Consider the following 56,377-nt stretch of genomic DNA (forward strand, 5'->3'; position numbering starts at 1 on the left):
GATCAGCGCCGGGCTCAACACCACGAACACCGAGGTGGCGGCCGCGCTAGAGCACATGCGCACCGCCAATGTGCACGCCTTCGCCGAGCGGATCCGCACCGATATCGACGCCGGACTGCTGCCCGCCGATACCGATGCGGCCGTCCTGGCCCGCTACATCGGAACCGTGATGCAGGGCATGTCACAGGGCGCCCGCGACGGCGCGAGCCGCCGCGAACTCCGGCAGGTCGCTGAGCTGGCCCTACGCGCCTGGCCGGAGGACGCGCCCGTAGATCGCTGAAATTCCGCGCCGAACCGCTTGCGCCAGGTACCCATGGGGGGTATGTTTCTGGATGTCGGGGATACCCCCACACCGTATAGAGCGCGAGCCGAGGAGCAGACATGGCCACCAGCACCTACACCGTCACCGGAATGACCTGCGGGCACTGCGTCGGATCGGTCCAGAAGGAGATCGGCAAGATCGACGGCGTCACCAGTGTCGATGTCGACCTCGCCTCCGGGCTGGTCAAGGTCGAATCCGCCGCCCCGATCGCCGACGCCGATGTGACCGCTGCCGTCGACGAGGCCGGATATCAGGTGGCGAGCTGAATGAACGATCGACTGAGATTCGCGGCCTTCGGCGGCGGACTGGTCGTACTGTTCGGGGCCGCGCTCGGAATCGGAGCCCTGGTGGGCGATCCGACCGAGCCGGCCGCCGGCCCGGCCTCCGCACACAGTGCGCACACCGAGAGCGAGGCGGCACCCGGGCTGAAGGACAGCGAGTCCGGCTACACCCTCGCCGATATCACCGCCCCCGCGACCGCGAATCAGCAAGGCGCACTGCGCTTCCGGATCACCGGCCCACAGGGCCCGGTCACCCGATTCGACAGCCTGCACGAGAAGGACCTGCACCTGATCGTGGTCCGCTCGGATGCGAGCCAGTTCCGGCACGTCCATCCCCAACTCGCCGCCGACGGCACCTGGTCCATCGACTGGACCTGGGCCGCACCCGGCGCCTACCGAGTCTTCACCGACTTCTCCCCCACGGGCGGGCCCGGTGAACTGACCCTGAGCCGGACCGTGCACGTCGCGGGCAGCGCCGCGGACACGCCGCTTCCGCCGGTATCCAAGACCGCCGAGGTGGACGGTTACCAGGTCACCATGACCGGCGATATGTCCACTGCCGGAAGCAAATTGACGTTCAGCGTGACCCGCGACGGTAAGGCGGTGACCGATCTGCGGCCCTATCTGGGCGCGTACGGACACCTGGTGGCGCTGCGCGCTAGCGACCTCGCCTACCTGCATGTGCACCCGGAGGGCGAGGTCGGCAAGACCGCCCCGGGGCCTGACGTAGCATTCCACGCACAAGCGCCCAGTGACGGCGCCTATCGCCTGTACCTGGACTTTTCACATAATGGCGCGGTACACACCGCGGAATTCACCGACGAGACCACAACCGCCGCATCCGCCTCGGATGCGACGTCGCAGCACGGAGGAGGTCACTGATGAGCGCACCGGCACCGGAGCGGTCGATCGAGCTGGAAATCGGCGGGATGACCTGCGCCTCCTGCGCGTCTCGAATCGAGAAGAAGCTCAATAGGATCGACGGCGTCACAGCCACGGTGAACTACGCCACCGAGAAGGCGAAGGTCAATTTCCCGGAGTCGGTGAGCCCGGACGATCTGATCGCCAAGGTGGTCGATACCGGGTACACCGCCGCCGTGCACAGTACGGAGCCGGTGAAACCCACTGATACCGAAGGTGATTCGGCTGTCAGCGCCACCCGGCAGCTGCGGCACCGCCTGCTGGTGACACTCGCGCTGGCCGTCCCCGTGGTCGCCATGGCCATGATCCCGGCCCTGCAGTTCACCAATTGGCAGTGGCTCTCGCTGACGCTGACCGCACCCATCGTGGTGTGGGGCGGCGCGCAATTCCACCGTGCCGCCTGGGTGAATGCCAAGCACGGCGCGGCCACCATGGACACGCTGATCTCGCTGGGCACCCTTGCCGCCTTCAGCTGGTCGGTGTACGCGCTGTTCTTCGGCGATGCGGGCATGGCCGGTATGAAACACCCGTTCAGCTTTGCCATTGTGCGCGGTGACTCGTCCTCCGCCCTCTACTTCGAGGTGGCGGCGACGCTGATCACGGCCATTCTGGCAGGACGCTATTTCGAGACCCGGTCGAAGGAGAAGGCCGGATCCGCACTGCGGGCCCTGCTGGAGCTGGGCGCGAAAGATGTTGCGGTACTGCGCAATGGTGTCGAGACCCGGATTCCGGTGGGCGAACTGCGGGTCGGCGAGGAGTTCCTCGTCCGCCCCGGCGAGAAGATCGCCACCGACGGTGTTGTGGTGCAGGGCAATTCGGCGCTGGATATGAGCATGCTCACCGGTGAATCGGTGCCGGTCGAGGTCGGCCCCGGCGATCCTGTGGTCGGTGCGACCGTGAACGCGGGCGGTCTGCTGACCGTGCGTGCCTCCCGGGTCGGCGCGGATACCCAGCTGGCGCAGATGGCCTCACTCGTGGAGGAGGCGCAGAACGGCAAGGCGCCCGTGCAGCGGCTCGCGGATCGGGTGGCCGGGGTGTTCGTGCCCATTGTCATCGCGATCGCCATTGCGGCACTGGGCTTCTGGCTCGGCACCGGCGCCGCGGTCTCGACCGCCTTCGGCGCGGCCGTGGCGGTGCTGATCATCGCCTGCCCGTGCGCCCTCGGCCTGGCCACGCCCACGGCACTGCTCGTGGGCACCGGCCGCGGCGCGCAGCTGGGCATTCTGATCAAGGGCCCGCAGGTGCTGGAGTCGACCCGCCGGATCGACACCGTGGTGCTGGACAAGACCGGCACCGTCACCACCGGCAGAATGAGTCTCGCCGAGGCGATTCCGAGCGCCGGCGTCGAGGCCGACGAGCTGCTGGCGGTCGCGGCCGCGGTGGAGCACGGTTCCGAACATCCGGTCGCCAAGGCCGTGGTGGCGGGAGCGGCCGCACGCGGACTCGATACCGAACAGGTGCAGCAGTTCGTCAGCCACGGCGGCAAGGGCGTGCAGGGTCTGGTCGGCGACCGCGCGGTGGTCATCGGGCGCACCGAACTGCTCGACGACTGGTCGATCCGGCTGCCGGAAGCCTTGGCGCAGGCCAAGACTCGCGCCGAGCAGGCGGGCGGCACCGCCGTCGTGGTGGCCTGGGACGGGGTGGCACGCGGGGTGCTGGTCATTACCGATGCCGTCAAACCCACCAGCGCACAGGCGATCTCGGAAATGCGGGCGCTCGGGCTCACCCCGATCCTGCTGACCGGTGACAATGCCGCCACCGCCCGCACGGTCGCGGATCAGGTCGGCATCGACGAGGTCATCGCCGAGGTGCTGCCCAGCGACAAGCTGGATGTGGTGAAGCGGTTGCAGGCCGAGGGCAAGGTGGTCGCCATGGTCGGCGACGGCGTCAATGACGCGGCCGCGCTCGCCCAGGCCGATCTCGGCCTGGCCATGGGCACCGGAACCGATGTGGCCATCCAGGCCGCGGATCTGACCCTGGTGCGCGACGATCTGCGCTCGGTGCCGACGGCCATCAAACTGTCGCGGGCCACCCTGCGCACGATCAAGAGCAACTTGTTCTGGGCGTTCGGTTACAACGTGGCAGCCATCCCCCTGGCCGCCGCCGGACTGCTGAACCCCATGCTCGCCGGGGCCGCCATGGCGCTGTCCAGCGTCTTCGTGGTCAGCAACAGCCTGCGCCTGCGCCGCTTCCGCGGTTAGGCGGGACACATCGGCGATACCCGTTGCCACACCGGGCCGTTCGGATCCTCGATCCGGACGGCCCGGTCGCATGGGTAGGCGGGTGCAGCGGCGGGTCCGCAGCTCGTGTTCAATGGCGAAGGACTGCGGTGGGGACCGCCTCGCCCGCGTAGCCGAGGAGCAGACTTCGTGACCACCATTGCCGAGTACCTGGTCGCAGCGGATATTCAGATCGCGCCCGTGGAGCGCGGGAGCGACGGGACGCCCGAGGTCTCGATCGCGCTGTCGGAGGATTGGCAGACGATCGACGCGGCCATGTTCCCGGGTGCGTACAGCGTCTTCACGCGGCTGCCCGAAGACGGCTGGGCCGACAATGTGGTGCTGCTGGTGGGCCGGCTGTCGAAGCCGGTGAATGCCGCGGAATTGCTGGAATCGGCATTCACCGATGCGCGGCAATTGCCGCAGTGGCAGGAACTCGGCGCGGAAATCGGTGACTACCAGGGTTATCCGTCGGCGGCGGTGACCGGCACCTACGCCATGGACACCCTCGTGCTGTGGGTGCACACCCGCTATGTCGTCGTGCCGGTCGGGACCGACGAGTTCCTCATCCAGCTCACCGTCACGGCCAAGGCCGATCAGATCAGTTCGGAGGCCGGCATTCTCGGCGGCCTGGAAATCCGCGTCTAGACCCGATCAGGCCTGCGCCGCCAGGCGCACGAACGCGGCGGTATCGAGGGTTTCACCGCGGGCGGTCGGAGCGATTCCCGCTGCGACCAAACGCCTTTCGGCCTCGACCGGAGATCCGGCCCAACCGGCCAGTGCGGCGCGCAGGGTTTTGCGGCGCTGCGCGAAGGCGGCGTCGACGACCTCGAAGACCTTCTTGCGATGGTCCTCGTCGATGGGCCAGGGAGCTTCCTCGAAGCGGTCGATGCGCACCAGACCGGATTCGACCTGCGGTACGGGCCAGAAGATTTGGCGGCCGACGGTGCCCGCGCGGCGGACGGTGCCGTAGAAGCCCGCCTTGACGCTGGGGATGCCGTAGATGCGGCCGCCCGGCTTGGCGGAGAGGCGATCGGCGACCTCCAGCTGCACCATGATGAGAGTGGTTCGGATGCTGGGCAATTCGGCGAGCAGGTGCAGCAGCACCGGCACCGCCACGTTGTAGGGCAGGTTCGCGACCAGCGCGGTGGGTGCGGCCGGAAGATCTTCGGCCCGCACCCGCAGCGCATCGGCCTGCACAATGCTGAGGCGGTCCGCCAGTTTCGGCGCCCGATCCTGCACGGTGCCCGGCAGATGCCCGGCCAGATTCGGATCGATCTCGACCGCGATCACCCGGTCGACCACATCGAGGATGGCGAGGGTCAGCGAGCCGAGCCCGGGCCCGACCTCCAGCACCACATCCTCGCGCCCCACCCCGGCCGCCGAGACGATGCGGCGAACGGTATTGCCGTCATGCACGAAGTTCTGTCCGAGCTGCTTGGTCGGGCGCACCCCGAACCGCTCGGCGAGCACCCGCACTTCGGCAGGGCCCAGCAGGGCGGCTTCTCCACGACCAGCGTTTTCGGATTCGGACACCCTGCGAAACTACCGTGTCTAATTGCCTCCGCTTCGCTCCGGCGGGTTCGCGGCCCCCTTTGTCTCGTTCTCGGGAGGTTTGGTGTGGTCGGCTTGGCCAGAATGCGGTCGCTATGACCGAGACCTGGTGAGCGGCGGACCTGCTGAACCGGCGGACAGGGGTTGGTCAGGACTGGACGGGTGTGGACAGCACGCGGGCCGTGAAATTGTCGATGGCGGCCCACATCTGGGGGTTCAGCTGGCAGTGGGTGCCGGTGCCGACGACGGTGTCGAAGTCCACGCCGTTCGCGGCGAACTGCGCGACGAGGGCGCCGTGCAGCGGTGACGGGACCGTGGTGTCAGTCGCGTTGACCAGCAACAGGATCGGCGCGTCATAGCCACGGACGGGAACGGTCATGTAGTCGTTCAGCACGCCGGGGAACGGGCCCTGCGACAGCGGGCGGGAGAGCAGATCGCCGATCGAGACATTCGCCATGCGCTTGCTGATGGCGGGCAGGCATTCGGTCCCGATGTCGTCGAGCAGCTGCCGGCCGCGGGCGGTCAGATAGCTGTCGACCTGCGCGTCCGGGCGGGCAGCACGCACACCGGCCAGAATGCTGGCGCTGAAACTGCCGACGCCGGTGCCGATCGCGCCCGGCAGTTCCGGCACCCACGGGCCCGCGATCGGCAGCGCCTTCTCCACATCGGAGGCGGGATCGATGGCGATGGTGCCGCGGAAGTCGAGATCCGGCGCATCGCTCACCTGCAGATTGGAGGTGCCGAGCGAGGCATGCCCACCCTGCGACATCCCGCTCACGGCCCAGGTGCGCGACAGCGCGGGATCGGCGGCGCGCGCGGCGCGCACCATATCGATGGTGGCGGTCGCCTCGGTGCGCAGTTCGAGGTAGGGGTGCGGGCCGGTGTCGAAGACGCCCAGCCCGAGGTGATCGGGGGCGACGACGGCGAAGCCCTTGGAGACGAAGTACTGCATCAGTTCTTCGTCGGCCTTCAGCGGCACCGCCAGCGGCGCGGTCGACGGATCGGACTGGCCGCCGCAGTTCGCACCGAGCCCGGTGGTCCCGTGGTTGTAGGCCATGATCGGCCAGCCACCGGCGGGGGCGGGACCCGCGGGGACGAAGAACGCACCGCTGGCCCGGACCGCTTCACCATTGGATCGAGTCGTCCAGTAGGTCAGGACGGAACCGTTCCCGGCATTGTTGTGCCAGCCGGCGGGCTGCGCGGTCTGGGCGATCGGCGCTCCCGCCGGATCCGCATGGGCCGCACTCACGGGGACGACCAGCAAAGCGCCCGCGGCGACCGCCGTCGCGATCAGACCTCTGCCAAATGTGCTTGTAAATCCCATCATTCCTCCACCGATGCCGCCCCGACAACGGGCCGAACTTTCGAAGACATTTCCGACCAACCTATTTGCTACAAGATAGCCGTGGTCACTCGGGGCGGTGCGATCGAGAAATCAGGACTTGGTCGGCGTGGCCAGAATGCGGTCGCTGAACGCCCCGATGGCATCCCACATCTGCGGATTCAATTGAGTGTGCGTGCCGGTTCCGACCACCGTCTGGAAATCCACGCCATCGGCGGCGAACTGAGCGGCCAGCGCGGCATGCAGCGGGGACGGCACGGTGATGTCATTCGTATTGAGCAGCAACAGGATCGGCGCATCGTAGCCACTGGTGGGAACGGTGATGTAGTCGTCGAACGCGGCCATGAAGCGGTCATCGTTCAGCGGGCGCGAGATCATATCGCCGATCGAGGTGCCGTCGATGACCTTCATGATGTCCTTGAAGCACAGGCTGGAAGCCTGGTCCACCACCTCACGCCCGCGCGGGGTCAGGTAATTCGCGTTCATGTCGAGTTCCGGGTGCGTTGCGCGCAGGCCCGCGAGCATGCTGACCACGAATCCGCTCACACCGTCCCCGGCCTCGCCCGGGATGGCGGGCACGTAGGGGCCGACGAACGGGGAGACCTTCTCGATATCCGAGGCCGGATCGACGGCGATGGTGCCGCGGAAGTCCAGATCGGGAGCATCGGCGTGCTGCAGGTTGGCGGCGCCCAGCGCCGCGTGACCACCCTGGGAGAATCCGGTCAGCGCCCAGGTGCGCGACAGCGCGGGGCTGGCGGCACGCGCGGCGCGCACCATATCGATGGTGGCCGTCGCCTCGGTGCGGATTTCCAGATACGGATGCGGGCCGGTGTCGAAGCGGCCGAGCCCGAGGTAATCCGGGGCGACCACAGCGAAGCCCTTGCCCAGGAAGTATTGCAGCACACGGTCTTCAGCGGCGCGGCTCACATGCGTGGTGTCGGTCTGGCCGCCGCAACCGGGTCCGAGACCGGAGGTGCCGTGGTCGTAGGCCATGATCGGCCAGCCGCCGGCGGGCGCGGCGCCGTTCGGGACGAAGAGTGCGCCGCTGGCCTTGACCGCTTCGCCGTTCGAGCGCGTGGTCCAGTAGTCGATGATGGAACCGTTGGGCATACCGCGGAAGCCGTCGGGCGCCGCGGTTGTCGCGATAACCGCGCCCGGTGTCTCCGCTTGTGCCGGTGCTCCCGGAATTATCAGGAACGCACCCGCGGTCACCATGGACGCGGTGAAAATCCGCGTCCGCCAACCCAACACCCTCATCAGTCCTCCATAAAACACCGACCCGCAAAACACAGTGCACGCGCGAATGAGCTTAGCTATTAGATCGACCGTCCAGTATGAGAAAACTCTGTGATCGGGAGCCCGTCCCGCAGCCATTGACGCCGAGTGAAACTTGTTCTAATTTCGCGCCATGCTGAGCAGATATGAAGGACGCCGAGTAATCGTCACCGGAGCCGGTTCCGGTATCGGCCAGGGCATCGCCCTGCGCCTCCTCTCCGAAGGCGCGCAGCTGGTCGCCGCCGATGTCAACGACGCCGGGCTGACCGCCACCGTCGAAGCCGCTCCCGCCGACCAGCGGGACCGGCTGCACACCGTGCACCTGGACGTCTCCGATCCGGAATCGGTGCACACCGCCACCGCCGACGCCTTCGAAACCCTCGGCGGCCTCGATGTTCTGGTGAATGCCGCCGGCATCATGCGTGCCGGGCACACGCACGAAATGCCCGTGGAGGTCTGGAATCAGGTGCTCGCGGTGAACCTCACCGGCACCTTCCTGATGATCCAGTCCGCTATCCCCCAGCTCATCGAATCCGCGCACGGCGGCGTGATCGTGAACTTCTCCTCCACCGCGGCCTTCGGCTCCAACCCGTACATGGCCGCGTACGCCGCGTCCAAGGCCGGCGTCAACGCGCTGACCCACTCCATCGCCCTCGAATACGTGAAAAAGGGCCTGCGCGCGGTGAATATCGTGCCGGGCGGCATCAGCACCGGCATCACCTCCGGGCTCTCCCTCCCCGCCGACGCCGACTGGTCGCTCATGGCCCGCCTCCCCGGCTGGATCGACGGCGGCGCCCTGGGCAAGCCGGAAGACATCGCCGGCGTGGTGGCCATGGTCGCCTCCGACGACGGCCGCTACATGACTGGCACCGAGCTCCGCGTCGACGGCGGCGCACTGATGTAATCCCAAGCCGCACAGCCCGCGCCGCGCCAACACAGCCCGCGCCGCGCCGCACAGCCCGTGTCTGCACCGCACAGCCCGAACAGAGGTTGTGCGATATGGACATGGGCTGTGCGGGTGCTACAGGCGCTGTTCGGCGGACGGCAGGGCTGGAAGGCCCGGCTTGGCGTGAGGCGTTCGGGCTGAACAATTCTCGAGGCGCTAGCTGATGCCCAGGCGGCTGGTGCACGCGGGCCAGGCGCCCCAGCCCTGGCGGGCGCGGGTCACCTCGGCAATGGCGATCTGTTCTTCGCGGGTGGCCAGGTCGGCGCGGGGGGCGTAGCGGGTGCCGCCCTGGCGCTCCCAGGTGTTCTGGTCGAATTGCACGCCGCCGTAGAAACCGTTGCCGGTATTGATCGCCCAGTTGCCGGTGGATTCGCATTTGGCGAGGGCGTCCCAGGTGGCGCCGTCGCGGACGTCGGGGACCTCGGTGCCGGGTTTGGCGCCCTTGCGGATGGTCTTGGGCGCGGCGGGGACGATCACGGTGGAGTGGATCGGATCCCGGCCCGCCTCTTTGCCGTTCACGATGGACACCGCGAAGGTGACGTCCTGAGTGCCTGGCGTGCCCTGGTTTTCGACAATGGTCCGGCTCATATTGAGCGTGGGATCGTCGATGACGTTCTCCGGCGGGTCCAAAGGCACGCGCTCGGTGCGGTTTTCGACAACCTTGCGGGTGACCACGATTTTCATGCCGTCGGTCAGCGGGGTATCAGCGGCCGGGACGACAAAATCCTGATTGATGAGCGGGCGGCCCTGCACCTCGAGCAGCTGCCCGACGGTGGGCGCGGCCAGGCGCACCAGCGAGGCGGAGCTGCCGTTGTCGGCCAGCTCCACGGTGCGCGGATTGGTGATCAGCAATTGCGCGCCCACCAGCGGCAGCGGCGTCGGGCGCGAGGGCGAGGTGAAGACATCGCCGGGCAGCTTCAGCTGCACGATCGCCTGGGCGACGGTGAGCGCGGTGGTCCAGGCCTTGGACGGCGTGCCGTCGGTGATGAGCGAGACCTCACGGGCCCGGTTCAGCGTGATGGTGTCGCCGTCGTGGACTCGTGAACCGGCAGAAGGGGATACGTCATCGCGCGAGCTGATGTCGTACCCGGCGTCCTTGAGCACGCCGCGCACATTCAGGTACATGGTGCTGCGGCTGGTGGATTGGCCGTCGATCACGACCGTGACGACCTTCTTGTTCATGATGGCCAGGCCCGCACCGACTATGAGCGTGGCAAGCATCGCCGCGATGGCGCCGTACAGCAACGGCGAGCGCGACGAGTTGATCTTCGCCAAAGCGTTCACAGGAAATCCCGGCATGGTCACAGTACGATAACGAGGGGGTCAGCAATTGACAACCGATCCACCGGAACTGCGCGTATCAAAATTACGAACAGATATCGAGCCGCAGGTGAATCAAGATCACGCTGGATCATAGTGAGCCAAGCCACAGCGGCATAGCCGGGGCCACACTCAGATTCCGTACACCCGCCGGGCATTCGCGGTGGTGATCTTGGCCAGCGTCACCGGATCCTGTTCGCGCACCTCGGCCAGCGCGCGCAGCGTGTACGGCAGCATGTAGGACTCGTTCGGCGCACCCCGGAAGGGATGCGGGGTGAGGAACGGAGCGTCCGTTTCGACCAGAATGTGGGCATCTGGAACGAGTTTCGCGGCCTCCCGCAATTCATGGGCATTCTTGAAACTCACGGTTCCGGAGAAACTCAGCACGTACCCCTGATCCACGCAGGCCTGCGCCATGTTCGCATCGGAGGAGAAGCAGTGGAAGATCACGGTTTCCGGCGCGCCCTCGTCCAGCAGCACCGCCAGCAGATCGTGATCGGCCTCGCGATTGTGGATCATGAGCGGCTTGCGCAGCCGCTTGGCCAGGTCGATATGCCAGCGGAAACCCTCGACCTGCTCCTCGATATCGGCGCAGCCCTCCAGCTTTCCGGGCCAATAGTAATCGAGCCCGGTCTCACCGACGGCGACCACGCGCGGGTCGGCGGCCAGGCGCTCGAGCTCGGCCTTGGCCGCATCGTCGAGGGCGTTGGCGCGGGTCGGATGCAGGGCGACGGCCGCGTACACCCGCCGATCCCAGTGCGCGGCCCGCACGGCGAACTGCGCGGCGGCCAGATCGTCGGCCACCGTCACCACCTCGCGCACACCGACCGCTTCGGCGCGATCCATAATGGCCGCAACCGATTCCGCATCGGTCGCGCCGCACGCGTCCAGATGGGTGTGCGCGTCGATGAGGGGAGCCAGCGGCTCCGGCGGCTCGGGCGCGGGCCGGGTATTACGCATGGACGACACCTGCCACGGGGATATTCACGCGAGCGACTCGGGACACGCAGATTAGAGTAGACACACCATGAGTGCATCCGAACGCCCCGCCTTCTATGTCACCACGGCCATCGCCTACCCGAACGGCGCGCCGCACATCGGCCACGCCTACGAGTACATCTCCACCGATGCGCTGGCTCGCTTCAAGCGGCTCGACGGGTTCGATGTCTTCTTCATGACGGGCACCGACGAGCACGGCCAGAAGGTGCAGCAGGCCGCCAAGGCCGCCGGTGTTCCGGAGCACGAATACGCCTCCGGCAACTCCGATGTGTTCGAGCGCATGGACAAGGCCCTCGATATCTCGTTCGACCGGTTCATCCGGACCACCGACGAGGACCACCTCGCCGCGTCCGCCGCGATCTGGGAGCGGATGGTCGCCAATGGCGATATCTACCCGGATACCTACTCCGGCTGGTACTCGGTGCGCGACGAGGCGTTCTACACCGAGGAGGAGACCACCCTTCAGGCGGACGGCACCCGCATCTCCACCGATACCAAGACGCCGGTGGAGTGGACCGAGGAGTCGAACTACTTCTTCCGGCTGTCCAACTACCAGGACAGGCTGCTCGAACTGTACGAGACCAAGCCGGAATTCATCGCGCCCGCGACCCGGCGCAATGAGATCGTCTCGTATGTGAAGGCCGGTCTGAAGGATCTGTCGATCTCCCGCACCACCTTCGACTGGGGTGTTCCGGTGCCCAGCGATCCGGCGCACGTCATGTACGTGTGGGTGGACGCGCTGACCAACTACCTCACCGGTGCGGGCTTCCCGAATACCGATTCGGCCGCCTTCCAGAAGTTCTGGCCCGCCGATCTGCACATCATCGGCAAGGACATCACCCGCTTCCACACCGTGTACTGGCCGGCGTTCCTGATGTCGGCCGGAATCGAGCTGCCCAAGCGCGTTTTCGTGCACGGGTTCCTCTACAACAAGGGCGAGAAGATGTCGAAGTCGACCGGCAATGTGGTCGATCCGACGGAGCTCGTGGACACCTACGGGCTCGATGCCGTGCGGTTCTTCCTGCTGCGCGAGATCTCCTACGGGCAGGACGGCTCGTACAGCCACGAGGGCATCGTCAGCCGGATCAATACCGATCTGGCCAATGAGTACGGCAATCTGGCGCAGCGCACGCTGAAGATCTCCGCGCGTGATTTCGGCCCGGTGGTGCCGGCGCCCGGTGATTTCACCGATGAGGACAAGGCGCTGCTGGAGCTCGCGAACGGGCTGCTGGAGCGGGTGCGGGCCGAATTCGACCAGCAGCAGCTCCATTTGGGCCTGGAGGAGCTGTGGGTCGCACTGCGCGAGACCAACCGCTACTTCTCCGCGCAGGCGCCGTGGACCCTCGCCAAATCCGGCACGCCGGAGGATGTGGCCCGGGAGGCCACCATTCTCTACGTGACCATGGAGGTGCTGCGCATCGTGACGATCCTGGTGCAGCCGGTGATCCCGGCTTCCGCGGAGAAGATCCTGGATCTGCTCGGCCAGACCGGGCGCACCTTCGCCGATATCGCCATCCCGATCCAGCCGGGCACCGCCCTGCCGGAGCCGGAGGTCGTCTTCCCGAAGTACGTGGAGCCCAAGGTCTAGCCACTCTCGCCAATCAACCGACGGCCCTGAGCAATTCGCTCGGGGCCGTCGTTGCTGTGCACCGGATGTTCATCCACCCCACGGCCCGCGAATTCCGGTGCGACGGTTGCCGTTCATCGATGTCCGGTGTGAAACCCGCTGCCGCTCAGACAGTTTCAAACGGAAATACACGTAACTACAGGTTACATCTTTTGTTCCCGGCGGCAGAGGTGAAGTCCCTCACAGGCCCGAATGATAGGCCGATGCTCTCACCGGCGAAAACCTTTGCCGAACAAGATGTCTCAGACAATGCACGGGCGTCCGTCCGGTCGCAGCCGTGGTTACCGTCGAGTAGTCTCAGTTCGTCACCGATTCAGATTGCAATTCTTCGCACTTTCAGGAGTCCCTGTGTCGCATTCTCGATTCGAGTCGATAGGCGCCTACCTGCCATCGAAACGCGTCACCACCGAAGAGCTCGTCTCGCAATTGAAGGAGACCCCCGGGTTCGATCTCGAAAAAATTACGGGTGTTAAGGAAAGACGCTTCCGCGACACTACACCCGAAAACCACGAAGACTCGTTCATTCTCGCAATGAATGCCGCGCAGGACTGTTTGTCCAGGTCACAGTATGCGGCGTCCGATCTCGACGTGATCATCTCCACCTCGATCACGCGCAGTCGCGGCACGAAGATGTACATGCAGCCCTCCTTCGCCGGCACGCTTGCCCGGGATCTCGGAGCGCGCGCCGACACCATTTCTTTCGACCTTTCCAATGCCTGCGCCGGAATGATGACCGGCACCTACATTCTCGATCGAATGATTCGTTCGGGTGCGGTGAAGCGCGGCATGGTCGTGAGTGGTGAAGCAATTACACCGATCGCCGAAACCGCGGTCGAGGAGATCACCGAGAAATACGATCTGCAATTCGCATCGCTCACCGTCGGCGATTCGGGCGCGGCCGTCATCATCGATGAGGCGGTCGACGACAATGACAAGATCCACTACATCGAACTGACCACCGCGTCGGAGTTCTCGCACCTGTGCCTGGGCATGCCCAGTGAAAAATCCCAGGGCGTCTCGCTGTACACGGACAACCGCAAAATGCACAACGAATCGCGCTTCCTGCTCTGGACCGATACGCAGGGCAACTTCATGGCCGATCGCGGCACCACGTTCGAGGACGAGGGCTTCGACTACATCATCCACCACCAGTTCGGCGCCGGCGCGATTCCGTTCATGAACGCGATTGCCGCACGCGAGTTCGGCCACCCGATGCCGCCGGACCTGAATGTGATCGAGAAGTACGGAAACACTTCCACCACTTCACATTTCATCGTGCTGCACGATCAGCTGAGCCAGCAGAACATCGCATCCGGATCCAAGGTCCTGATGGTCCCCGCCGCCTCCGGCGTCGTCGGGGGATTCCTGTCCACCACGATTTCATCTCTGAAGGTCTGACATGGGCGTGCGTATCAAATCCACCGGAATCAGCCGGGCCGGAGACACTTTCAGCATTGTGGAGCTCAGCGGGGCCGCCGCGCGCCAGAGCATGGAGCGGGCCGGGGTGCGCCCCGACCAGGTCGGCGTGCTGATCAACGCGGGCATCTTCCGGGACTCGAATACGGTCGAACCGGCCGTCTCGGCGCTCATCCAGAAGGCCGCCGGCATCGGGCTCGACTATGTGAAGGAAGACCCGCGGTCGTTCTCCTTCGACCTGATGAACGCCGGTGTGGGCGTGCTCAATGCGGTGCAGGTGGCGCAGTCCATCCTCGCGACCGGCAGTGCCGAGCACGTGCTGATCGTCTCCGGCGACACCCACCCGTCCATGACGCGGGGTGCGGGCGATGACGAATTCCCTTACGCCACTTCGGGTGCCGCGCTCCTGCTGGAGAACACGGATGAGCCCGAGGGGTTCGGCCGGGTGCACACCGTCGCCGGCAGCGGCACTCCCGCCATCGAGTCCTATGTGGATCTCGACACCATGGGTACGCGCGGTCGCGGACTCATGACCGTCATCCGCGAACCCGATGCCGAGGACCGGCTGCTCGCCGTCGCCGCCGACGCGGCCCGGCTGGCGCTGTCGGAGGCCGAGCCGGAGCAGGCCACCACCGCCCTGATCGCGTCCACCCCGACCGGCGCCTTCCCGGAGCGGCTCGCGGCCGAACTGGGTATCGCACCGAACGCGGTCTTCGGACCCGATCTGTCCCAGGGTGATCCGCACACCGCGGCGCTGCCGCTGGCGTACGACGCGGCGCTCGCGGACAAGGCGCTCGACGGCTTCACCCATGTGCTGTTCGTCGCGGCCGGCGCGGGCCCCTCGGCCGCCGCCGTGCTCTACCGGCTCCCCGCCCCCGTCGGAGCCGCGGCGTGACGACCGCTACCTACTGGCAGGCCATCGACCGCTTCCGCGCGGTCGTGGCCGACCAGCCCGACCGGGAAGCGGTGATCTTCCCTGCCGGTACGGCGGCGACCGGCCTGCCGGAGTACCGCCACCTCACCTACCGCGAGCTCGACACCTGGTCCGACACCATCGGCGGCCATCTCGCCGCCGCGGGTGTCGGCCGCGGTACCCGCACCATCGTGCTGGTGCTGCCCAGCCCCGAGCTGTACGCGATCATGCTGGGGCTGTTGAAGATCGGCGCGGTCCCGGTGGTCATCGACCCCGGTATGGGCCTGCGCAAAATGCTCAACTGCCTGCGCGCCGCCGATGCCGAAGCCTTCATCGGCATCCCCCAGGCCCACGCCGCCCGCGTCCTGTTCAGCCGCTACTTCCGCGACGTCCGCGTCAAGATCACCGTCGGCCCCCGCTGGTTCTGGGGCGGCGACACCCTGCAGAGCTGGGGTACACCCTGCGGATCGGAAGCCACTGCGGCACAACTGAATACAGTCACTCCAGTATCGAGCGACAAGTCCGGCGCCACGCGTGATGTGCGGACCGCCGCTGTGGCCACCCAGAGCGCGGCCGCGACCGACGCACCCGGCGCGATCGTGGACCAGCACGACGCCGAAGCGGCTGCCGGCTCGGACAGCGAGGCCGATACGCCCGCGACCGCGGACGAGGCCCTCACGGCTACGGCGAGTGTGGACGGCGGACTCGGTACTCCGCATGCTCCGGACAATGTCGCAGACGGCGCGGCGGCGGCGCGAAACACCCTCGGCGGCAAGCCATCCCCTGCCGGGGCGATGAGCGTTCGACTGCACACGCTGCTCGAGTCGCTCGAGCAGAACGCGCCTGCCGGACGCGGGGGTGCGGCGATCGCCAAGGCTGCCGCGACCGCGGACCGCCTCAGCCCGGTGGTGGGTTCGCGTCTGCGCACCCTGCGCTCCACCGCAGTGGGCGCGCGCGCCCGCTGGGAGCGGCGGGCGACCGGGGCAGGCACTGTCGGCGCCGGCGCCCGGGACACCATCGCTCTCGGAACCGGTTCGCTCGCCGATCGGGTGCCCGCGCCCGATGGGGAGCTGCTGCTGATCGCGTTCACCACGGGCAGTACGGGTCCGGCCAAGGCGGTCGAGATGACGCACGGGAATCTTTCGGCGATGGTGGATCAGGTGGATGCGGCGCGGGGGCGGGTCGCACCGGATACGTCGCTGATCACGTTGCCGCTGGTGGGGATTCTGGACATGCTGCTCGGGGCGCGGTGTGTGCTGCCGCCCCTGGTGCCGAGTCAGGTCGGGTCGACCGATCCGGCGTATGTCGCCGATGCGATCAATCGGTTCGGGGTGCGGACCATGTTCGCCTCGCCCGCCGTCCTGATCCCGCTGCTGCGGTATCTGGAGAGTTCGAAGACGGAACTTCCTACGCTGCACAGCATTTACTCCGGTGGCGCGCCGGTGCCGGACTGGTGCATCGCCGGGCTGCGCGAGGTGCTGCCCGCGGACTCCGAGGTGCATGCCGGATACGGCTCCACCGAGGCGCTGCCCATGTCGACCATCGAATCGCGGGAACTGCTCGGCGGTTTGGTCGAGCGCGCCCATCGCGGTGAGGGCACCTGCATCGGCCGCCCGGCCGAGGGCGTCCGGGCGCGACTGGTCGCCATTACCGATGATCCGATCAAGCTCTGGTCCGATGCCGAGGCCCGGGAGGCCGAGCTGGTCGCGACCCGCGGTATCGGCGAGCTCGTGGTGGCCGGGCCGAATGTGAGCACCCGGTACTACTGGCCGCGCGAGGCCAATCGCGCGGGCAAGATCATCGACGGCGATACCGTGTGGCATCGCACCGGCGATCTGGCCTGGATCGACCAGGAGGGCCGAATCTGGTTCTGCGGTCGCAAGAGTCAGCGCGTGCACACCGCGGAGGGACCCATGTTCTCGGTGCAGGTGGAGCAGGTCTTCAATACGCTGCCCGGCGTCGTGCGCACCGCCCTGGTGGGCGTCGGACCGCGCGGCGCGCAACAGCCGGTGCTCTGTGTGGAGGCCGAGTCCGGCGCGGACACCGTGCTGCTGGCGGCGCAATTGCGCACGCGGGCCACCGAATTCGCGGTGACCGCGCCGGTATCGACCTTCCTGTTCCATCCGAAGTTTCCGGTCGATATCCGCCACAATGCCAAGATCGGCCGCGAGCAGCTGTCCCTCTGGGCGACCCAGCAGCTCGGAGAGGACAAGTGACATGCTGAAACCGGCTCTGCTGCGGGCCATTCCGATTCTCGGCTGGCTGTACCTGGCCGCCGGGCTGATTGCCGCGCTCACCGATCGCGCACCGGCCAACCGGCTGCTGCGCGCTGTCTGGTGGATCGATGTGTTCCTGAGCACGGTGGTGCACGCCGCGCAGATCCCGGCCGCACTGCGTGCGGCCGCAGGCACCGATCGATCCCCCGTGGAAACAGCCGTGCTGACCCAGATCTTCGGGGCCACATGGTGGAAGACTCAGGAGGCGGCCTGATGCCCGCAGCGAGCACCAATATGAAGGCGCTGGTCACCGGCGCATCCGGCTTCCTCGGCGGCGCGATCGTGCGCCGCCTGGTCCGCGACGGACAGTACGACGTGGTGGTCCTCGCGCGGGCCACCAGCAATCTGCGCGATCTCGGCGATGTCATCGACCAGGTGGAGGTCGTGACCGGCGACCTCACCGACGCGGCGTCTCTGGATTCGGCGACCAAGGGCATCGATGTGGTGTTCCACAGCGCCGCCCGGGTCGACGAGCGCGGCACCCGCGCCCAGTTCGTGGCCGAGAACCTCACGGCCACAGAACATCTGCTGAAGTCCGCCCGGCGCAACGGCGCCTCCCGCTTCGTCTTCATCTCCAGCCCCAGCGCGCTCATGGATCGCGACGGCGGCGACCAGATCGATATCGACGAATCGGTGCCGTATCCGAGCCGCTACCTGAATCTCTACTCCGAGACCAAGGCGGCCGCGGAACGCGCCGTGCTGGCGGCGAACGCACCAGGCTTCGCGACCTGCGCACTGCGGCCGCGCGCCATCTGGGGTGCGGGTGACCGGTCCGGGCCGATCGTGCGGCTGCTGAGCCGCGCGGCCGCGGGCAGCCTGCCGGATCTGTCCTTCGGCAAGGACGTCTACGCCTCGCTCTGCCACGTGGAGAATATCGCCGCGGCCTGCACCTGGGCGGCGGCGACCGAAAAGGCCGGCGGCAAGGCGTATTTCATCGCCGACGGCGAGCAGACGAATGTGTGGGGCTTCCTCGGCGAGGTCGCGACCGACCTCGGCTACGAGCCGCCCAGCCGGCAGCCCAATCCGCGGGTGCTGAACGCGGCGGTAGCCATCATCGACACCATCTGGCGTATTCCGGCCGTCGCCACGCGCTGGTCACCGCCGCTCTCGCGGTATGTGGTGGCCCTGATGACCCGGACGGCCACGTACGACACCGGCGCCGCCACCAGGGATTTCGGGTACCGGCCGGTCATGGATCGCGAGACCGGGCTCGCCACCTTCCTGGCCTGGCTCGAAACCCAGGGCGGCATTGTCGAATTGACCAGAGACCTGCGGTAATTCGCGGTCACCATGCAGGAGACGCACGTATGAGCACCTTCCGCCGCCCCATCTCCCCCACCGAGCTGATGTACTTCCCCATGCGGGAACTGGCTCCCCCGTTCCTCATGCAGCTGGCCATCGAGGGCACCGGCGGCCTGGACGCGGAGGAGCTGCGGCGTGCCGTCACCGTTGCGTCCGAGGCGAATCCGGGTGCGCGGCTGGTCCGCGAGGGTAAGCACTGGGTGGACAGCGGGCAGGCGCCCGCCGTGCGGGCGGTGCCTCATACGCTGGAATACCCTGCGCTGGAGGGTGATCCGGTACTGAACAGCCCGATCGGGCCGACCTCGGAGGCCACCGCCGAGGTACTGCTGCTCACCGCGGATCCGGTCACCGTGATCTTCCGGGTGTTCCACGGCGTCATGGACGGTATGGGCATGGTCATGTGGGCCACCGATGTGCTGCGGGTGCTGCGCGGGCAGGCGCCGATCGGTGCGGCCGACCCCATCGCCGACGAGGAACTGGTGCGCAAGGTCGGCGCGCCCGGCCGTCCCGCGCTCATGCTGCCGCGATGGCGCTCCGCGCTGGGCACCGGCCGGCAGGATGCGGGTCAACCGCGACACCTGTTGCGCCACCGCACCATCAATGCGACGGGCCCCGGCGCCATGGTGCGCGTCGCCGCCATCCTGGCCGATGAGGGCGGGCCGGTCTCGCGCATCATGATCCCCGTCGACCTGCGCCGCCACGATCCGGAACTGCGCTCCACCGGCAATCTGGCGCTGCCGCTGTTCCTGGATGCCAGTCCCGGCGTCGACTGGAAGCAGCTCAACGCGGACAAGAAGATCGGCCTGCAGGAACGCCGCGAACTCAACCAGATGGAAGCCGCGCGGCTGTCCAATGTGCCGCCCGCCGCCGGTAAGGTCCTGCTGCGCTCGCTCAACTGGGCGGGCGCCCGCCTGGGCCGGAACCTGGCCTCCGCCACCGTCTCCCATATGGGCCGCTACGACTTCGACGACATGGCCGTCCCCGGCTTCACCCCCACCTCGGTCCGCGTCCTTCCCCAGCACAGCGTCGCCATGCCGCTGCTGTTCGGCCTCACCGAAGGCGGCGGCCGCACCGAACTCACGGTCTCCGCCCGCAGCGGCCGCGGTATCCCCGCCCGCCTCGACGCCCTCCTGGACCGCATAGTCACCACCCTGGAAACCGAATTCGCCCCCTCGGACTCCACCGCATCATGATTACGGGGTGGGCGCGGGTGGTAGTGGCGCGGCCGAAAACCGTGCTGGTGGCGGCGGTGTTGTTCGCGCTGGCGTGCGGGCTGTTCGCCACCGGGCTGGCGAGCAAGGTCAGTGCGGCGGGGTACACCGATCCCGGGAGTGAATCCAGTGCGGTCGACGACTGGGTGAAAAAGGCTGTGGGGCCGCAGAATCCGGATGTGGTGGCGATCTACACCGCGCCGGAGGGGCAGACGCTGGCCGATATCGGACCGCAGGTGCAGGCGGCGGTGGCGAAGGTCGATCCCGCGCTGCTGGATCGGCCGGTCGAAACCTATTGGAACAGTCCGCGATCGCAGTATCTGCGCTCCGCCGATGGGCGCGAGGCGGTGGCTGTGGTGTTCGCCTCCGGCGACGAAAACCATCGCATCGCGGTGTATCCCCAGATCGCGGACGCGCTGCGGCTGCCGGGCCTGCAGACCGAGATGACCGGGTACAGCGCGCTCGCACAGGCCATCAGCGACCAGTCCCGGCACGATCTGATTGTCGCCGAATCGATTTCGATTCCACTGACCGCGCTGGTGCTGGTGCTCGTCTTCGGCGGCATCGTGGCGGCCTCACTGCCGGTGATCGTCGGTTCGCTCGCGGTGATCGGCGCGCTGGGCGCCGTCGGCATCATCGCCCAGTTCACCGAAGTCAGCGTGTTCGCGATGAATGTCGTCTCGCTGCTCGGGCTCGGATTGGCCATCGACTACGGGCTTTTCATCGTCGGGCGATTTCGCGAGGAGCTCGCGCAGGGCCGCTCCACGGAGGCGGCGGTCGCCCGCGCGCTCGATACCGCGGGCCGCACCGTGCTGTTCTCCGCGGTGCTGCTGATGTGCGCCTTCGCGGGCACCTTCGTCTTCCCGCAGGCGGTGCTGCGCTCCCTCGGATTCGGCGCCATCGCGGCGGTCGGCCTGGCGGCGCTGCTGTCGGTGACCGCGCTCCCCGCCGCACTCGCCCTGCTCGGTCCCCGCATCAGCAAATGGAGTTGGCGCGCAGACGCTTTCGAACGCTCCGAGGAACGCGCACACCGGTTCTGGGGCCGCGTGGTCACCGCGGTCATGCGCCGCCCCGGCGCGGTCGCCATTGCGGTCGGCGCCCTGCTGCTGGTGCTGGCGTCCCCGCTGACCGGCGTCCGGCTCGGCGATATCGACCACACCGCACTGCCCGCGGGCAATGAAACCCGCACGGCCGTAGAGGAATTATCGGCCCGCTTCCCCGCCGCGAACAGCGGTGCGACCGTGCTCGTGCGCGAATCCGACGGCAGCGCACCGACTCCCGCCGCCATCGGCACCGCCTTGCGTGAGCTGGGCGCGGTCCAGGGCGTCAAACAGGCGCTGCATCTGGAGACCCGCGACAGTGTCGCCATCATTCACGCGGTGCTGGTCGCGCCCGACCGCTCACCGGATGCGCAGGAGACCGTGCACCGCCTGCGCGACATACAGCTCGACGGCCTTTCTCTCCAGGTCGGCGGCGAAAGTGCCGCCACGGCAGACAGTGTCACGGCGGTGCTGTCCAATCTCCCGCTGATGATCACCGTCATGGTGCTCGCCACCCTGCTCATGCTCGGCCTCGCATTCCGGTCCGTGGTGCTGCCGGTCAAAGCGGTGCTCATGGCCTTCCTCAGCCTGGCCGCCACCTTCGGCATACTCACCTGGATCTTCGACAAGGGTCATCTGGCGGGCATTCTGGGGGTGAGCGTCGGCCCGGTATCGGCCAGCATGATGGTCCTGATCATCGCCGTGGTCTTCGGCCTCTCCACCGACTACGAGGTCTTCCTGCTCTCCCGCATGGTGGAAGCCCATGAGGCCGGAGCCGATACCGAGGAATCGGTCCGCACCGGCACGGTCCAGACGGCCCGCGTAATCACCGCGGCCGCAGCCCTTCTCGTCCTCATCACCGGAGCCTTCACCCTCTCCCCGCTCACCCCGATGCGCTTCCTCGGACTCGGCATGGTGATCGCCCTGATCATCGACGCCACCCTGGTCCGCATGCTCCTGGTCCCGGCTCTCGTCAAACTCATGGGCCCCGCCAACTGGTGGACACCCCTGCGCAGCAGAGTAAAACCGCTGCCGCACAACGAAATCGACGCCGAGAGCGCTCTCCCGCAAGAATCCAGGAGCGGGTAAACCCACCGGTTGGGCTCACAGACCGGGATGACGGGGTTGGGCTCGGAGATCAGCGGTACGTCAGTCGGCGGTGCGGGAGGAGAGGACCGCGTCGTAGAGTTCGCGGCGGGAGGCGCCGGTGGCCGCGGAGACCTCGGCGCAGGCGTCCTTGAGGCGCAGGCCGCCGGAGATGAGAGCCTCGACCTGGCTCACCAGATCGGCGGGTTCCTCCGAAACCGGTTGCGCGCCTTCGAGAACCACGGTGATCTCACCCCGCGCCCCGTCGGCGGCCCAGGCGGCCAGCTCGGCCAGGGTGCCGCGCCGAACCTCCTCGTAGGTCTTGGTGAGTTCGCGGCAGACGGCGGCGCGCCGGGTGGGCCCGAGAATCTCGACCGCATCGGCCAGGCAATCGCCCAGGCGGTGCGGGGCCTCGAAGAAGGCGACCGCGCGCTGTTCCGAGGCCAGCGTCCGGAACCACTCCTTGCGCTGACCGGATTTACGCGGGGCGAAACCGTCGAAGCAGAAGCGCTCGACCGGGAGACCGGACAGGGCCAGCGCGGTGGTGACCGCCGAGGGACCGGGCAGGCAGGTGATGGGGAGACCGCGCTCCACACAGGCGGCGACCATGGTGTACCCCGGATCGCTGACCGAGGGCATGCCCGCATCGGTGACCAGCAGCACGGTGCGACCGGCCCCGATCTCGTCCAGCAGCATGGGAATCCGGGCCGTCTCGACATGATCGTAGAAACTCACCACGCGCCCGGTGATCTCCACCTCGAGCGCCTTGGCGAGCGAGCGGGTGCGGCGGGTGTCCTCGGCGGCGACGATATCCGCCGAGCCCAGCGCATCCCGCAGTCGCTGCGACGCGTCGCCGATATCGCCCATCGGTGTCGCCGCGAGCACCAGACGTCCGGCCGCGATCGGCTCGCCGCTCATTGCACTCCTGTTCGTAGATGGACTACATCGCCCCCGACAGTGTTGTCCTCGAGAACCCGGCCGCATCGTGCTGCGGCTGCCGCGGACGCATGCCGCGATCCGGACCGTGCCAGCATACGGGCGCAGTCACCGGGCCCCGCCGGACCGATCGACCGCCGCCGCGGTAGCCCCGGTCGGGAACACGAGCGCTGCTGCCCCGATCGTCCGGCGCCGCCGCCGACAACACGCCAGCCGGAACGGCCACGAGGTGGGCAGACGACACGTAGCGCGAGGTGGGGCGGCAGGGCCCGGGCGATGCGGCGCTTCCCGGGGCGCGACCTCGGGCCGCTTACCGCCTAACATCAACGGCGTGACCCAGGTGACCGACGCGCGACCGCCAGCTACGGAGGCGGGGGTGGCGCTGTCCAGCCCGGCGCCACTGCGACCCTCACCGGATTTCGGGCCTACCGACCGGGCGCGCGGATGGGTGGTCACGCTCTTCCTCACCGCCGTGGCCGGACTCACCCGCTTCATCCAGCTCGGATATCCGACCGACGGCAAGACGCCCGTCTTCGACGAGAAGCATTACGCGCCGCAGGCCTGGCAGATCCTCACCGGCGGCGGCGTCGAGGACAATCCGGGCTACGGGCTGGTGGTGCACCCGCCGATCGGCAAGGACATGATCGCCCTGGGCGAGGCCCTCTTCGGCTATACCGGCTGGGGCTGGCGCTTCTCGGCCGCGGTCTGCGGAACCCTGCTGGTGTTCCTGGTGATTCGCATAACCCGGCGTATGACCCGATCCACGCTCATCGGCGCGTTCGCCGGCATTCTGCTCATTGCCGACGGCGTCAGCTTCGTCTCCTCGCGGCTCGGAATGCTCGATATCTTCCAGGCGATCTTCGTGCTCGGCGCCTTCGGCTGCCTGATCGTGGACCGCGATGAGATGCGGGCCCGCATCGCCCTGGTCTATGCCGAGGGACGCATCGACGACAGCGAGTACGGCCCGCGCTTCGGCGTGCGCTGGTGGCGCTTCGGCGCGGGCCTGCTGCTCGGCCTGGCCTGCGGAACCAAATGGTCCGGAATGTATTTCGTGGCCGCCTTCGCCGCCATGAGCCTCGCCTTCGATCTGGCCGCCCGCCGCGGCTACCGGGTGCGGCGACCGTGGGCCGGCACCGCGGTCCGCGATCTCGGGCCCGCGTTCTGGTCGCTCACGGTGGTGCCGTTCCTGGTCTACATGGGCACCTTCTGGGCCTGGTTCGCCAATGAGACCAGCTACGACCGATACGCGGTGGGCATACACGTGGGTCGCGGCGGCGCCTTCGACTGGGTGCCGACCGCACTGCGCTCGCTCTGGTACTACGGCGGCGAGGTGCTGACCTTCCACGAGGGCCTCACCAATTCCGCGGGCAATCACCATCCCTGGGAATCGAAGCCGTGGACCTGGCCGATGGGACTGCGGCCCATGCTCTACTACTACGCCGACAGCGGGGTGGGCGGCTGCGGGCAGGCGGTGTGCGTGAAGGCCGTCATGCTGATCGGCACACCCGCGCTCTGGTGGGTGGCCTTCCCCATGCTGGGCTGGGCGGTGTGGCGCAGCTTCGTGCGGCGCGACTGGCGGTACGCGGCCATGCTGGTCGGCTACTGCGCCGGACTGCTGCCGTGGTTCCTGCAGCTGGACCGGCAGATGTACTTCTTCTACGCCGTCCCGATGGCGCCCTTCCTGGCCATGGGTGTCGCGCTGGTGCTCGGTGATGTCCTCGGCCACGCCCCACCGAGCGGGCGGCGACTATCGGGCGCGCCGGGCTGGCAGCAGTTCGCGCCGCAGAGCGAACGGCAGGGGCTCGGGCTTCTGCTGGTCTGCCTGTACGTAGCGCTGGTCATCGCCAATTTCATCTGGCTCTGGCCGATTCTCACGGGCATGCCCATCACCACGGGCAGCTGGCACGACCACCTGTGGTTACCCAGCTGGCGCTGAGCCGATCAGTGCCGGATCTCGCCCAGCGCCGCACGTAGATAACGCACCGCCGCTTCGTCATCCAGCCCGAGCCGCCGGATCACCGCCACGTATTCGGTGGCGGCGCGACCGGCCACATCCCGGGTCGGATCACCCGACGAGGCGATGAAAGAGCCCAGGCGGCCGCGGGTTTCGAGCACACCGTCCTGTTCGAGCTCGCGGTAGGCGCGCGCCACCGTATTGGGCGCGAGCGTCAGCTGCGCCGCGAGCGCGCGCACCGTGGGGATCTTGGTCCCGGCGGCGAGCTCCCCGGACCGCACCCGGGCAACGATGCCCTGGCGCAGCTGTTCGTACGGCGGCACCGTCGAATGGTGGTCAACCGGGATGTCGAGCATGGTTTTTCACACCTCGTCACGCGACAGCGGGCAGGACAGACAGCGCGGACCGCCTCGGCCGGAACCCAATTCGGAACCCGGAATGGCCAATACCTCGATACCGGCGTCGGCGAGCCGCGCATTGGTCATCTCATTGCGTTCGTAGGCGACGACCACGCCCGGCGCGAGGGCCAGCGTGTTGTTGCCGTCGTCCCACTGTTCCCGTTCGGCGGCAACACCATCCAGGCCGGTATCGATGACCCGCAGCTCACCGATGCCCATGGCCTTCGCCGCGGCCGGCAGGAAGGGGTCCGGTCCCAGCATATGCACCGTCCCGTCCACCTCCTTGCGAATGGTGAACGCGCACAGGGAATCCTGCAGATTCGGGTACATGACCATGGCATCGGTGTCGACCATGGTGCAGACCGTGTCCAGATGCATGGTGGCGCGGGTCTGCGCGATCGGCACCGCCAGCACGGTATGCGCGAGATCGTCCTCGAAGAGACTGCGCGCCAAGGCTTCCGCACCGGCGGGCGTGGTGCGCTCCCCCACCCCGACCGCCACCACGCCCTTGGCCAGCAGCAGCACATCGCCGCCCTCGATGGGCGCGGTATGCGATTCGTAGGCCCGCCGCACCCCCAGGAAACGCGGATGGAAGGCGTAGATGAGATCGGTCAGCGAGGTCTCCCGCGCCCGCGCGGGCAGCGCGAGCGAGGTGATGGCCACCCGCGGACCCACCCAGAATGACGAGTCCCTGGTGAAGAGCAGATTCGGCAGCGGGTCGATGACAAAATCGTGCCCGTGGTGCATGCGCACCACCAGCGAGGTGTGATCGGGCCCGAAGGGCAGCTCGTCGAAGGTCATGCCCGCCATGAGCAGCTGCGCCAGGTCCGGCGCGGGCACCGTGCGCAGGTAGGCGGCCAGCTCGTCGGCGAGCGCATGCCCGAGCCGCCGCGCGTCCACCGCACCGGAGATGCCCTGTATCCGGGCCGCCCCGCTGACCGCGATGGTCTCGGTGAGCAGATCGGCCAGCAGCAGTACCTCGACCCCGCGCTCGCGCAACACCCCGGCGAAGATGTCGTGCTCCTGCTGCGCCCGTTCCACCCACGGAATGGCGTCGAAGAGCAACTGATCATTGTTGCGAGGGGTGAGCCGGCGCAGTTCGTCACCCGGCCGGTGCAGCAGCACCGTGCGCAGTGCGCCGACTTCCGAGGTCACGGAAAACGGTCGCGCCGTGGGCGCAGCCTTTGTTCCCATATCCTGACGGTAGTTCCCCGCGGCACAGAAGGCATGCAATTCGCGCGCGGGAAAAACCTCGACTAACCTTCAGGTATGCAAACCGCGTCATGGCAGGCGAAGGAATTGACGCCGGGCCAGCTGGCACAACGCGCCGGAGTTACGGTGTCCGCCTTGCATTTCTACGAACGTGAGGGCTTGATCACAGCCCGCCGAACCAGCGGCAACCAACGCCGCTACCCCCGGGAAACCCTGCGCCGGGTGGCCTTCATCCGCATCTCACAGCGTGTCGGAATTCCGCTCGGTGAAATCCGCCAGGCCCTCGACAATCTGCCCGACGGCCGCAACCCCACGCGGCGCGACTGGGAGGCGCTGTCGACGGCGTGGCGGTCCGATCTCGACGAGCGCATCGAACAGCTGATTCGCCTGCGCGACAGCCTCACCGGCTGCATCGGCTGCGGCTGCCTGTCCCTGGGAACCTGCAAGATCGTCAATGCCCACGACCACCTCGGCGACGAGGGTCCGGGCGCGCGCGTGCTGGACGTGCACGCGGGCGAATCCTGCGGCAAGCACGAGAGTGCCGACCATGCGGGCTGCGAACTGCCGCTGGCGGAAACTTCCTGAGCCGGACCCGGGGCGCTCTAGGCCTCGGGCGTGAGCTCGGGCTTCGGGGCCTTCACGGGCTCGGGCTTGGATCGGACTTGCGGGAGTTCCGGCTTCGGCGGGATCTCCGCGACCTGCACGCGCGGCAGGAACGTCGTGAACAGTGCATTGGCGCGGCGCATGGCGAATTCGTACGGCCAGGCGAACTTGCGCACCCACCAGTAACCGAAGCGGATATCGAACTGGGTGTGAATCAGGTACCGACCCTTCTGCACTCCCGACAGAATCGACTGCGCCACCTCGTCCGGATTCTTGGCATGCCGCCGGAAACGATTGATCCACGCCTGGATTCGCGGATCGTCCCGATCCACGCCGACAATATCCACGCTCTGCACCAGCGGGGTGTCCACCGCACCCGGCACCACCAGGTGCACGGAGATATCGTGCCGCTCCAGATCGAACCGCAGCACCTCCGAAACCCCGCGCAGCCCATATTTGCTCGCGCTGTAGGCCGCATGCCAGGGGAAGGCCATCAGCCCGGCCGCCGAGGACACATTGACCAGCGCCCCGCCGCGCCCGGCCTTGATCATCGGCGGCACGAAGTTCTCGATCACATGGATGGGACCCATGAGGTTCACATCGACCATGCGTTTCCAGTGCTTGTGCTCGAGGTTCTCGACCGTGCCCCAGGTCGAGACGCCGGCGATATTCATCACCACGTCGAGCGCGCCCACCTGCTCGTGCACCTGCCCGGCGAAGGCGGTGACGGCGTCGTAGTCGCTGATATCGAGGGCCTGCGCGAACTCGACCACGCCGCCCGCGGCGCGGATCTCCGCGACCGCCGTATCCAGGCCGTCGGAATTCACGTCCGTCAGTACCAGCTGCGCCCCGCTACGGGCCGCGGCGAGGGCGGTGGAGCGCCCGATGCCGCTGGCAGCTCCGGTGATCAGAGTCTTCTTGCCGCTGAAGGTTCGCTCGCGCACGCCGGTCCACATCCCTTGATCGCCCCTTTAGTCCACGAACGTACTACGCGCTCAGGTGCGCTCGCGAGCAGCGCGACCCCCAATCGAGCCCCTATTTTCAGGGGGTACCCATCCGACCGGTACCCGGTAGATCCAGGTCGAGGGCGATGCGCCCGGCGGCCAGATGCTGCTCCACCTCATCGGCGGGCATGGGTCGCGCGATCAGAAATCCCTGCGCACGATAGCACCCGAGGGCCACCAGGGTGCGCGCCGCGACGGTCGTTTCCACACCCTCGCCGACCACGCCGAGTCCGAACGAACCGGCCAGTCCGACAATCGATTTCACAATGGCCAGATCGTCCGCGCTGGCGCCCAGGCGCTGGACGAAACCACGGTCGATCTTGACCGCGTCGACCGGCAGCGCCTTGAGGTGGGAGAGCGAGGAGTAGCCGGTGCCGAAGTCGTCGATGGCGATCTGCACGCCCATCCGCTTGAGCCCGCGCAGCGTCACCTGGGTGCGCGCGAGGTCCTGCACCACCACATGTTCGGTGATCTCCAGGCAGACCGAACTGCCGTCGATGCCGTAGCGGCGCAGAATCCCCTCCATGGTCTCCACGAAGTCGAGACTCACCAGCTGCACCGGCGACACATTGATACGAATGACCACGCTCGAGGCCAGCCCCCGCCGCCGCCACGACGCGAACTGCTCACACGCCGTGCGAATCACCCAGCGCCCCAGCTCACCCGCGAGATTGGTGGCCTCCGCGACGCCGACGAACGCGCCCGGCGGCAGCAGTCCGCGCGTGGGATGCTGCCAGCGCACCAGCGCTTCCAGCGCCACCACCCGGCCGGTGCGTAGATCCACCTCCGGCTGATAGTGCAGGATCAGCGAACCGTCCGACACCGCACCGCGCAGGTTCAGCTCGACATCGTCCTGCAGTTCGAACTGGGCGCGCATGGCATCGGTGAAGACCGCGACGCCGTTGCCGCCGCTCGATTTCGCCGACAGCAGTGCGTGATCGGCGCGGCGCAGGACATCGGCGACCGTGGTCTCCCCCGGAATGCCCACGGCCACACCCACACTCGCGCCGCGGCTGACCGTCTCCCCGCCGACCGTCACCCGGCGGGCGATCAGCTGCTGGATCCGGGTGGCCTCGAGATCGGCCGCGCCGGCATCCATCGGCTTGGCCGGGACGATGACGAACTCGTCGCCGCCCAGCCGCGCGATCATGTCGCCGGGATCGAGGTGATCACGCAGCCGGGTGGCCAGCGTGCGAATGAAATTGTCCCCGGCCGTATGCCCGAGGAAGTCGTTGAGCGCCTTGAGCCGATCCAGATCCAGGAAGAACGCCGCCACCGGACCGGGAGCACCCGTCCGCAGCCGCTCCTCCATATGCTCGAGCAGCGCGCGCCGATTGGCCAGCCCGGTCAGATCGTCGTGCATGGCGATATAGCGCAGCCGCTCCTCGGCCACCACGCGCGCCTGCAGCTGCGCGAACAGCGCGGCAATCGCCTTGAGCACATTGAGCTCTCGCGTACTCCATTCGCGATCGCCCTCCTTGACGAAACCGAGCACACCGGTCGATTCACCGCGCGATACCAGCGGCACACACGCCATCGACACCTGCGGAATCCCGGAGGACAGATGGATGGTGTGCTGATAATCGGCATGTTCGGGGATCGGCCGCACGATCAGCGGCTCGATGGCGTTCTCCAGCTTCGCGAACACCGAATCGGCGCGATCGAAGTAGGTGACGCGCAATGGGTCCGGTTCGATGGTGACCGAACGGCTCGGCCATTCCGCGATGAGCACGGAGGCACGTCGTTCCCGGTCGGTGTGGCGCAGATAGCTGAAGTCGACATCGAAATGCTCGACGAGCCAGGACAGCACGCGCTCACTCGCCGCCACCATCGTGGTGGCGTCGACACCCATCAACTCCGAGGCAACCTGGGTTACCAGTGAGTCGAGCGTCTGCCGAGGCACCTTGTCTCCGATCCCATCAGCGGTCTTCCGCACCCGGTGTGGGAAGGCGCCGGCTCCGGACCGTGACCTCCGCCGCATAGCTCAGGCGAAGTACCAACGCCACGGTCTCGTGCTCGGGCACTCCCAGCAAGTCCAGGAAACGGCCTTGAAGTGACGTTAGTGTATCGGCGAACTCGGTGGAAACCGTGTTCAGATCAGCAGCCTGTCGGGCATACAGGAACACGGGAGAGACCGGCTGCACCGCCAGGCCCTGCCGCTGCGCCTCGATCCACACCCGCTGCAGCGTCTCGCCCGCGCGGGCGTAGGCGGTCAATTCGTCGGGGTCGTGCAGCGGCGGGGCCGGGAAGGTGACCACCGCGATCGCCGAGGCGGACAGCACCCGGTCACGGGTGTACTCACCCAGTGCGATGCCGCCGTTCCAGTCCCGAATCCGGTCCATCACATCGGCGCGCCCGGCGATATCGAGCTTGGCCAGTTCGTCGGGCGCCAGTTCCATCGTCCGCAGATCCAGGCCCGTGCGCAGATCGCCGCTGGGCCAGCGCAGTTCGGAGAACATCTCCGCGTGCAGGCTCGGGGTCAGATAGCGCGCCTGGTCGGAGGCGGCGAGCAGGGTCGCGGCGGTCGCCAGATCGTCGGCCTCGGTCACCCACCGCAGGCCGCCGCCCGCCTTGGCCGCGGTGGTGCCGAGGGTGTCGAGTACCGCGGGGTCCAGCGGTTCGCCGCTGCCCAGCCTGCGATTGGTGACGCGGCTGAGCAGATCCGGGTAGTCGCGGGCCAGTTCGGGCTCACTCCAGTCGCTCAGATGCAGGACGGCGGTGAGCGGTGCGGTGCGGCTGTGCCGTCCGGTGCCGGCGGTGAACAGGTCGGATTCGCCGAGCACACCGCGCGCGGCCGCGGCGGCACGAGCGTTGTAGAGCGCCGCGCCGACCGCCACCGCACTGCCGCGATAGCCGATGTCCATGCCCGAGGAGCGCTGCACATCCAGTTCTATGACGATCGCCGAATTCTCGTGGCGCAGTGACCAGGGCTGCACATTGCCGCCCGAGGGGGCGAGCTGGGCGGCAGCGAGCACGGCTTCCACCGCGCTGCCGGGCTGAGCCGCGAGGGCGGGCTCAGTCGGCCACTCCAGCTCGGAGACGGCCGCGGGTTCGGCGATCGCGTCCAGGCTGGCGGCCAGGTCCACCCGGGTGCGGCCGGAGGGCAGCACACCACCCAGCCCGATGCGGCGCACCGCGGCGGCCACGGTGGCGCCGCCGAGTTGTACATCGCTGGCCAGCTGCGGCCAGCTGTCGAGGGTCTGGTCGATTTCCACCAGGCTGGCGGCAAAGCGGTCGGAAAGGCCGTGCGCGTCCAGGATTCGCACCACGAATGGCGCTTTCTCCCGCGTGGTGAGGCCCCGGAGATCGGCGCGCGTCGCACCGCCGAGCAGTCCGTGGAAAGGTTCGCGTTCGGGTTCCAGGTCATAGCGCTCGATATCGAGCAGCCCGCGATCACTGGTCTCCATGAGCAATGGGATGCGATAGCGGCGGGCGGCTTCCCGAACGGCCAGCTTGATATCGAGGGAGTCGCACTCCTCCACCACCAGGGTGAGGTCCGCGAAGAAGTCGTCGACGTTCTCGTCGGTGAGTCCGGCCTCGAAGATCTCCACCGGCAGGTACGGATCGATCTCGGCGATCCGGCGGGCGGTGACCACCGCCTTGTTGACGCCGATATCGAAGAGCGAGCCGGGAATCCGGTTCAGGTTGGCCAGTTCGATGGTGTCGAAATCCGCCAGCTTTATCCGCCCGCAGATGCCCTCCATGGCTAGCGTGTGCGCGATGGCGTGACCCACGCTCTGCCCGACCACACCGATCGTCTGCTGTGCCAGCTTTTCCTGCTCGGAGCGGGTCAGCTTGTTGCGATTGCGATCCAGCCGGACGGTCCGCAGCAATTCCGGGCCGGGCAGAGCTACCGCCGCGTGCCGCCACGGATAATAAATCCAGCGATCCGCTTCCGGACCTTCCGACAATTCTGGGGGCGCGATCAGATCATTGAATTCGGTGCGCAGCAAATCCCGCAGATCGGTGAATTCGATGCCCGGTTCGGCGCGCAATTCATTTATCCGGCGCGCATCCTCCGGATCGGATTCATCGAGAAACAGCGGTCGATATTCCGCGGCCGCTTCATTGTCGGAATTCATTGTCAGGCAAGCCCTCCGGCGCCGGTAAGGTCCGCCGGCAACTCGGTATCGCCGGCCGCGAGCGCGAGTTGCTCGGCTTCGATCAAGGTCAACTGCGGTTCGGCGGCTATCGAGCGATAGGTCCGCATATCCCACCACAGCGGCACGGTTCGATAGCGATCGTCGGGAAAAGGCACCGCGGGAATCCACCAGTCGGAGCGGGCGCCGCTGGTCCGATAGCCCTCGGCAGCGTGCTCACCCGCGGTGACAAATCCGTAGCGGGCGCGCAGTAATGAGGTGACATGCACAACGCAGCGGTCGAGGGCGGCGCCGAGAGCCCGGCGCTGGCCGCGGTCCAGGCCACGATCGGCCCACACGGCCTTCACCTCCACGACACCCTCCGGTATCCGGTCGGCAACCCGCTTACGCAGGGCCGATTCGCCCGCCCGGCCGGCCCAGGCGGCGAGGGCGTTGACCTCGTCCACATGGGTGTACGGACCCTGCACCCGCATACCCGCTACCACGTCTCCGAATGGATCGATGGCGGCCACGAAGAGTGCGCTGGAACGTCCGTCAGCCGTTTTGTCGTATTCGAGTACTGCATCAACTCCATAGCGTCGGTAAGCACGCAATGCGCCGGTGATGTTGCGGCGCCACAGGCCCGGGTGCGCTTGCGGTGTACCCACCCAGAAGGTGCACCCCGACGACGCATCCTGGAATCGCAGCAAGTCCTCATCAGCTGAATCCGACGGGACGACTGCGACTACTTCCACAGCCATACAGTTCCTACTCCGTTGCTGCGCGGGCTCCCGCGCGACTACCGAGCCCCCGCCCGATACGGTCGTGTATCAACCGTGCCCGGTACAGGCACCCAAGGGAGTATCCGCCAGCCGGAGAAAATTGTCCAGGCGTCCGGCAAATCTTCCGAAACCCGAATGGACGTCTAGAAATCCCCCCTGGTCAAACCATTGCTATCAGGTATGAAACACAACCACAAGACTGGTTGGTTTCCATTTAGCTAACAGATGGCTATCAGATCAAGATCGAGATGAACAACTCCAGTTCGGAGGGCCCCGACCAGATCTCGATCTCCTCGCGGTAGGCCCGGGAAATCTCCGCCGAGGCGGTCGCATCGTCCACCTGAGCCCACACATCCTCGGCCGGATCGTGATAATCACCATTCGGTTGGAAGCGGGCGTAGACACCCTTGGGAACCCGGATCAGCACATCGCCGATCGGAGCCTGCTCGGGCGTCGGGTACTGGTAGGAAACCAGGACGTTGTAGTTCCCGGCCGGATCCGGCACGTACACGGTGGCCAGGGGAAGTTCGTCGCCGTCGCGGTCGCGCAGCCGGTCGCGCAGGAATTCGATGAGCTCGCTGTTGCTGACCTTGAAGCTGGGCCGCACCCGCGGCACCACGAGGCCGCCGTACACGCCGCCCGGCCGCACCACGATCGAATAGGTCATGAGGGCTCGACCGCCAGGTACAGCTCGATCTTGTAGGCGTGCGGATAGCACTCGAAATCGCCGCTGTGCGTGCGCCGGATGTGGTTGTGCTCCTCGGCGTAGGCGATCTGGGTCCAGAGATCGGTCATCACCTGCGGAAAGCTACCGACCGAAGAGAATCTGGCATAGGTCCCGCGCGGCAGCCGGGCCACCACGTGACCGCGGGTGACCTCGTCGAAGGACTCGCACTGGTATCCGACGATCTGCGTGTTGTAGGTGCCGAGTTCGGCCGCGTAATCGGTATAGGCCGAGGCGAGCGGGCCGCCGAGTTCCTGATGCAGGACAGCGGCCCAGGCCACTTCCAGATCGTGGTCGCGCAGTTCACCGAGAGCACGTTTGGGGCTGCGCACCGGCAGTCCGGCGACCCATGTCTCGTCCCGCTCGACGATCTCAAACTGCATTGGTAGGAACTCTCTCTGGGTGTGATGCACAGCCCGCTGGCCAACCTTCGCCATGCTATCAACCATGTTCGGGGTGCTCGGGCAACACGACTGGGGCGCTGTCACCGCGCGCCCGGGGGTCACGCCGGATCGCGCCTGCGGTGCGGCCGGGCCAGGGGTGCACGCCAGTGCCGCCAGAGCGCGAGGAAGCGGAGCACCACCGCGCCCGCGCCCGCCAAACCGCCCGTCCAGTAGGTGTATTGGCCGTGGTGCAGCAGTACCGCGGTCGCGGCCGAGCCGAGCAGCGCGGGCACCGCGTAGAGCTCACCGTCACTCAGCACGCTGGGTGTGATTCCGGCCAGTACGTCCCGGACCACGCCGCCGCCGACCGCGGTGACCACACCCAGCGCCGCCGCCGAGGTGGCCGGAAGTCCGTGCTGAAAAGCGCTGACAGTGCCGGTCACACAGAAGATCCCGAGGCCGACCCCATCGGCCATCAGCAGCGGGGTGCGGGTGACTCGATGCGGTGGATGCCAGAAGAAGATGAGAGCAGCGGCCAGTAGGGCCGTGGCCGCATAACTGACATGCACGAAGGCCGTCGGCGGAGTCTCACCGATAATGAGGTCGCGCAGGATGCCGCCGCCCGTCGCGGTGCAGACCGCCAGGACCGCGATGCCGACCACATCGAAATTCCGGCGCACCGCGAGCAGCGCACCCGACACGCCGAATGCGAACACGCCCACCAGATTTCCGACCTTCTGGGCCGTCCCGACGGCATTGCCGAGCTCGACGAGATCACTCACGGCACCGGTTCCTTTCACTGTCGCAAACAGTCGGCTACCGGGGCACAGTATGCCTCGCCGCCGCGCCGCGCCGACATCTCCCGCTCGACCGGGCGATGTGGTTGAGTCACCCTCGTGTGCCGGACAATTGCGGAGCTCGAAGCGCAGCTCACAGCCTGTCGCGCCTGCCCCCGACTGGTCGAATGGCGGGAACAGGTCGCGCACGACAAACGCGCCGCATTTCGTGACGAAAATTACTGGGGCAAACCAGTTCCCGGACTAGGCCCGGACGACGCCCGAGTCCTCATAGTCGGCCTGGCCCCAGCCGCCCACGGCGGCAATAGAACTGGCCGCATGTTCACCGGAGACCGCAGCGGCGACGTACTGTTCGCCGCCATGCACGCCGCCGGCCTGAGCAACCAGCCCCAGAGCACCCACCTCGGCGACGGCCTGCAGCTCCTGGGAACCCGAGTCACCGCCCCGGTCCACTGCGCCCCACCCGACAACAAACCAACCCCCACCGAACGCGACACCTGCCGCCACTGGCTCGTCACCGAACTGGGCCTGATGGCACCAACTGTCCGCTCCATCGTGGTCCTCGGCGGCTGGGGCTGGCAGGCCCTACTCCCCGCACTGTCCGAATCCGGCTGGGAAATCCCGAAACCCAAGCCGCGCTTCGGACACGGCGTTCATTACGAACTCGCGCCCGCGCGGGACGACCGCGCGCCACTCCACCTATTCGGGAGCTATCACGTAAGCCAGCAGAACACCTTCACTGGACGACTCACACCCGCGATGCTTGAAGCCGTACTGGTCGAAGCCAAGACCGCCGCCGGCCTGGATAACGACTGAAGCGCGGACCAACTGGAGTCGATTCACTTCAGCGATGGGGAGACAGCGGCCATCGCTTGATCCTGCATAGGCGTCGGAGACCTTGTCGCCCCGGCCTGAGCGGTCAAAGATCGGCCGGCACATGCAAAATTTGCCGCTCTGATGCGATCTTTGACCGCTCAGGCCGGATACCCCGGTGAACCGGTGTGTGCTCGCGCCCTGCTGCATCTCGCACCGCAACCGATACGATGCGGTCGTGAGCAGGGCCGATAACTCCCCCACCGGCGATGTGGTCGGCCCACTGGTGGGCACCGCCGAGACAGCTGCGCCGATGAATCGCCGCGAACCGTCGCGAAGCGCGGGTTCCGGCGGCGATACGCCGGTCAAGCGGCGACGGTCGCAGACTCGGCAGCGGTTGCTCGATGCGGCATTCGATGCCTTTGCCGAAGACGGGCTGGGTCGATGCACTGTCGAGCAGATCTGTGAGCGGGCCGGATTCACGCGCGGCGCGTTCTATTCGAACTTCACCTCATTGGAGGAGTTGTTCCTCGCCATGTGGGAACAGCGCTCGGCGGCAATGCTCGAGCAGGTGACCGCGGTGCTGGACACCGACCTCCCCGTCGACGATCCGCAGCAAGTGGTAGAGCATGTGCTGGCCGCAGTCCCCGTGGACGACAAGTGGTTTCGCATCACCTCCGAATTCACCGCCCACGCCCTCCGCAACCCACCCCTGCGCCGAGTGATGGTCGCCCGCGAGGAAGCCATCAGCGCCGCCCTCACCCCCGTCCTCACCCGCCTCCTGAAGCGCGCCGGCCGCCAAGTCCCCGACCCGGTAGCCCTGAGCCGAGCCCTGATCGCAGTCCACGACGGCACCATGGCCCAATGCCTCCTGGAACCCGACAGTCCCTCCCTCCGCACCTACCGCCTAGACCTCTTCCTCCGAGTCCTCGACTCCTACACCACCCCCCTCGATTCCCCCTGAGAAACCGCCCCCAACCAGCCGATTCGGCGACACCCCCGCCCACCTGCTAAAGTTTTCCACCGCAGGCCGGTAACGGTCAGCGGCTGGGGCTATAGCGCAGTTGGTAGCGCGTCTCGTTCGCATCGAGAAGGTCAGGGGTTCGATTCCCCTTAGCTCCACTCATCACAGATCCCCGGGCCAGTGGCCCGGGGATCTGTGCGTTGTGCCGTTACTCGAGCCTTGTTACCGCGTTGTCCCTATCGGTAGTCGTACCGAGTCTCAGGGCTCCCGATTGGTTCGGAGAATGGCGTCGCAACCCATGGGAATCCTCTTGTCCAGCACAGGGAGTGCGGGCTCGATGCCGGTGATCGGTGGGCTTCTCAGTGGCCTCTCGGCCACCGGTTGCCGCACGATCGTCCGTGACCTGCGGGCGATCGTCGTTTCGGGGCTACATGGAACCGGTCGGGCCGGGTTGCACCTGGACGGTGATGGTATCCAGGTCGGCTCCGTTGCAGAATGCGCTTACCGTGTGGGGGCCGGCCATGATCGGGGACACTGTTTTCGAGGCGACGCCTGGATCGGCGAAGACCAGGAATTGTGAGTTCGGAACGATATTGCCGTCCACTCGGACGTCGCAGTTGGCGCCTGCGCCGTCGGCTTGCACCGTCACTGTTATCTGCCCGACGCCGCCTTCCGCGCTGGAGCCGGTCGCCTGGGCCTGGGCAGACTGGCCTCCGGCCATCATCATCGAGCCCGCAATCCCCGCCGCCACGAACGCATGGATTCGTTTCATGGCCAGGGACCCTACGCGGTGCGTGACAGCCGGGAGAGCTTTGGATTGGGTGGGTTTCGCATCAGGTCTGCAACATGGGAAGGCCCTCGACCTGGTACTGGTCGAGGGCCCTTTTTCGTGCGATTAGAAGTGGCCCGGTCATCCGTCTGTCAGGGGCGGCGGTGGGGGGTGTTGTAGGGGTGGGTGGCGGTTATGGTGCGGCCGTCGAGGCTGAAATCTAGGTGGATGCGCCAGAGTTGGCGGATTCGGTGGTCGGACCAGAGGCCTCGGGTGGGGTCTATGCGGTAGAAGACCTGTTGGCCTTGGTCGGGGGGTTTGATGTTGTTGTAGAGGGATGTGTCTGCTAGCCAGGGGAATTGCTCGAAGCTGAGTTGGACTGCGTGCTGGATTTCGGCGGGGTCGGTGACCAGGGTGGCTCGGCCTTGGATTTGGAGGGAGCGGATGTCGGCTCGGCCGGTGTAGCCGTCGGGTGGGAAGTAGCTGGTTACGTAGCTGACGTTCGGGTTGTGTTGCATCTGTGCGTGTTTGCGGTTGTTGTGGAAGGTGTGCATGTAGGTGATGAGGCCGTCCGCGGTGATGTGCATGGCGGAGGCGGAGGGGTGGCCTTCGGCGTCGAGGGTGGCCAGGGTGGCCAGTTGTTCGGTGCGGAGTAGGTCGGTGATCGCTTCCTGGATTTCGGGGAGGGTTGGTTCTGGGGTGGGCATGGCGAGTCCTCCGTCGAACGGCTCAGGCTGGGGCGGGGAAGCTCAGGCCGAGGTCTGCCAGGACGGCCAGGGCCGCGGCGCGGGCGCCGCCGGTGACGCCCTGACCGGGGTGGGTGGAGGGGCCGACGAGGTAGAAGCCGTCGGCGGGGAGGCGGTAGCCCATGTTCGGAAGGGGGCGGAAGCCCATGAATTGGAAGAGCTGGCAGCCGAAGTGGCCGGCATCGCCGTCCACCCAGGCCTCGTTGTAGCGGGCCATATCGAGGGGGCTGTGGACTACGCGCGAAAGCACCTGGGCGGCAGTGATATTCGTGGTCATTTCGCTGAAGGTGGCGAAGACGCGGTCGAAGATCTCTTCCTTGCGGGTATCCCAATCGCCCTCGGCGAGCTCCATGGGGGCGTAACCGAGCAGGTAGAGCGTGTGGTGGCCGTCGGGGGCGCGGGTGGAATCCCAGCGGGTGGCGGTGGAGACCGTGGGGATGGTGTGCACGGGTTCGCCGTATTTCAGCTGGTCGAAGGTGCGCAGCAGTTCGGGCAGCGGGAGGGTGATCTCCTGGAAGCCGGCTTCGGTCACCTCCGGCCCGGCGCGGAATTCGGGCGGTTCGCTCAGCACGATATGGCCCGCCACCAGCCGGAAGCTGGCCGGTTTGATGCGATTGACCTGACGTTCCCATTCGGGGCCGAAGCGGTGGTCGACCATGGCGGGGATCTGTTTTATATTCAGATCGGCCAATACCGCACGGCGGGCGGTGAATTCGGCGCCGTCGGCGCACCGCACGCCGACCACGCGATCGCCCTCGAAGCGGAATTGCTCGACTTTCATTCCGGTGCGGATACTTCCGCCGCGCGCGGCCAGCGCCGCGGCGAGCGCGTCGGACAGCGATTGTGATCCGCCGATGGCCAGTCCCATGCCGTAGCGGTGAATGAACGGCACCATCAGCAGCAGGAACGCCCCCGTGCCGCCCTCGTCGGGCGCGACCAGCAGTTCCGATACCCAGCGCACCAGGGCGGCTTTGACTTTCGGATGTTCGAACCATTCATTGCAGACGTCGAGATAGCTCATCATGAGCACTCGCATTGTCTCCCTGCCGATTTCGCTCTGCTCGAGCTGTGCGAACAGGGCGCCCAGCGGTGCGGGCGGGACGAACAGTGAGGGCAGCAGCTGATCCAGCAGCGGACTGGCGAATTCATAGAAGCGTAAATAGTTTTCGGCGTCCGCCGGGGAGATCCGGGCGATGGTCTCCGCGGTTTTGTGCACATCCGAGTAGAAGGCGATGAAGTCCCCGTCGGGGAAGACCACCGACATACTCGGGTCCGGATACACATAGCTGAGCCCGTGCTCCGACAGCAAGCCGAGCTCGTCCTCCCGAATCATCGGATTGCCCTGGATGAAGATGTGCGCCGCGGCATGCAGGTCGTGATGATGACCGGGCAGGGTCACCTCCTCGCTGACCACGCCGCCGCCGATCTCCGGCTTCGATTCCAGCACAAGCACATCCAGCCCGGCCGCGGCCAGATACGCCGCGGCGGTGAGCCCGTTGTGGCCCGCGCCCACCACGATCACGTCGTGCTCAGCCATGGTGTGCTCCCAGTCCGTAGCCGCCGTCGATGTCCCAGACCGAGCCGGTGACGAATCCGCCGCTGCCGGAGTCCAGCAGGGTGAGCACCGGTCCGGCCACCTCATCGGCGGTCGCGATGCGCTTGATCAGGTTGGTGGCGAGAACGCCCTCTTCGAGCCCGGGTATCGCCGCGGCGCCCGCCCGGAACCCGGGCGTCTCGGTAATGCCCGCGCATACGCCGTTGACCCGAATTCCCATGGGCCCCAGCTCACTTGCCCAGGTCGGCACCAGATAGTGCAGTGCGGCCTTGGTCGCGCCGTAGACACCGGTACCCGGTCCCGGCTTGCGGCCGATGGACGAGGAGATCACCACGATGGCCGAGTCCGGCTGCTTGGCCAGAGCCGGCGCGGCCGCGGCGACGGTGGCGATGGTGCCGCGCAGATTCACATCGATAATGCGATCCACCTCGGCCATGGGCTGTGCGAAAACCACTCCGGGAATGAGGATTCCGGCATTGCACACCACCAGATCCAGGCTGTCGCCGGTCTGCAGTGCGTGATCGACGGCACGGCGCGCCGTCTCGGGATCGGAGATATCGCCGCTGACCCAGGACGCGGCCGGGCCGAGCCGCTCGACGGCGGCGGTGAGTGCCGCTTCCCGCCGCGCGGTCAGGACCACGCGGGCCCCTTCGGCAACCAGCGCGGCGGCGATGGCATAGCCGATTCCTTCGCTCGATCCGGTGATCAGAGCGGTCTTACCGTCAAAGCGCATGAGACTCCTTATCGATCAATAACGCCCCCTGGGTGGAAACCGCCCTGCGCCACTGCACAATTCGGCCATTGTCGGGGGATGTACGAATGGTCAGTAGGTCGCCGTCCAGCTCGGCCACCCGAATCTGATCCACGCCCACCCAGTCGGGACGGGAGCAGACCAGGATCAGGTGGTGCAGGACGCCGTTGTCGAGGCGCCAGCGGCCGCCGTACCCCATGTAGTCGGCAGGACCCGCGCCGGGCGCGGTGCGCATCATGCCGACCGCGAGATGGCCGCAGGCGGTGTAGAGCAGGAACCCGTCCGGATCCGCGCCGAGCGGGCCGGTGATCGGCCCACCCGCCGCATCGGTGTCGTGGAAGGATTCCAGCCGCCACGCGCCCACCAGTTCCTCGGGCCGCGGCATGCGCTACCGCCAGCCGCGCGGATTGCGGAACACGCTGTGCGCCTGCGCATCCGGAAGACGCCGCGACGGAAGGGAAACGGGTTCATCGTCGAACAGCAGCACCAGCGCGAGCGCCGCGATGAGTTCATCACTCAATTCGTCGTGCAAATCGAAAACAGCTGTGGGATACGACATCTGGACTCCTCGACTACTGGGGCGGGTTGCCGTGTTTACGCGCGGGGATATCGGCATGCTTGGCGCGCAGCATGGTCAGCGAGCGGATCAGCACCGAACGCGTATCGGCCGGATCGATGACGTCGTCGATCAGCCCGCGTTCGGCGGCGTAGTAGGGGTGCATGAGCTCGCGCGCGTACCGGCCGACCAGCTCGGCCCGCATGCCGGCGGGATCCTCCGCGGCGGCGATCTGCTTGCGGAACACCACATTCGCGGCGCCCTCCGCACCCATGACCGCGATCTCATTGGTCGGCCAGGCCAGGGCCAGATCCGCGCCGACGCTGCGCGAATCCATCACGATGTACGCCCCGCCGTAGGCCTTGCGCAGCACGATCGAGATGCGCGGCACGGTGGCATTGCAGTAGGCGTACAGCAGCTTCGCGCCGTGCCGGATGATCCCCCCGTGCTCCTGGCCGACGCCGGGCAGGAAGCCCGGCACGTCCAGCAGCGTGATCAGCGGAATATTCATGGAATCGCACATCTGCACGAAGCGCGCCGCCTTCTCGCTGGCGCTGATATCGAGTGTGCCCGCGAGGCAGTTCGGCTGATTGGCCACGAAACCGACGGTGTGCCCGTCCATTCGGGCCAGAGCGACGATGATATTGCCCGCCCAGCGCTCGTGGACCTCCAAATACGCACCGTCATCCGCGATTTCGGCAATGACCTCACGCATGTCGTAGGGCACGGTGCCGACCTCCGGCACCAGATCGGTGAGCGCGGGGCAGCGCCGGTCGGCCGGATCATCGGTCGGCGCCACCGGCGGCAATTCCCGATTGTGCTGCGGCAGAAAGGACAGCAGATACCGCACATCGGCGAGACAGGACGCCTCGTCGTCGTGCACGAAGTGCGCGACCCCGGACCGCTCGGCATGAATATCCGCGCCGCCCAGCCCTTCCAGGGTCACCGACTCCCCGGTGACGGCGGTGACCACCTCGGGCCCGGTAATGAACATCTGCGAGATGCCCCGCACCATGAGCACGAAATCGGTCAGCGCGGGTGCGTACGCCGCACCGCCCGCGCACGGCCCCAGCATGACGCTGATCTGCGGAATCACCCCGGACGCAGCGGTATTGCGCCGGAAGATGCCGCCGTAGCCCGCCAGCGCCGTCACGCCCTCCTGGATCCGGGCCCCGGCGCCGTCGTTCAGCGAGACCAGCGGCGCACCGGCCGAGAGCGCCAAATCCATGAGCTTGTGGATTTTTTCGGCATGCGCCTCGCCCAGTGCGCCACCGAAGATGCGGAAATCGTGTGCGTAGACGAAGACGGTCCGCCCGTCCACGGTCCCCCATCCGGTGACGACGCCATCGGTGTACGGCCGGTGCTCGAGTCCGAATCCGACGGCCCGGTGCCGCCGCAGCGCCTCGATCTCGGTGAACGAATCCGGATCCAGCAGTAGCGAAATACGTTCCCGCGCCGTGAGTTTGCCCTTGGCGTACTGACGCTCGGTAGCGGCGGCGTCGGGCCCGGATTCGGCCAGCTCCTTGCGCAGGCGCAGTTCGTCGATGCGATCGAAGGTGGCCGGATCGGATGAGTACGGCAGCGTGGATTCCTCGGTCATGGTGTCTCCTCGGTCAGGCGGCGGCGCGGTCGAGCAGGCAGGTTTCGAAGAACGCCAGCACGCCGGCGTGGTACGCGCGCGCCGCCCAGCCGAGGCTGATGTTGTGGCCCGCGTGCGGTACCCGGGCGACGCTGGTGCGGGGCGCGGACTCGAACAGTGCGGGCAGTTCGCCGAGCGCGGCGGCATCGGTGCGCCACCACCGTTCCTGTGCGGCGAAGCTGAGCTGTACCGGAATCCGGATGCGCGCGGCCACCTCCGCGAAGGTGTCCGGCCAGGTCAGGGTGTCGGCCAATTCCAGGGGCGGCGGCGTATCCACCGCGGAGCCGATCTGCGTGAAGGTCCCCGGCGGATACAGCTGCAGGTCACCCCAATTCCGCTTCCACACCTTGGCGCCCGGCGCCAGCGGCGCGAACCGGTGCCCGCACCCGGACACCTCCACTCCCCCGAACTCCGGCGCATCGCCCGCGAGGGTGAGCGCGAGCTTGCCGCCGAAGGAATGCCCGAGCAGGAACAGCCCGGCCCCGATGTCATTGCGCGCGGTGAAGCTCGCGAGTGCGGCGCGCACCGTGTCCACCTGCTCGGCGAGCGATTGCCCGTCCGGCAGCAGATCCGCGGACGCGCCGTACCCGGGCCGGTCGAGAGCCAGCACGGCGTACCCCATCCGGGTGGCGGTGGTCAGCAGTGAGACATCGGGATGCGCGAGCCCGTGGAAATAGGCCGAGGACATCCCCGCCCCGTGCAGTGCGACGATGGTGGCCCGCGGCAGGTTCAGCGCAGGGGTGCTGAACAGCGCGGACAACTGAATACCGTTGGCGTCCAGCAGTATCCGGTGCACACCCGGAGCCACCACCCGTATCGGGTCGGCCCGGCTCATGATCCGGCCTCCGCATACTGTTTGGCATGCCGCAGCGTCGCCAGGCTATTGGTGCTCAGCGCTCGCTGCACGTACGCCTTGGCGCCGGCCAGATCCGCCTCTGGCCCGAGCACCGCGGCGATATTGTCGGTGTTCACCACGACGCTGTGCTGCGAGGACACCGACACCCCGTGCTGGTGCGGCCGCACCGTCCAGTACCCGGTGTGCAGTGTCATCAGTGCGGGCATGGTGATCTGCTTGTACGCGATCTTGTGATGCGGGAACACGATTCGATACGACATGGTGCGGTGCTGCGACCCGTCGACGGCGACGGTATCCATGGCCAGTGACTGCATCCCCGGCCCCGGTTCGGTCAACTCCACCCCCGCGACGTGCGGCAGTCGCTCGGGCCACAGGTGCGCGTCACTGATGAACCCGAAGACGTCCTCGGCCGCACCCTGCACCTCGACCGTGTCCTCGAACGAGAAGGCCGAATCCGCACCCGCGTCACCGAGTTCGATACTGCGTTTCAGCGCCGCGAGTTCGGTGCGCGAATTGCGGTCGACCACGTCGTCGATCCAGCTCAGCCGGTCCGCGCTGACCGCCCGGTAGTCGTGCAGCAGCCGGACGTGGGAGCGGTCGTCGGGCAGCGTATCGACAATCCAGGTGCCGCCCATGGCGGCGATCGGCGCACTGCTGACCTCCTGGCGGAATTCGATGCGGCGGCGCTCCGGATCCAGCACGCGCCGCGAGACCCAGTGCTTGACGCCCTCGCCCGCGGTGGCCCAGATTCTGATGCGCTGTTCCCGCTCGTTGTTGTCCAGATAATCGGCGAAAATGGTGGGCGGGAACAACTGTGGCCAGTTCTCCACCTCGGCGAGCAGGCGGTAGACGGTGGCCGCCGGCGCGGCGACCTCGATGCCGTGCTCGGTCTGTCCCGTAACGGATTCGGTTGTCTGCGCAGTGGTTTCGGCCATGATGCATTCCCTTCAGAAGTTTCCGAGTCCGCCGCAGACGTTCATGGCCTGCGCGGTGATGGATGCGGCGGTATCGGAGGCCAGGTAGCCGACCAGCCCGGCCACCTCCTCCGGCGTGCAGTAGCGGCCGAGCGGAATCTTGGCGGTGAACTTCGCCATGACGGCTTCCTCGGTGGTCTGCTGCAGGGTGGCGTAGTTCCGCCGGACCTGCTGTGCCATAGGCGTTTCCACATAGCCGGGGCAGACGGCATTGACCGTGATGCCGGTCGGCGCGAGTTCATTGCCCAGAGACTTCGTGAAGCCGACCACGCCGTGCTTGGACGCCGAGTACGGCGCACCGAGCACCACACCCTGTTTGCCCGCCGTCGAGGCGATATTGATGATGCGACCCCGTCCGCGATCGCGCATACCGCCGGTGGTGAGCACCTCCCGGGTCATCCGGAAGACGCTGTTGAGATTGGTGTCGATGACGTTGTCCCAGACCTCGTCGCCGAGATCGGCGGTGACGCCGCCACCGCTGATGCCCGCATTGTTGACCAGCACATCGACCGGGCCGAAGCGCGCGGTGGCGGCGGTGACGAACTCGCGCACCGAATCGCCGGACCGCACATCGACTGTGCCGCCGTCCACGTCGAGACCGATCTCCCGCAATTGCTTCACGGTGGTGGCGACGTTCTCGGCCGTGCGCGCCCCGAGGTAGACCCGATAGCCCCCGGCCCCGAGCAGCTGGGCCACGGCCAGGCCGATACCGCTGGTCGCGCCGGTGACCAAGGCATGTGATTGCGACATGGTGACTCCTGCTACGTGGTGGGGAGGGGAATGAGCGCGTTCACGGCGGCCAGGAGGGCGCGCGGGGTGTTCGCGTCGATGACGGTCGAATCCTCCAGCGTCACACCGAATTCCCGTTCGACGCGGCTGGCCGTCTCGAGCATGGCCAGGGAGTCGTAGCCGAGATCCTCGAAGGTGAGGTCGAGGATGTCGGAGGCCAGGTCCACCTCCTCGGGAGCGCCGGAGCCCTCCTCGAGAATGCGGGTGAGGTCGTCGAGGGTGAAGGTCATGGGATATCCCTTTCTTCGGTGGCGGTGAGGACGACGGCGGAATTGAATCCGCCGAGGCCGCGGGCCAGTACGAGCGCGGCACGCACCGTTGCGCGCCGCGCCCCACCGACCACCAGATCCAGTGGTGAATCGGAGTCCGGCGTGACATTGATGGTCGGCGGGATCTCGCCGGCCGCCATGGCGAGCAGTGCGGTGGCCACATCGAGCGGGCCCGCACCCGAATACAGCCGCCCGGTCATGGTTTTCGGTGCGGTGACCGGCACCGCGCGGTGACCGAATACGGCGGCGATCGCCTCGGCCTCGATGCGGTCGAGCTCCGGGACACCCGCCGCGTCGGCGAAGACGACATCGATATCGGCGGCCGCGAGACCCGCGTCGGCCAAGGCCATTTCGATCGCCGCGCACAGTGCGGGTTCCCGGCCGGTATGCGGCGCCGGATCGAAAGTCGCCGCGTAACCGGCGATCTCGCCGTAGCTGTGCGCACCGCGACCACGGGCCGTCTCCGCCGACTCCAGAATGAGAATGGCGCCGCCCTCACCGGGCACCTGCCCCGATGCCCGCGAGTCGAACGGCAGATAACCGAGCGCGGGGTCACTGCCCGCATGCACCCGGCCGCTGGTCCACAGTGCCGCCCAGCCCCACGGGCAGAGCGAGGAGTCCATACCGCCCGACACCATCAGCGGGATGCCCTTGCGAATCTGCCTGCGGGCGTGCGCGATTGCGTCCAGACCACCGGCCTGATCGCTGACCACCACCCCGCTCGGGCCCTTCATTCCGTGGCGGATGGAGATCTGCCCGCTGTTGACCGCGTAGAACCAGGCGAAGGACTGATAGGCGCTCACGTACTGACTGCCCCGGCTCCACAGGGCGCACAGCTCGCGCTGGGCGAATTCGAATCCGCCCGAGCCCGCGGCGGTCACCACGCCCATATCGAATTCGGCGAGCGATCCGGTATCGATGCCGGCGTCGGCCAGCGCCCATTCCGCCGCGACCAGCGCCAGGCGGGTGACCTGATCGGTCTGCGGCAGTAGGCGATTGGGGAGATGCTCGGCCGCCTCGAACCCCGGAATCTCACCCGCCAGCGTGGCCGGATACTCGGACGGATCGAAGCGGGTGATGCGGCCGATGCCGCTGCGCCCGGCGCGGGTCGCCTCCCAATACGCCTGTCTGCCCATGCCGTTCGGCGCGGTGATGCCGATTCCGGTGACCACCGCCGTGGTGCGGTCGAGCTCGGATTTCGCCGCGGCGGGTGTATCGGTGCGGTAGCGCACCACGTCGACTCCATTGATCAGCGCGCCGGTCATGCCGCGGCTCCCGTCACGGTGGTCAGCACCATGGCGCTCTGGAAGCCGCCGAATCCGCTGCCCACGGTCAATACGGTGTCGGTGCGGTGCTCACGCGCGGTGAGCGGCACATAGTCCAGATCGCATTCCGGGTCCGGGGTGTGCAGATTCGCGGTCGGCGGAACCACATTGGCGCCGAGCGCCAGCACCGATGCCGCGATCTCGATGGACCCGATGGCGCCCAGCGAATGCCCGACCATGGATTTGATCGAACTCACCGGGACCTTGTAGGCGTGCGCGCCCAGACTGCGCTTGAACGCCGCGGTCTCGTGCCGGTCGTTCTGCTTGGTGCCCGAACCGTGCGCATTGATGTAGTCGACGGATTCGCCGGGCACCCCGGCCTCGCGCAGTGCCACCCGGATGGCCTCGGCCATTTCGGCACCGTCCGAACGCAATCCGGTCATGTGATAGGCGTTGGCGCGGGTGGCATACCCGGCGACCTCGGCGTAGATGTGCGCGCCGCGCCGGCGTGCCGCGGACAGTTCCTCCAGCACGAACATGGCGGTCCCCTCCCCCAGCACGAAGCCGTTGCGGGACGCGTCGAACGGGCGCGAGGCGCATTCCGGCGCGTCGTAGCGCGGTGTCGTCGCCTTGATGGCGTCGAAGCAGGCCATGGTGATCGGCGAAATCGGCGCATCCGACGCACCGGTGACCATGACATCGGCCGAGCCGTCGGCAATGAGCTGCACGGCGTACCCGACCGAGTCCAGGCCCGAGGTGCAGCCGGAGGACACCACGGTCACCGGTCCCTGCGCACCGACGGTCAGCGCCACCTCGGCGGCGAACGAACTGGGCATCAGATGCTGATAGAGGTGCTGGTCGGCGTACTTCTGATCGACCAGGTGCAGGCGCCCGCCATTGCTGATGACGCGATAGTCCTGTTCCAGTCGCATGGTCGCGCCGACGGCGCTGCCCAGCGCCACGCCGATGCGGAACGGGTCCAGGGTGTCGAATTCCAGGCCGCTGTCGGCGACCGCGCCGCGCGCACCGACCACCGCGAATTGCCCGGTGCGGTCGAGCCGCTGGATCTCCTGCGGGGTGAGGCCGTGCAGTTCGGGATCGAAATCGACCTCGGCCGCCACCCGGGAGCGGAATTGATCCGGATCGAAGAAACTGATGCGCCGGGTGGCGGTGCGGCCGGAGGTGAGCAGCTCCCAGAACTGTTTGGCGCCGACCCCACCGGGGGCGATCACCTCCATTCCGGTAATGACAACGCGCCGGTTCTTCATGCTGTCTCCCAGTGGTAGAAGCGCTCCGCAACGGCATCGGCGGGCTTGCGCCAGGTGGCCGCGTCGTACTTCTCGATGAGTGGATCGAGGTCGTCACAGATCTGGATGAAGCGCGGATCGGCCTGCTTCCACGCCTCGGCGATCACCGCGCCGCCGTCCGGGGTCTCGAAATCCTGCAGGTGGAAATAGACGCCGTGGTAGGCGAACAATTGCCGCCGCCGGGTGCCCATGCGATGCGGCACCTCGGTGGTATCGAAGTCCGCGAACAGCTTTGCGACCTGCACCCGGCGGGCGGGCGCGAGCCGGTTCACCACCAGCGTGCTGTACATGCTCGGGTGCACCGGGCCGGGCAGCCAGTGGTAGTAGCGCCGGGCCGCCGGGCGGAACGGCACCGCGGCATGGTCGTAGGCGGTCACACCGGGGACCAGGTCCGGGCCGGTGTGCTCATCGGGCGACGGCGCATCGCTGTCGACAATGTGGATGAGCAGCTCGTTGTGGTAGTGGAAGAGTTGTCGCCGCACTGTTTTCGGTTCCGCCGGGGTATCGGCGGTGTCGAATTCCGCGAACCCGGCGGCAACCCGTTCCCGCTCCGCGGTGGTCATTCTGGCGACCGTGACAGTCGTATGCATGCTTCCCTCGGTTCTGAATTCGGCAGTGTCAGTTCTGGATTCGGCCTATCAGTTCTGGATTCGGCAGAGCACGGCGCCGGTGCCGATGCTCCGGCCGATCTCGGTGATGAGCCCGACCACGGTGCCCGCCTTGTGCGCGGTGATCGGCTGCTCCATCTTCATCGCCTCGATCACCGCGATGAGCTGGCCGGAGGTCACCGAGTCACCTTCTGTCGCAGCGACTTTCACCAGTGTTCCGGACATCGGCGCGATCAGGGTGTCGCCGGTGGGACGATCGGCCGGACCGGTGCGGGCGGCGCGCTGTACGGGCCGGGGCGCGGGTTTGCCGCCGCGTGCGGGCAGGGTCACCTCGACCCGCCTGCCACGCACCTCGACCACCACGGTCTCGCGCGGCGCCGGAATATCCTGTGCCACAGCACCGTCCTCGTACGGGGCGATGGCGTTGCGGAATTCGGTCTCGATCCAGCGGGTGTGCACCCGGAAGGGCGCATCGGTGAAGTCCGGATCGGTGACAACGGCCCGGTGCAGCGGGAGCGTGGTCGGCAGGCCGTCGATCTCGAATTCACGCAGCGCCCGCGCCGCCCGCTGCAGCGCCTGCGCCCGGTCCTCGCCGGTCACAATGAGTTTGGCCAGCAACGAGTCCCACTGGGCGCCGACGATGCTGCCGGACTCGATGCCGGAGTCCAGGCGCACACCCGGGCCGCTCGGCGGGCGGTAGCGGGTGACAACACCCGGTCCGGGGAGGAAGTTCCGGCCCGCGTCCTCGCAATTGATGCGGAACTCGAGGGCATGCCCGCGCGGGGCCGGATCCGGGTAGTCCAGCAGACCGCCGGCGGCGAGGAGCAGCTGCTCCCGCACCAGGTCGATGCCGGTGATCTCCTCGGTGACAGGGTGTTCCACCTGGAGCCGGGTATTGACCTCCAGGAACGACAGATCGCCGTCCGCGCCGACGAGGAACTCGACCGTGCCCGCGCCGCGATAGCCCGCCGCGCGCAGAATGGCCTTCGAGGCGTCGGCCAGCGCGGTCTGCTGCGCCGGGGTGAGGAAGGGCGCGGGGGCCTCCTCGACAAGCTTCTGATGCCGCCGCTGCAGCGAGCAGTCCCGGGTCGACACCACCACCACATTCCCCGCCGTATCGGCCAGGCACTGGGTCTCCACATGCCGGGGCCGGTCCAGATACCGCTCCACGAAGCATTCGCCGCGCCCGAACGCGGCCTGCGCCTCCCGCACCGCGGAGTCGAAGCATTCGGGGATCTCGGCAAGCGTGCGAGCGACTTTCAGGCCGCGGCCGCCGCCACCGAAGGCGGCTTTGATGGCCACGGGCAGTCCGTGCTTCCTGGCGAACGCCACCACTTCGTCGGGATCGGTGACCGGGCCGGGGCTGCCGGCGACGATCGGCGCTCCGGCCGCGGCGGCAATGCGGCGGGCGGTCACCTTATCGCCAAGGTCGCGGATCACCTCGGGGGGCGGGCCGATCCAGATCAGCCCCGCCGCGAGTACCGCGGCGGCGAAATCGGCGTTCTCGGAGAGGAATCCGTAGCCCGGATGCACCGCGTCGGCGCCGCAGGCCCGTGCCGCGGCGAGCACGGCCCCGATATTCAGGTAGCTGGTCGCGGCGGTGTCGCCACCGAGTGCGTAGGCCTCGTCCGCCGCGCGGACATGGACGGCATCGCGATCCGGGTCCGCGTACACCGCCACGCCGATGATGCCGGCATCCCGGCACGCCCGCGCTATTCGCACCGCGATCTCACCGCGGTTGGCGATCAACACTTTTCGCACGGTGTCTCCTGAAAGTCGTTGGGATTCAGGAACAATCGTGCGAAGTCAAGATCGACACCAGGTGAACGGCGACTCCGGGGACCTTCAGATGCTGTACCGGCGAAAACCTCGAGATCTCCGGGTTCCTCCGATTCATCCGGTGCGCTTCAAGATCTGCGCCGCCCGGTTGCCGGGCGCCGCGCCCGCACCTACCATGACGCTCCCGCGCAGCGCCGCAGCGCATTTCGCCAGCGGTCGCATTTATATGGCTTGCCATGTATTCTCGGGTGCAACCGGACGGACATCGATGGAAGGTGGGCATGGAACCGCTCGAGACGCTGCCGATGGACCGGCGCACCTCACTGGGATACGTGATCAACCATCTCGCTCGGCTGATGGAGCAGGCGCTGCGCGATCGTATCGCCGAATACGGGGTGGTGCCAGGACAATTCGCGCAAATGCTCGCGCTGTACGAGAAGGACGGCGTCTCACAGAACGAGCTCTGCGAGAAGGTGCGCATCGACCAGTCGACCATGGCGCACACGCTCAAGCGGATGGAGCGCGACGGGCTGATCCAGCGCACCGCCGATCCCACCGACGGGCGGCGGGCACTGATCTACCTCACCGATCGCGCCCAGGAGCTGCGGGCCGCACTGGTCGCGGCCGCACTCGAGGTGAACGACATTGCCACGGCGGGCTTTCCGGACCCGCAGGAGGAGGACTTCCTCCGCATGGCTCGACAGGCCATCGGCAACCTCGAAGCCGATCGGGCCACCTGACCGTCGAAGAGAGGTACACCATGCTCTCCCGCATCCATCCCCTCGCGGGCGCACTCGGACTGCTCACCATCGCGACCTTCTGGACCTCGACCGTACTGACGGAGATCTTCGGATCCCGGCAGGACGTCACCACCCTGAAGCAGACCATTCCGTGGGCGCTGCCGCTGCTGGTGCTCGCCCTCGCGATCACCGGGGCGAGCGGCTTCCGCCTGTCCGCGGGATCGACGCTTCCGGTCATCCTCGCGAAGAAGCGCCGGATGCCGTTCATCGCGGGCAACGGCCTGCTCATCCTGGTCCCCTCGGCGATCACGCTGGACGTGCTCGCGAGCCACGGCCACTTCGGGGTCGCGTTCTACTGCGTGCAGGCGCTGGAACTCCTTGCGGGCGCGACCAATATCGCGCTGATGTCACTGAATATTCGTGACGGTCTCCGGCTCACCGGCCGGCTCGGCACCGGCGCCGGGAAACCGAGTGGACACGATCGCTCGGACAGCACGGATCCATCCGTTGCCGTGGGCAGCGAAGAATCTCAGGGATGAAAAATGGACAAGATTTCCGACAAAGAGCTCCGTGCCGAGATCGCGGCACTGCGCGCCGAGGTTCGCGAATTGCGCGACCATCGCGATATCGCCGCGCTCTTCGATAGATTCTTCTTCTTCGAGGATCGCAAGACGATGAATGACGCGTGGGCCGAATCGCTTTTCACCCGCGATGTGCTGCTCGAATTGCCGCCCGAGGATTATCGGGGCCTCGAGGGGCTCGCCGAGCATATGACGGAGGTCGTCGCATTATTCGGCCCGACGCACCACGTCACCACCGACTGTCATGCCGATATTCACGGGGATAATGCCGTCATCAGGTTGAATCTCACCGCAACACACGAACATGTCACCTCAGGCGCACCGCCGCTCATCGTCTGGGGATATATCGAGGCGAACGCCCGGCGCACGGTGGCGGGCTGGCGATTGAGCCGTATGAATCTGACCAAGGTGATGCGCACCGGCGAGGCGCCGGCCGGTTATATCTTCGATGAGCATCTGAACGTCATCGCCGTCGGCGACTGATACCGGAAAGGCCGCTGACTCGCCGAGTCAGCGGCCTTTCTCGTTTCCGGACGTCTCTCAGTCGGGGATATCGGCGACCGGCATCAGCTTGAAACCGATACCGCGGACCGCGACGATCCAGTCGCTCGATCCCAATTTCGCGCGCAGGCTGCTCACATGCGTGTCCACCGTATGCTGCGACCACGACCCGTCCCACACCTCGCTCAGAATCTGCTGCCGCGGCACCACCACTCCCGGCCGCCGGGCCAGCAGGCCGAGCAGATCGAACTCTTTCCTGGTCAGCACCACCGGCCTGCCGCGAATCTCCACCTCGCGGGACGCATCGTCGATGCGCAGTGAACCGCACCGGGTGACCGACTGCTCCTGCTCGGCCGGGTCCGGGCACGCGCGCCGCATGACCGAATCGATTCTCGCGACCAGTTCCCTGATGCCGAACGGCCGGGCCAGATAATCGTCCGCACCCGAACGCAGACCGAGAACACAATCGAGTTCGGAGGTGCGGTCCGTGACCACGATGATCGGCACGGCATGCCGGGCGCGAATCGAGCGGCACACCGCGAAACCGTCGAAATCGGGAAGATCCGGATCCAGTAGCACCAGATCGGCCCGATCGAACAGCTTCATGGCCATTCGCCCGGTATCCACCATTGCCACCTGATGGCCGTACCTCGGCAACTCCCGGGCGAGTCCGCCGCAGTCTCCGGAACTGGCCGCTATCAGAATTCGCCAGGACCTGTCGACCACCGAAATATGCATATCGGGGAAACTCGGCTCGAGGTCGATGTCGATTTGCCGCAGCTCGCTGCTTTCCATATTTGGAATGCCCCCACCGTCCCGGACACATGAAGTGTCGCTTTGACGACCACGCTTCGGTGGGCGGCCGGGTGTTCAACTAACATCAGACTAGGCGATAGCCTGCTGTCGATCAAACCGTGGCGACGAATTCCAGCGGTAGTGAAGTATCTAACAAATCCCCCGAACGAGGGCGTCCGAGGCCGTTCCGGGCTAAATAGTAAGGCCGTTCGGTATGTTTCACTATTCAACATAAAACATACCGCACCCGGAAACATTCGAGAGCCGCACTACCAATTGTGCCCGGAATTCGCCGGGCTCAATTACGGTCGCGCTAATCAGTGCTCGTGGTCGTCCTCGCCGTGCGGGTGGCCGTGGGCGAGCTCGTCCGCGGTGGCATCGCGGACGTCGACGACGCGGACCTGGAAGGTCAGGCGCTGGCCGGCCAGCGGGTGGTTGGCGTCGACGGTCACCTCATCGCCGTCCAGCTCGCGGATGGTGATGATCTGGACGTCGCCGTCGGGCGTTTCGGCGTGCAGTTCCATGCCGACCACGAGCTCCTCGACGCCTTCGATATCGCCGCGGCTGACGATGCTGACCAGCTCGGCCTCGTATTCGCCGTAGCCGTCCTCCGGCTCGATGACGACCTTCAGCTCGTCACCGACGGCCTTGCCCTCCAGCGCGCCTTCCAGCCCGGGGACGATGTTATCGGCGCCGTGCAGGTACTCGAGCGGTTCGGCGCCGGTCGAGGTGTCGATGACCTCGCCGTCGTCGTCGGTCAGGGTGTAGTCGATGGAGACAACCTTGTTGGCAGTGATCGACATGGGGTAACCCTTTCGCAGAGGAACACTGAACGAGCAAATGTATATGGCGGCTACACCCCCTGCGTGCTCAGGTGGAAGTCCTCGGCGTCGGGGTCGGTGAGCATGGTTTCCATGGTGCGGCGGTCGAAGGGCAGCAGATCGATGTGGCCGCCCTCGGTGAAGTACCAGGAGTTGCAGCCGGTGTTCCAGACCGTGGGCCCCAGCGCCTCGGCCACGTGGGCGCCGAAGCGGTCGGTGGCGGCCTCGGTGACCTCCACGGTGTCGAATTCGCCTGTGCTCCAGCGGTTTATCCAGGCGGCGATATAGCGGGCGGTGACCTCCGCGGCGTGATGCAGGGGAATGGACCCGGTCGGCGAGTTGGGTCCGAGCACGGTGAAGAAATTGGGGAATCCGGGGATCGCGGTCATGCGGTAGGCGCGGGGGCCCTTGGCCCAGGCCTCGTCGATGGAGATTCCGTCGCGGCCGGTCACCCTCATCGGGCGCATGTAGTCGTGCGCGCGGAAGCCGGTGGCGAAGACGATCGTATCGACCTCGTGGTGGCGGCCGTCGGTGGTGCGAATGCCCGTCGGGGTGACCGCCTCGATGCCGGTGGTGACGAGTTCGGCATTGCCGGCGCGCAGCGCGCGATAGTAGCTGCCGGACAACACCTGTCGCTTGCACAGCGGCTGGTAGTCGGGGGTGAGCTGCTCGCGCAGTTCCGGATCGCCGACCTGGGTGCGCAGACTCAATCGCGCGTACTGCTGCACCGCGCGCCGCCGCCAGCTCGGGCGGGTGACGACATCGGTGAACAGCTTCGCACCGGTCATTCCGGCCTGGTAGAGCGCCCGGTTGAGGGCCGGAAGCCGGTCCAGCACGGCGCCGACGAACGCCGGTTGCGGCAATTGCATCGGCGCCCAGATCACCCACTGCGGGCTGCGCACGAAGTGGGTGATCCGCTGCGCCTTCGGCTGCAGCGCCGAAACCACCTGCACCCCGGTGGATCCGGTGCCGATCACGGCGATCTTCCGACCGGCGGTCGGCAGGGAATCGTCCCAGCGGGCGGTGTGCACCACGGTGCCCGCGAACTCGTCCAGTCCAGCGATATCGGGCCAGGCCGGATGATGCAGGACGCCGGTGGCGGCGATCACGAAGTCGGCGTCGTACCCTTCCCCGTCGCCGGTCTCGACCCGCCAGCCGGAGCCGGTGAATTCCGCCGCGACCACCTCGGCGCCCACCCGCAGGTGCGGGCGCAGTCCGAACTGGTCGACGACATCGGCGAGATAGCGCTGGATCTCCGGACCGGGTGCGAAGACATGCGACCAGTCCGGCTTCGGCGCGAAGCCGAACTGGTACACCTGTGACGGCACATCGCAGGTCAGTCCCGGGTAGTGGTTCCAGTGCCACACCCCGCCGACGTCGGACCCCTTCTCCAGAATCACGAAGTCGTGGAAACCATTGCGCTGCAGCGTAATCGCGCTCGCGATACCGGACACACCCGCGCCGATGATCACGACGCGGGGTTGACGAGACGCAGACATGCCGCACACATCCTTCACTTTGATACCGCCAGAATTCGAATACCGACGGTATTTCGGTTTGGTGAGGATGTCAACGGCCGGGTCAGGCCCAGGCGCGCCGGGTACCGGGCATACCGGTGCGGCCCTGCGGATCGGGGACAACGCCGAGGACCTGGTGCAGCCCGATGCCTCCATCCTCGAAGCCGAGGGCGGAGGCGGCCATGTAGATGCGCCAGATGCGAGCGCGGCCTTCGCCCGCGAGGGAAACCGCTTCGTCCCAGGCATTTTCGAGATTGGCCACCCAGTGGCGGAGGGTGAGGGCGTAGTGCTCGCGCAGGGCTTCCACATCACGGACCTCGAAACCGGCGCGCTCCATCGCCAGGGTGACATCGCCGACGTCGAGCAGTTCGCCATCGGGGAAGACATAGCGGCCGATGAACGAGCGGGCGGTGATCTTGGAGCCGCCCTTGGACGAGATCGCGTGGTTGAGCAGGCGGCCCTCGGGGTGCAGCAGTGCGCGCAGGGTTTCGAAGTACGCGGCCATTCGATTCGCGCCGACGTGTTCGAACATGCCGATCGAGGAGATGGCGTCGAACTCCTCGCCGTGCAGGTCACGGTAGTCGGAGAGGCGGATTTCGACGGTGTCGGACAGACCGGCGTCGGCGACGCGTTTGCGCGCGGCTTCGGCCTGCTCCTTACTGATCGTGACGCCGACGACCTGCGCGCCGTAGACCTCGGCCGCATGCATTGCCATGGAACCCCAGCCGCAGCCGACATCCAGCAGGCGCATGCCGCGGCGCTCGGCCAGGCCCAGCTTGCGGCAGATCAGATCATGTTTGGCAGCCTGGGCGGCTTCCAGGGAGACCTCGGGATCGGCCACCCGCCGGCCGTCGTCATCC

Annotated in this window: 55 protein-coding genes and 1 tRNA gene (2 of these 56 cut by a window edge); 22 read left to right on the top strand and 34 right to left on the bottom strand. The window is 67.1% G+C overall.

The annotated features are described in order from the left end of the window. The 5 genes from OG326_RS39215 to OG326_RS39235 form a co-directional block, all read left to right on the top strand. Positions 1-280 carry the final stretch of a TetR/AcrR family transcriptional regulator gene (locus tag OG326_RS39215; RefSeq protein ID WP_327142147.1) on the top strand. It extends 332 nt beyond the left edge of the window, so only the last 280 of its 612 coding nucleotides appear in the window; its start codon lies off the left edge, out of view; its stop codon occupies positions 278-280. A 101-nt stretch (positions 281-381) separates the two neighbouring features. Continuing rightward, positions 382-588, top strand: coding sequence for a heavy-metal-associated domain-containing protein (locus OG326_RS39220; protein WP_327142148.1), 207 nt, complete (start codon positions 382-384; stop codon positions 586-588). Beyond that, positions 589-1,485 carry a hypothetical protein gene (locus tag OG326_RS39225; RefSeq protein WP_327142149.1) on the top strand — a complete coding sequence of 299 codons (897 nt, stop codon included), beginning with the start codon at positions 589-591 and terminating at the stop codon, positions 1,483-1,485. After that, on the top strand, positions 1,485-3,725 hold the full coding sequence (locus tag OG326_RS39230; RefSeq protein WP_327142150.1) for a heavy metal translocating P-type ATPase: 2,241 nt from the start codon (positions 1,485-1,487) through the stop codon (positions 3,723-3,725). The genes OG326_RS39225 and OG326_RS39230 overlap by 1 nt, the downstream gene beginning before the upstream one ends. 168 nt (positions 3,726-3,893) lie before the next feature. Then, complete coding sequence (locus OG326_RS39235; protein WP_327142151.1) at positions 3,894-4,391, top strand: LpqN/LpqT family lipoprotein; 498 nt, start codon at positions 3,894-3,896, stop codon at positions 4,389-4,391. A gap of 6 nt (positions 4,392-4,397) precedes the next feature. Here OG326_RS39235 and rsmA read toward each other — a convergent pair whose 3' ends face one another. The 3 genes from rsmA to OG326_RS39250 form a co-directional block, all read right to left on the bottom strand. Then, positions 4,398-5,279: a 16S rRNA (adenine(1518)-N(6)/adenine(1519)-N(6))-dimethyltransferase RsmA gene (gene rsmA / locus OG326_RS39240; protein ID WP_327142152.1), complete on the bottom strand. Its 882-nt coding sequence runs from the start codon at positions 5,277-5,279 to the stop codon at positions 4,398-4,400. Between the two features lie 166 nt (positions 5,280-5,445). Continuing rightward, the gene (locus OG326_RS39245; protein ID WP_327142153.1) at positions 5,446-6,621 is read right to left on the bottom strand and encodes a lipase family protein; all 1,176 of its coding nucleotides are present in this window, start codon (positions 6,619-6,621) and stop codon (positions 5,446-5,448) included. Between the two features lie 111 nt (positions 6,622-6,732). Then, complete coding sequence (locus OG326_RS39250) at positions 6,733-7,896, bottom strand: alpha/beta fold hydrolase (protein WP_327142154.1); 1,164 nt, start codon at positions 7,894-7,896, stop codon at positions 6,733-6,735. Between the two features lie 154 nt (positions 7,897-8,050). Here OG326_RS39250 and OG326_RS39255 point away from each other — a divergent pair, with 154 nt between their 5' ends. Then, entirely contained in the window at positions 8,051-8,818 is a 768-nt protein-coding gene (locus OG326_RS39255; protein ID WP_327146732.1) for an SDR family NAD(P)-dependent oxidoreductase, read from the top strand. Positions 8,819-9,016: 198 nt separating this feature from the next. On the opposite strand, the gene OG326_RS39260 is transcribed toward OG326_RS39255, so the two are convergent. Further along, positions 9,017-10,144: a transglycosylase family protein gene (locus OG326_RS39260; protein ID WP_327146733.1), complete on the bottom strand. Its 1,128-nt coding sequence runs from the start codon at positions 10,142-10,144 to the stop codon at positions 9,017-9,019. 168 nt (positions 10,145-10,312) lie between these two features. After that, positions 10,313-11,140, bottom strand: a complete 828-nt coding sequence (locus OG326_RS39265) for a TatD family hydrolase (RefSeq protein WP_327142155.1) — start codon at positions 11,138-11,140, stop codon at positions 10,313-10,315. Between the two features lie 67 nt (positions 11,141-11,207). Here OG326_RS39265 and metG point away from each other — a divergent pair, with 67 nt between their 5' ends. The 8 genes from metG (at position 11,208) to OG326_RS39305 (ending at position 22,053) form a co-directional block, all read left to right on the top strand. After that, positions 11,208-12,767: a methionine--tRNA ligase gene (gene metG, locus OG326_RS39270; RefSeq protein WP_327142156.1), complete on the top strand. Its 1,560-nt coding sequence runs from the start codon at positions 11,208-11,210 to the stop codon at positions 12,765-12,767. Positions 12,768-13,154: 387 nt separating this feature from the next. Next, positions 13,155-14,204, top strand: a complete 1,050-nt coding sequence (locus OG326_RS39275; protein ID WP_327146734.1) for a 3-oxoacyl-ACP synthase III family protein — start codon at positions 13,155-13,157, stop codon at positions 14,202-14,204. A gap of 1 nt (position 14,205) precedes the next feature. Further along, on the top strand, positions 14,206-15,117 hold the full coding sequence (locus tag OG326_RS39280) for a hypothetical protein (RefSeq protein WP_327142157.1): 912 nt from the start codon (positions 14,206-14,208) through the stop codon (positions 15,115-15,117). Then, positions 15,114-17,351: an AMP-binding protein gene (locus OG326_RS39285; protein ID WP_327142158.1), complete on the top strand. Its 2,238-nt coding sequence runs from the start codon at positions 15,114-15,116 to the stop codon at positions 17,349-17,351. The genes OG326_RS39280 and OG326_RS39285 overlap by 4 nt, the downstream gene beginning before the upstream one ends. 1 nt (position 17,352) lies before the next feature. After that, positions 17,353-17,625, top strand: coding sequence for a hypothetical protein (locus OG326_RS39290; protein WP_327142159.1), 273 nt, complete (start codon positions 17,353-17,355; stop codon positions 17,623-17,625). Continuing rightward, positions 17,625-18,689: an NAD-dependent epimerase/dehydratase family protein gene (locus OG326_RS39295; RefSeq protein WP_327142160.1), complete on the top strand. Its 1,065-nt coding sequence runs from the start codon at positions 17,625-17,627 to the stop codon at positions 18,687-18,689. The genes OG326_RS39290 and OG326_RS39295 overlap by 1 nt, the downstream gene beginning before the upstream one ends. 29 nt (positions 18,690-18,718) lie before the next feature. Then, positions 18,719-19,906, top strand: a complete 1,188-nt coding sequence (locus OG326_RS39300) for a peptide synthetase (RefSeq protein ID WP_327142161.1) — start codon at positions 18,719-18,721, stop codon at positions 19,904-19,906. Further along, on the top strand, positions 19,906-22,053 hold the full coding sequence (locus OG326_RS39305; protein ID WP_442791096.1) for an MMPL family transporter: 2,148 nt from the start codon (positions 19,906-19,908) through the stop codon (positions 22,051-22,053). Before OG326_RS39300 ends, OG326_RS39305 begins: the two co-directional genes overlap by 1 nt. A 60-nt stretch (positions 22,054-22,113) precedes the next feature. Here OG326_RS39305 and rsmI read toward each other — a convergent pair whose 3' ends face one another. Beyond that, complete coding sequence (rsmI, locus tag OG326_RS39310; protein ID WP_327142163.1) at positions 22,114-22,968, bottom strand: 16S rRNA (cytidine(1402)-2'-O)-methyltransferase; 855 nt, start codon at positions 22,966-22,968, stop codon at positions 22,114-22,116. A gap of 349 nt (positions 22,969-23,317) precedes the next feature. Between rsmI and OG326_RS39315 the strand changes: the two genes are divergently transcribed. Next, a complete protein-coding gene (locus OG326_RS39315; RefSeq protein WP_327142164.1) occupies positions 23,318-24,922 on the top strand; it encodes a dolichyl-phosphate-mannose--protein mannosyltransferase in 1,605 nt (534 codons plus the stop codon). Between the two features lie 5 nt (positions 24,923-24,927). Here OG326_RS39315 and OG326_RS39320 read toward each other — a convergent pair whose 3' ends face one another. Both OG326_RS39320 and arcA read right to left on the bottom strand, forming a co-directional pair. Beyond that, positions 24,928-25,296, bottom strand: coding sequence for a GntR family transcriptional regulator (locus tag OG326_RS39320; RefSeq protein WP_327142165.1), 369 nt, complete (start codon positions 25,294-25,296; stop codon positions 24,928-24,930). A gap of 6 nt (positions 25,297-25,302) precedes the next feature. Next, positions 25,303-26,532: an arginine deiminase gene (arcA, locus tag OG326_RS39325; RefSeq protein WP_327142166.1), complete on the bottom strand. Its 1,230-nt coding sequence runs from the start codon at positions 26,530-26,532 to the stop codon at positions 25,303-25,305. A 75-nt stretch (positions 26,533-26,607) separates the two neighbouring features. On the opposite strand from arcA, the gene soxR reads away from it, so the two are divergent. Then, on the top strand, positions 26,608-27,135 hold the full coding sequence (gene soxR / locus OG326_RS39330) for a redox-sensitive transcriptional activator SoxR (RefSeq protein ID WP_327142167.1): 528 nt from the start codon (positions 26,608-26,610) through the stop codon (positions 27,133-27,135). Between the two features lie 17 nt (positions 27,136-27,152). Here soxR and OG326_RS39335 read toward each other — a convergent pair whose 3' ends face one another. The 7 genes from OG326_RS39335 to OG326_RS39365 all read right to left on the bottom strand — a co-directional run bounded on the left by OG326_RS39335 (position 27,153) and on the right by OG326_RS39365 (position 34,907). After that, positions 27,153-28,109 (bottom strand): SDR family oxidoreductase, encoded by a 957-nt coding sequence (locus OG326_RS39335; protein WP_442790882.1) that lies wholly within the window; start codon positions 28,107-28,109, stop codon positions 27,153-27,155. A gap of 85 nt (positions 28,110-28,194) precedes the next feature. After that, positions 28,195-30,060 (bottom strand): putative bifunctional diguanylate cyclase/phosphodiesterase, encoded by a 1,866-nt coding sequence (locus tag OG326_RS39340; RefSeq protein WP_327142169.1) that lies wholly within the window; start codon positions 30,058-30,060, stop codon positions 28,195-28,197. Positions 30,061-30,076: 16 nt separating this feature from the next. Continuing rightward, positions 30,077-32,239, bottom strand: a complete 2,163-nt coding sequence (locus OG326_RS39345) for an Rv1355c family protein (RefSeq protein WP_327142170.1) — start codon at positions 32,237-32,239, stop codon at positions 30,077-30,079. Positions 32,240-32,241: 2 nt separating this feature from the next. Beyond that, positions 32,242-32,769, bottom strand: a complete 528-nt coding sequence (locus OG326_RS39350; RefSeq protein WP_327142171.1) for a hypothetical protein — start codon at positions 32,767-32,769, stop codon at positions 32,242-32,244. A gap of 481 nt (positions 32,770-33,250) precedes the next feature. Then, positions 33,251-33,685: an effector binding domain-containing protein gene (locus tag OG326_RS39355; protein WP_327142172.1), complete on the bottom strand. Its 435-nt coding sequence runs from the start codon at positions 33,683-33,685 to the stop codon at positions 33,251-33,253. After that, a complete protein-coding gene (locus OG326_RS39360; RefSeq protein ID WP_327142173.1) occupies positions 33,682-34,125 on the bottom strand; it encodes a GyrI-like domain-containing protein in 444 nt (147 codons plus the stop codon). Before OG326_RS39360 ends, OG326_RS39355 begins: the two co-directional genes overlap by 4 nt. Before the next feature lie 119 nt (positions 34,126-34,244). Next, entirely contained in the window at positions 34,245-34,907 is a 663-nt protein-coding gene (locus tag OG326_RS39365) for a trimeric intracellular cation channel family protein (RefSeq protein WP_327142174.1), read from the bottom strand. 114 nt (positions 34,908-35,021) lie between these two features. Between OG326_RS39365 and OG326_RS39370 the strand changes: the two genes are divergently transcribed. From OG326_RS39370 to OG326_RS39380, 3 genes are all read left to right on the top strand, one after another. Then, a complete protein-coding gene (locus OG326_RS39370) occupies positions 35,022-35,738 on the top strand; it encodes a uracil-DNA glycosylase (protein ID WP_327142175.1) in 717 nt (238 codons plus the stop codon). Between the two features lie 310 nt (positions 35,739-36,048). Then, positions 36,049-36,699 (top strand): TetR/AcrR family transcriptional regulator, encoded by a 651-nt coding sequence (locus OG326_RS39375; protein ID WP_327146735.1) that lies wholly within the window; start codon positions 36,049-36,051, stop codon positions 36,697-36,699. An 85-nt stretch (positions 36,700-36,784) separates the two neighbouring features. Continuing rightward, positions 36,785-36,857: transfer RNA gene (locus tag OG326_RS39380), tRNA-Ala, on the top strand. Between the two features lie 269 nt (positions 36,858-37,126). Here the strand turns inward: OG326_RS39380 and OG326_RS39385 are convergent. The 15 genes from OG326_RS39385 to OG326_RS39455 all read right to left on the bottom strand — a co-directional run bounded on the left by OG326_RS39385 (position 37,127) and on the right by OG326_RS39455 (position 50,544). After that, positions 37,127-37,471: a hypothetical protein gene (locus OG326_RS39385; RefSeq protein ID WP_327142176.1), complete on the bottom strand. Its 345-nt coding sequence runs from the start codon at positions 37,469-37,471 to the stop codon at positions 37,127-37,129. A 149-nt stretch (positions 37,472-37,620) separates the two neighbouring features. Next, a complete protein-coding gene (locus tag OG326_RS39390; RefSeq protein ID WP_327142177.1) occupies positions 37,621-38,175 on the bottom strand; it encodes a pyridoxamine 5'-phosphate oxidase family protein in 555 nt (184 codons plus the stop codon). Between the two features lie 22 nt (positions 38,176-38,197). Next, positions 38,198-39,751, bottom strand: a complete 1,554-nt coding sequence (locus OG326_RS39395) for a phytoene desaturase family protein (RefSeq protein ID WP_327142178.1) — start codon at positions 39,749-39,751, stop codon at positions 38,198-38,200. Beyond that, positions 39,744-40,502, bottom strand: a complete 759-nt coding sequence (locus tag OG326_RS39400; RefSeq protein WP_327142179.1) for an SDR family NAD(P)-dependent oxidoreductase — start codon at positions 40,500-40,502, stop codon at positions 39,744-39,746. The genes OG326_RS39395 and OG326_RS39400 overlap by 8 nt, the downstream gene beginning before the upstream one ends. Beyond that, positions 40,492-40,905 (bottom strand): lipocalin-like domain-containing protein, encoded by a 414-nt coding sequence (locus OG326_RS39405; protein WP_327142180.1) that lies wholly within the window; start codon positions 40,903-40,905, stop codon positions 40,492-40,494. The genes OG326_RS39400 and OG326_RS39405 overlap by 11 nt, the downstream gene beginning before the upstream one ends. A gap of 3 nt (positions 40,906-40,908) precedes the next feature. Beyond that, positions 40,909-41,079, bottom strand: a complete 171-nt coding sequence (locus tag OG326_RS39410; RefSeq protein WP_327142181.1) for a hypothetical protein — start codon at positions 41,077-41,079, stop codon at positions 40,909-40,911. Between the two features lie 13 nt (positions 41,080-41,092). Then, positions 41,093-42,676 carry an acyl-CoA carboxylase subunit beta gene (locus tag OG326_RS39415; protein ID WP_327142182.1) on the bottom strand — a complete coding sequence of 528 codons (1,584 nt, stop codon included), beginning with the start codon at positions 42,674-42,676 and terminating at the stop codon, positions 41,093-41,095. 13 nt (positions 42,677-42,689) lie between these two features. Further along, entirely contained in the window at positions 42,690-43,550 is an 861-nt protein-coding gene (locus OG326_RS39420; protein ID WP_327142183.1) for an alpha/beta hydrolase, read from the bottom strand. Continuing rightward, positions 43,547-44,506, bottom strand: coding sequence for an aromatase/cyclase (locus OG326_RS39425; RefSeq protein WP_327142184.1), 960 nt, complete (start codon positions 44,504-44,506; stop codon positions 43,547-43,549). The genes OG326_RS39420 and OG326_RS39425 overlap by 4 nt, the downstream gene beginning before the upstream one ends. A 12-nt stretch (positions 44,507-44,518) precedes the next feature. After that, a complete protein-coding gene (locus OG326_RS39430) occupies positions 44,519-45,295 on the bottom strand; it encodes an SDR family NAD(P)-dependent oxidoreductase (RefSeq protein WP_327142185.1) in 777 nt (258 codons plus the stop codon). Positions 45,296-45,306: 11 nt separating this feature from the next. After that, on the bottom strand, positions 45,307-45,564 hold the full coding sequence (locus OG326_RS39435) for an acyl carrier protein (protein WP_327142186.1): 258 nt from the start codon (positions 45,562-45,564) through the stop codon (positions 45,307-45,309). Next, a complete protein-coding gene (locus OG326_RS39440; RefSeq protein WP_327142187.1) occupies positions 45,561-46,868 on the bottom strand; it encodes a ketosynthase chain-length factor in 1,308 nt (435 codons plus the stop codon). Before OG326_RS39440 ends, OG326_RS39435 begins: the two co-directional genes overlap by 4 nt. Continuing rightward, the gene (locus tag OG326_RS39445; protein ID WP_327142188.1) at positions 46,865-48,136 is read right to left on the bottom strand and encodes a beta-ketoacyl-[acyl-carrier-protein] synthase family protein; all 1,272 of its coding nucleotides are present in this window, start codon (positions 48,134-48,136) and stop codon (positions 46,865-46,867) included. The genes OG326_RS39440 and OG326_RS39445 overlap by 4 nt, the downstream gene beginning before the upstream one ends. After that, positions 48,133-48,765, bottom strand: coding sequence for a TcmI family type II polyketide cyclase (locus OG326_RS39450; protein WP_327142189.1), 633 nt, complete (start codon positions 48,763-48,765; stop codon positions 48,133-48,135). The genes OG326_RS39445 and OG326_RS39450 overlap by 4 nt, the downstream gene beginning before the upstream one ends. A 48-nt stretch (positions 48,766-48,813) precedes the next feature. Further along, entirely contained in the window at positions 48,814-50,544 is a 1,731-nt protein-coding gene (locus tag OG326_RS39455; protein WP_327142190.1) for an acetyl/propionyl/methylcrotonyl-CoA carboxylase subunit alpha, read from the bottom strand. Between the two features lie 299 nt (positions 50,545-50,843). Here OG326_RS39455 and OG326_RS39460 point away from each other — a divergent pair, with 299 nt between their 5' ends. Genes OG326_RS39460 through OG326_RS39470 form a run of 3 tightly spaced genes read left to right on the top strand, consistent with a single transcriptional unit; the run spans position 50,844 to position 52,366 of the window. Beyond that, the gene (locus OG326_RS39460; protein WP_327142191.1) at positions 50,844-51,302 is read left to right on the top strand and encodes a MarR family winged helix-turn-helix transcriptional regulator; all 459 of its coding nucleotides are present in this window, start codon (positions 50,844-50,846) and stop codon (positions 51,300-51,302) included. A 20-nt stretch (positions 51,303-51,322) separates the two neighbouring features. Further along, a complete protein-coding gene (locus tag OG326_RS39465) occupies positions 51,323-51,841 on the top strand; it encodes a hypothetical protein (protein ID WP_327142192.1) in 519 nt (172 codons plus the stop codon). 3 nt (positions 51,842-51,844) lie between these two features. Next, positions 51,845-52,366: a nuclear transport factor 2 family protein gene (locus OG326_RS39470; RefSeq protein ID WP_327142193.1), complete on the top strand. Its 522-nt coding sequence runs from the start codon at positions 51,845-51,847 to the stop codon at positions 52,364-52,366. Positions 52,367-52,423: 57 nt separating this feature from the next. On the opposite strand, the gene OG326_RS39475 is transcribed toward OG326_RS39470, so the two are convergent. From OG326_RS39475 to OG326_RS39490, 4 genes are all read right to left on the bottom strand, one after another. Then, positions 52,424-53,179, bottom strand: a complete 756-nt coding sequence (locus tag OG326_RS39475; RefSeq protein ID WP_327142194.1) for a response regulator transcription factor — start codon at positions 53,177-53,179, stop codon at positions 52,424-52,426. A 317-nt stretch (positions 53,180-53,496) separates the two neighbouring features. Beyond that, a complete protein-coding gene (locus tag OG326_RS39480; RefSeq protein WP_327142195.1) occupies positions 53,497-53,982 on the bottom strand; it encodes an FKBP-type peptidyl-prolyl cis-trans isomerase in 486 nt (161 codons plus the stop codon). Between the two features lie 50 nt (positions 53,983-54,032). After that, positions 54,033-55,499, bottom strand: a complete 1,467-nt coding sequence (locus tag OG326_RS39485) for a flavin-containing monooxygenase (RefSeq protein ID WP_327142196.1) — start codon at positions 55,497-55,499, stop codon at positions 54,033-54,035. An 82-nt stretch (positions 55,500-55,581) separates the two neighbouring features. Next, a protein-coding gene (locus OG326_RS39490) for a cyclopropane-fatty-acyl-phospholipid synthase family protein (RefSeq protein ID WP_327142197.1) crosses the window boundary here: on the bottom strand, positions 55,582-56,377 show its 3' portion. The gene runs 515 nt beyond the window's last position; only the last 796 of its 1,311 coding nucleotides appear in the window; the start codon falls outside the window, past its right edge; its stop codon occupies positions 55,582-55,584.

Source organism: Nocardia sp. NBC_01327 (assembly GCF_035958815.1).
Classification (GTDB): Bacteria; Actinomycetota; Actinomycetes; order Mycobacteriales; family Mycobacteriaceae; genus Nocardia.

Excerpts from the sequence above, each read along its gene's own strand:
- OG326_RS39460 (WP_327142191.1), top strand. The coding sequence starts at position 50,844 with ATGGAACCGCTCGAGACGCTGCCGATGGACCGGCGCACCTCACTGGGA.
- OG326_RS39425 (WP_327142184.1), bottom strand. The coding sequence starts at position 44,506 with ATGGCCGAAACCACTGCGCAGACAACCGAATCCGTTACGGGACAGACC.
- OG326_RS39430 (WP_327142185.1), bottom strand. The coding sequence starts at position 45,295 with ATGTCGCAATCACATGCCTTGGTCACCGGCGCGACCAGCGGTATCGGC.
- OG326_RS39375 (WP_327146735.1), top strand. The coding sequence starts at position 36,049 with ATGAATCGCCGCGAACCGTCGCGAAGCGCGGGTTCCGGCGGCGATACG.
- OG326_RS39290 (WP_327142159.1), top strand. The coding sequence starts at position 17,353 with ATGCTGAAACCGGCTCTGCTGCGGGCCATTCCGATTCTCGGCTGGCTG.
- OG326_RS39415 (WP_327142182.1), bottom strand. The coding sequence starts at position 42,676 with ATGACCGAGGAATCCACGCTGCCGTACTCATCCGATCCGGCCACCTTC.
- OG326_RS39295 (WP_327142160.1), top strand. The coding sequence starts at position 17,625 with ATGCCCGCAGCGAGCACCAATATGAAGGCGCTGGTCACCGGCGCATCC.
- OG326_RS39400 (WP_327142179.1), bottom strand. The coding sequence starts at position 40,502 with ATGCGCTTTGACGGTAAGACCGCTCTGATCACCGGATCGAGCGAAGGA.
- OG326_RS39220 (WP_327142148.1), top strand. The coding sequence starts at position 382 with ATGGCCACCAGCACCTACACCGTCACCGGAATGACCTGCGGGCACTGC.
- OG326_RS39445 (WP_327142188.1), bottom strand. The coding sequence starts at position 48,136 with ATGAAGAACCGGCGCGTTGTCATTACCGGAATGGAGGTGATCGCCCCC.
- OG326_RS39485 (WP_327142196.1), bottom strand. The coding sequence starts at position 55,499 with ATGTCTGCGTCTCGTCAACCCCGCGTCGTGATCATCGGCGCGGGTGTG.
- OG326_RS39245 (WP_327142153.1), bottom strand. The coding sequence starts at position 6,621 with ATGGGATTTACAAGCACATTTGGCAGAGGTCTGATCGCGACGGCGGTC.
- arcA (WP_327142166.1), bottom strand. The coding sequence starts at position 26,532 with ATGGGAACAAAGGCTGCGCCCACGGCGCGACCGTTTTCCGTGACCTCG.
- OG326_RS39480 (WP_327142195.1), bottom strand. The coding sequence starts at position 53,982 with ATGTCGATCACTGCCAACAAGGTTGTCTCCATCGACTACACCCTGACC.
- OG326_RS39355 (WP_327142172.1), bottom strand. The coding sequence starts at position 33,685 with ATGACCTATTCGATCGTGGTGCGGCCGGGCGGCGTGTACGGCGGCCTC.
- OG326_RS39230 (WP_327142150.1), top strand. The coding sequence starts at position 1,485 with ATGAGCGCACCGGCACCGGAGCGGTCGATCGAGCTGGAAATCGGCGGG.
- OG326_RS39280 (WP_327142157.1), top strand. The coding sequence starts at position 14,206 with ATGGGCGTGCGTATCAAATCCACCGGAATCAGCCGGGCCGGAGACACT.
- OG326_RS39360 (WP_327142173.1), bottom strand. The coding sequence starts at position 34,125 with ATGCAGTTTGAGATCGTCGAGCGGGACGAGACATGGGTCGCCGGACTG.
- OG326_RS39265 (WP_327142155.1), bottom strand. The coding sequence starts at position 11,140 with ATGCGTAATACCCGGCCCGCGCCCGAGCCGCCGGAGCCGCTGGCTCCC.
- rsmI (WP_327142163.1), bottom strand. The coding sequence starts at position 22,968 with ATGAGCGGCGAGCCGATCGCGGCCGGACGTCTGGTGCTCGCGGCGACA.
- OG326_RS39320 (WP_327142165.1), bottom strand. The coding sequence starts at position 25,296 with ATGCTCGACATCCCGGTTGACCACCATTCGACGGTGCCGCCGTACGAA.
- metG (WP_327142156.1), top strand. The coding sequence starts at position 11,208 with ATGAGTGCATCCGAACGCCCCGCCTTCTATGTCACCACGGCCATCGCC.
- OG326_RS39450 (WP_327142189.1), bottom strand. The coding sequence starts at position 48,765 with ATGCATACGACTGTCACGGTCGCCAGAATGACCACCGCGGAGCGGGAA.
- OG326_RS39390 (WP_327142177.1), bottom strand. The coding sequence starts at position 38,175 with ATGCCCACCCCAGAACCAACCCTCCCCGAAATCCAGGAAGCGATCACC.
- OG326_RS39395 (WP_327142178.1), bottom strand. The coding sequence starts at position 39,751 with ATGGCTGAGCACGACGTGATCGTGGTGGGCGCGGGCCACAACGGGCTC.
- OG326_RS39335 (WP_442790882.1), bottom strand. The coding sequence starts at position 28,109 with ATGTGGACCGGCGTGCGCGAGCGAACCTTCAGCGGCAAGAAGACTCTG.
- OG326_RS39225 (WP_327142149.1), top strand. The coding sequence starts at position 589 with ATGAACGATCGACTGAGATTCGCGGCCTTCGGCGGCGGACTGGTCGTA.
- OG326_RS39410 (WP_327142181.1), bottom strand. The coding sequence starts at position 41,079 with ATGTCGTATCCCACAGCTGTTTTCGATTTGCACGACGAATTGAGTGAT.
- OG326_RS39300 (WP_327142161.1), top strand. The coding sequence starts at position 18,719 with ATGAGCACCTTCCGCCGCCCCATCTCCCCCACCGAGCTGATGTACTTC.
- OG326_RS39385 (WP_327142176.1), bottom strand. The coding sequence starts at position 37,471 with ATGAAACGAATCCATGCGTTCGTGGCGGCGGGGATTGCGGGCTCGATG.
- OG326_RS39470 (WP_327142193.1), top strand. The coding sequence starts at position 51,845 with ATGGACAAGATTTCCGACAAAGAGCTCCGTGCCGAGATCGCGGCACTG.
- OG326_RS39465 (WP_327142192.1), top strand. The coding sequence starts at position 51,323 with ATGCTCTCCCGCATCCATCCCCTCGCGGGCGCACTCGGACTGCTCACC.
- OG326_RS39475 (WP_327142194.1), bottom strand. The coding sequence starts at position 53,179 with ATGGAAAGCAGCGAGCTGCGGCAAATCGACATCGACCTCGAGCCGAGT.
- OG326_RS39250 (WP_327142154.1), bottom strand. The coding sequence starts at position 7,896 with ATGAGGGTGTTGGGTTGGCGGACGCGGATTTTCACCGCGTCCATGGTG.
- OG326_RS39440 (WP_327142187.1), bottom strand. The coding sequence starts at position 46,868 with ATGACCGGCGCGCTGATCAATGGAGTCGACGTGGTGCGCTACCGCACC.
- OG326_RS39420 (WP_327142183.1), bottom strand. The coding sequence starts at position 43,550 with ATGAGCCGGGCCGACCCGATACGGGTGGTGGCTCCGGGTGTGCACCGG.
- OG326_RS39435 (WP_327142186.1), bottom strand. The coding sequence starts at position 45,564 with ATGACCTTCACCCTCGACGACCTCACCCGCATTCTCGAGGAGGGCTCC.
- soxR (WP_327142167.1), top strand. The coding sequence starts at position 26,608 with ATGCAAACCGCGTCATGGCAGGCGAAGGAATTGACGCCGGGCCAGCTG.
- OG326_RS39405 (WP_327142180.1), bottom strand. The coding sequence starts at position 40,905 with ATGCCGCGGCCCGAGGAACTGGTGGGCGCGTGGCGGCTGGAATCCTTC.
- OG326_RS39345 (WP_327142170.1), bottom strand. The coding sequence starts at position 32,239 with ATGAATTCCGACAATGAAGCGGCCGCGGAATATCGACCGCTGTTTCTC.